Annotated in this window: 62 protein-coding genes and 1 tRNA gene (1 of these 63 cut by a window edge); 33 read left to right on the forward strand and 30 right to left on the reverse strand. The window is 64.5% G+C overall.

Annotation, left to right across the window (positions count from 1 at the left end):
• The first annotated feature begins 43 nt into the window (after nt 1-43).
• The 8 genes from BMI85_RS18195 to dxs all read left to right on the forward strand — a co-directional run bounded on the left by BMI85_RS18195 (nt 44) and on the right by dxs (nt 7830).
• Entirely contained in the window at nt 44-1399 is a 1356-nt protein-coding gene (locus BMI85_RS18195) for an MFS transporter (protein WP_078602290.1), read from the forward strand.
• Nucleotides 1396-2292, forward strand: coding sequence for a penicillin-insensitive murein endopeptidase (gene mepA, locus BMI85_RS18200; protein ID WP_078602291.1), 897 nt, complete (start codon nt 1396-1398; stop codon nt 2290-2292). Before BMI85_RS18195 ends, mepA begins: the two co-directional genes overlap by 4 nt.
• Entirely contained in the window at nt 2265-3194 is a 930-nt protein-coding gene (locus tag BMI85_RS18205; protein ID WP_078602292.1) for an esterase-like activity of phytase family protein, read from the forward strand. The genes mepA and BMI85_RS18205 overlap by 28 nt, the downstream gene beginning before the upstream one ends.
• 87 nt (nt 3195-3281) lie before the next feature.
• Nucleotides 3282-3914 (forward strand): queuosine precursor transporter, encoded by a 633-nt coding sequence (locus tag BMI85_RS18210; protein ID WP_078602293.1) that lies wholly within the window; start codon nt 3282-3284, stop codon nt 3912-3914.
• A 349-nt stretch (nt 3915-4263) separates the two neighbouring features.
• A complete protein-coding gene (locus tag BMI85_RS18215; protein ID WP_078522294.1) occupies nt 4264-4659 on the forward strand; it encodes a c-type cytochrome in 396 nt (131 codons plus the stop codon).
• A 125-nt stretch (nt 4660-4784) separates the two neighbouring features.
• Nucleotides 4785-5021 (forward strand): exodeoxyribonuclease VII small subunit, encoded by a 237-nt coding sequence (locus BMI85_RS18220; protein WP_078522293.1) that lies wholly within the window; start codon nt 4785-4787, stop codon nt 5019-5021.
• A complete protein-coding gene (locus tag BMI85_RS18225; protein ID WP_078602294.1) occupies nt 5022-5888 on the forward strand; it encodes a polyprenyl synthetase family protein in 867 nt (288 codons plus the stop codon).
• A 19-nt stretch (nt 5889-5907) separates the two neighbouring features.
• A complete protein-coding gene (gene dxs, locus BMI85_RS18230) occupies nt 5908-7830 on the forward strand; it encodes a 1-deoxy-D-xylulose-5-phosphate synthase (protein ID WP_078602295.1) in 1923 nt (640 codons plus the stop codon).
• A gap of 42 nt (nt 7831-7872) precedes the next feature.
• Here dxs and BMI85_RS18235 read toward each other — a convergent pair whose 3' ends face one another.
• The 5 genes from BMI85_RS18235 to mbfA all read right to left on the reverse strand — a co-directional run bounded on the left by BMI85_RS18235 (nt 7873) and on the right by mbfA (nt 11873).
• Entirely contained in the window at nt 7873-8490 is a 618-nt protein-coding gene (locus BMI85_RS18235; RefSeq protein WP_078602296.1) for an HAD family phosphatase, read from the reverse strand.
• Complete coding sequence (locus BMI85_RS18240; protein WP_078602297.1) at nt 8483-8941, reverse strand: YaiI/YqxD family protein; 459 nt, start codon at nt 8939-8941, stop codon at nt 8483-8485. Before BMI85_RS18240 ends, BMI85_RS18235 begins: the two co-directional genes overlap by 8 nt.
• Nucleotides 8938-9768 (reverse strand): S-formylglutathione hydrolase, encoded by an 831-nt coding sequence (gene fghA, locus BMI85_RS18245; protein WP_078602298.1) that lies wholly within the window; start codon nt 9766-9768, stop codon nt 8938-8940. Before fghA ends, BMI85_RS18240 begins: the two co-directional genes overlap by 4 nt.
• Nucleotides 9769-9778: 10 nt before the next feature.
• Nucleotides 9779-10696, reverse strand: coding sequence for an AEC family transporter (locus tag BMI85_RS18250; protein WP_078550887.1), 918 nt, complete (start codon nt 10694-10696; stop codon nt 9779-9781).
• Between the two features lie 199 nt (nt 10697-10895).
• Entirely contained in the window at nt 10896-11873 is a 978-nt protein-coding gene (mbfA, locus tag BMI85_RS18255; RefSeq protein WP_078602299.1) for an iron exporter MbfA, read from the reverse strand.
• 155 nt (nt 11874-12028) lie between these two features.
• Between mbfA and BMI85_RS21495 the strand changes: the two genes are divergently transcribed.
• Entirely contained in the window at nt 12029-12193 is a 165-nt protein-coding gene (locus BMI85_RS21495) for a hypothetical protein (protein WP_158522192.1), read from the forward strand.
• On the opposite strand, the gene BMI85_RS18260 is transcribed toward BMI85_RS21495, so the two are convergent.
• Nucleotides 12190-13095 (reverse strand): rhodanese-related sulfurtransferase, encoded by a 906-nt coding sequence (locus tag BMI85_RS18260; protein ID WP_078570743.1) that lies wholly within the window; start codon nt 13093-13095, stop codon nt 12190-12192. The two genes, BMI85_RS21495 and BMI85_RS18260, sit on opposite strands and share 4 nt — an antisense overlap.
• Before the next feature lie 115 nt (nt 13096-13210).
• Here BMI85_RS18260 and pncA point away from each other — a divergent pair, with 115 nt between their 5' ends.
• Together pncA and pncB are read left to right on the forward strand one after the other, a co-directional pair.
• Nucleotides 13211-13810, forward strand: coding sequence for a bifunctional nicotinamidase/pyrazinamidase (gene pncA / locus BMI85_RS18265; protein ID WP_078602300.1), 600 nt, complete (start codon nt 13211-13213; stop codon nt 13808-13810).
• Nucleotides 13811-13813: 3 nt separating this feature from the next.
• Complete coding sequence (gene pncB, locus BMI85_RS18270; RefSeq protein WP_078602301.1) at nt 13814-15121, forward strand: nicotinate phosphoribosyltransferase; 1308 nt, start codon at nt 13814-13816, stop codon at nt 15119-15121.
• A gap of 4 nt (nt 15122-15125) precedes the next feature.
• Here pncB and BMI85_RS18275 read toward each other — a convergent pair whose 3' ends face one another.
• From BMI85_RS18275 to dapF, 7 genes are all read right to left on the reverse strand, one after another.
• Nucleotides 15126-16607: an inorganic phosphate transporter gene (locus BMI85_RS18275; RefSeq protein ID WP_246832594.1), complete on the reverse strand. Its 1482-nt coding sequence runs from the start codon at nt 16605-16607 to the stop codon at nt 15126-15128.
• A 90-nt stretch (nt 16608-16697) separates the two neighbouring features.
• Nucleotides 16698-17156, reverse strand: coding sequence for an NUDIX hydrolase (locus tag BMI85_RS18280; protein WP_078602302.1), 459 nt, complete (start codon nt 17154-17156; stop codon nt 16698-16700).
• Nucleotides 17138-18115, reverse strand: coding sequence for a phosphotransferase (locus tag BMI85_RS18285; RefSeq protein ID WP_078602303.1), 978 nt, complete (start codon nt 18113-18115; stop codon nt 17138-17140). Before BMI85_RS18285 ends, BMI85_RS18280 begins: the two co-directional genes overlap by 19 nt.
• Complete coding sequence (locus tag BMI85_RS18290; protein WP_078602304.1) at nt 18112-19374, reverse strand: aminotransferase class III-fold pyridoxal phosphate-dependent enzyme; 1263 nt, start codon at nt 19372-19374, stop codon at nt 18112-18114. Before BMI85_RS18290 ends, BMI85_RS18285 begins: the two co-directional genes overlap by 4 nt.
• On the reverse strand, nt 19364-19786 hold the full coding sequence (gene arfB, locus BMI85_RS18295) for an alternative ribosome rescue aminoacyl-tRNA hydrolase ArfB (RefSeq protein WP_078602305.1): 423 nt from the start codon (nt 19784-19786) through the stop codon (nt 19364-19366). Before arfB ends, BMI85_RS18290 begins: the two co-directional genes overlap by 11 nt.
• Before the next feature lie 42 nt (nt 19787-19828).
• Nucleotides 19829-21091, reverse strand: a complete 1263-nt coding sequence (mtaB, locus tag BMI85_RS18300; RefSeq protein WP_078602306.1) for a tRNA (N(6)-L-threonylcarbamoyladenosine(37)-C(2))-methylthiotransferase MtaB — start codon at nt 21089-21091, stop codon at nt 19829-19831.
• Entirely contained in the window at nt 21088-21924 is an 837-nt protein-coding gene (gene dapF / locus BMI85_RS18305; protein WP_078602307.1) for a diaminopimelate epimerase, read from the reverse strand. Before dapF ends, mtaB begins: the two co-directional genes overlap by 4 nt.
• Before the next feature lie 106 nt (nt 21925-22030).
• On the opposite strand from dapF, the gene BMI85_RS18310 reads away from it, so the two are divergent.
• A tRNA-Lys gene (locus tag BMI85_RS18310) sits at nt 22031-22106 on the forward strand.
• A gap of 76 nt (nt 22107-22182) precedes the next feature.
• Here the strand turns inward: BMI85_RS18310 and fliP are convergent.
• The 4 genes from fliP to fliF are packed head-to-tail and all read right to left on the reverse strand — an operon-like array spanning nt 22183 to nt 25453.
• A complete protein-coding gene (gene fliP / locus BMI85_RS18315; protein ID WP_078602504.1) occupies nt 22183-22923 on the reverse strand; it encodes a flagellar type III secretion system pore protein FliP in 741 nt (246 codons plus the stop codon).
• A gap of 37 nt (nt 22924-22960) precedes the next feature.
• Nucleotides 22961-23239 (reverse strand): FliM/FliN family flagellar motor C-terminal domain-containing protein, encoded by a 279-nt coding sequence (locus BMI85_RS18320; protein WP_078522277.1) that lies wholly within the window; start codon nt 23237-23239, stop codon nt 22961-22963.
• A complete protein-coding gene (locus tag BMI85_RS18325; protein ID WP_078602308.1) occupies nt 23232-23828 on the reverse strand; it encodes a hypothetical protein in 597 nt (198 codons plus the stop codon). The genes BMI85_RS18320 and BMI85_RS18325 overlap by 8 nt, the downstream gene beginning before the upstream one ends.
• Nucleotides 23828-25453, reverse strand: a complete 1626-nt coding sequence (gene fliF, locus BMI85_RS18330) for a flagellar basal-body MS-ring/collar protein FliF (protein ID WP_078602309.1) — start codon at nt 25451-25453, stop codon at nt 23828-23830. The genes BMI85_RS18325 and fliF overlap by 1 nt, the downstream gene beginning before the upstream one ends.
• Before the next feature lie 122 nt (nt 25454-25575).
• Here fliF and BMI85_RS18335 point away from each other — a divergent pair, with 122 nt between their 5' ends.
• The 10 genes from BMI85_RS18335 to BMI85_RS18380 all read left to right on the forward strand — a co-directional run bounded on the left by BMI85_RS18335 (nt 25576) and on the right by BMI85_RS18380 (nt 35428).
• Nucleotides 25576-26067, forward strand: coding sequence for a flagellar basal body-associated FliL family protein (locus BMI85_RS18335; RefSeq protein WP_078602310.1), 492 nt, complete (start codon nt 25576-25578; stop codon nt 26065-26067).
• Nucleotides 26068-26078: 11 nt separating this feature from the next.
• Nucleotides 26079-26432: a hypothetical protein gene (locus tag BMI85_RS18340; RefSeq protein WP_078522273.1), complete on the forward strand. Its 354-nt coding sequence runs from the start codon at nt 26079-26081 to the stop codon at nt 26430-26432.
• The gene (locus BMI85_RS18345; RefSeq protein ID WP_078602311.1) at nt 26429-27031 is read left to right on the forward strand and encodes a hypothetical protein; all 603 of its coding nucleotides are present in this window, start codon (nt 26429-26431) and stop codon (nt 27029-27031) included. The genes BMI85_RS18340 and BMI85_RS18345 overlap by 4 nt, the downstream gene beginning before the upstream one ends.
• Nucleotides 27032-27108: 77 nt before the next feature.
• Nucleotides 27109-27978 (forward strand): flagellar motor stator protein MotA, encoded by an 870-nt coding sequence (motA, locus tag BMI85_RS18350; RefSeq protein WP_078522271.1) that lies wholly within the window; start codon nt 27109-27111, stop codon nt 27976-27978.
• Nucleotides 27975-30284: a hypothetical protein gene (locus tag BMI85_RS18355; protein WP_078602312.1), complete on the forward strand. Its 2310-nt coding sequence runs from the start codon at nt 27975-27977 to the stop codon at nt 30282-30284. Before motA ends, BMI85_RS18355 begins: the two co-directional genes overlap by 4 nt.
• Before the next feature lie 219 nt (nt 30285-30503).
• Nucleotides 30504-31115, forward strand: coding sequence for a transglycosylase SLT domain-containing protein (locus BMI85_RS18360; protein ID WP_246832596.1), 612 nt, complete (start codon nt 30504-30506; stop codon nt 31113-31115).
• Nucleotides 31115-33199, forward strand: a complete 2085-nt coding sequence (gene flhA / locus BMI85_RS18365) for a flagellar biosynthesis protein FlhA (RefSeq protein ID WP_078602314.1) — start codon at nt 31115-31117, stop codon at nt 33197-33199. The genes BMI85_RS18360 and flhA overlap by 1 nt, the downstream gene beginning before the upstream one ends.
• 59 nt (nt 33200-33258) lie before the next feature.
• Nucleotides 33259-33984: a flagellar biosynthetic protein FliR gene (locus tag BMI85_RS18370; RefSeq protein WP_246832597.1), complete on the forward strand. Its 726-nt coding sequence runs from the start codon at nt 33259-33261 to the stop codon at nt 33982-33984.
• The gene (locus BMI85_RS18375) at nt 33981-35072 is read left to right on the forward strand and encodes a flagellar type III secretion system protein FlhB (protein WP_078602316.1); all 1092 of its coding nucleotides are present in this window, start codon (nt 33981-33983) and stop codon (nt 35070-35072) included. The genes BMI85_RS18370 and BMI85_RS18375 overlap by 4 nt, the downstream gene beginning before the upstream one ends.
• Entirely contained in the window at nt 35060-35428 is a 369-nt protein-coding gene (locus BMI85_RS18380; protein WP_078602317.1) for a hypothetical protein, read from the forward strand. The genes BMI85_RS18375 and BMI85_RS18380 overlap by 13 nt, the downstream gene beginning before the upstream one ends.
• A 41-nt stretch (nt 35429-35469) precedes the next feature.
• Here the strand turns inward: BMI85_RS18380 and BMI85_RS18385 are convergent, their stop codons facing one another.
• Genes BMI85_RS18385 through BMI85_RS18425 form a run of 9 tightly spaced genes read right to left on the reverse strand, consistent with a single transcriptional unit; the run spans nt 35470 to nt 40049 of the window.
• Nucleotides 35470-36003 carry a flagellar basal body-associated FliL family protein gene (locus BMI85_RS18385; RefSeq protein ID WP_078602318.1) on the reverse strand — a complete coding sequence of 178 codons (534 nt, stop codon included), beginning with the start codon at nt 36001-36003 and terminating at the stop codon, nt 35470-35472.
• A 9-nt stretch (nt 36004-36012) separates the two neighbouring features.
• On the reverse strand, nt 36013-36738 hold the full coding sequence (gene flgH, locus BMI85_RS18390) for a flagellar basal body L-ring protein FlgH (protein WP_078602505.1): 726 nt from the start codon (nt 36736-36738) through the stop codon (nt 36013-36015).
• 10 nt (nt 36739-36748) lie between these two features.
• The gene (flgA, locus tag BMI85_RS18395; protein ID WP_078602319.1) at nt 36749-37174 is read right to left on the reverse strand and encodes a flagellar basal body P-ring formation chaperone FlgA; all 426 of its coding nucleotides are present in this window, start codon (nt 37172-37174) and stop codon (nt 36749-36751) included.
• Nucleotides 37174-37959, reverse strand: a complete 786-nt coding sequence (gene flgG / locus BMI85_RS18400; protein WP_078522262.1) for a flagellar basal-body rod protein FlgG — start codon at nt 37957-37959, stop codon at nt 37174-37176. Before flgG ends, flgA begins: the two co-directional genes overlap by 1 nt.
• A 15-nt stretch (nt 37960-37974) precedes the next feature.
• On the reverse strand, nt 37975-38691 hold the full coding sequence (locus tag BMI85_RS18405; RefSeq protein WP_078602320.1) for a flagellar hook-basal body complex protein: 717 nt from the start codon (nt 38689-38691) through the stop codon (nt 37975-37977).
• A gap of 1 nt (nt 38692) precedes the next feature.
• Nucleotides 38693-38959, reverse strand: a complete 267-nt coding sequence (locus BMI85_RS18410; RefSeq protein WP_078522260.1) for a flagellar biosynthetic protein FliQ — start codon at nt 38957-38959, stop codon at nt 38693-38695.
• Nucleotides 38959-39249: a flagellar hook-basal body complex protein FliE gene (gene fliE, locus BMI85_RS18415; RefSeq protein ID WP_078602321.1), complete on the reverse strand. Its 291-nt coding sequence runs from the start codon at nt 39247-39249 to the stop codon at nt 38959-38961. Before fliE ends, BMI85_RS18410 begins: the two co-directional genes overlap by 1 nt.
• Before the next feature lie 18 nt (nt 39250-39267).
• Nucleotides 39268-39660 (reverse strand): flagellar basal body rod protein FlgC, encoded by a 393-nt coding sequence (gene flgC, locus BMI85_RS18420; RefSeq protein WP_078602322.1) that lies wholly within the window; start codon nt 39658-39660, stop codon nt 39268-39270.
• A 2-nt stretch (nt 39661-39662) separates the two neighbouring features.
• Nucleotides 39663-40049: a FlgB family protein gene (locus BMI85_RS18425; RefSeq protein WP_078602323.1), complete on the reverse strand. Its 387-nt coding sequence runs from the start codon at nt 40047-40049 to the stop codon at nt 39663-39665.
• Between the two features lie 80 nt (nt 40050-40129).
• On the opposite strand from BMI85_RS18425, the gene BMI85_RS18430 reads away from it, so the two are divergent.
• Nucleotides 40130-41455: a FliI/YscN family ATPase gene (locus BMI85_RS18430; RefSeq protein WP_078602324.1), complete on the forward strand. Its 1326-nt coding sequence runs from the start codon at nt 40130-40132 to the stop codon at nt 41453-41455.
• A 3-nt stretch (nt 41456-41458) separates the two neighbouring features.
• On the opposite strand, the gene BMI85_RS18435 is transcribed toward BMI85_RS18430, so the two are convergent.
• The gene (locus BMI85_RS18435) at nt 41459-42217 is read right to left on the reverse strand and encodes a TSUP family transporter (protein ID WP_078541616.1); all 759 of its coding nucleotides are present in this window, start codon (nt 42215-42217) and stop codon (nt 41459-41461) included.
• 168 nt (nt 42218-42385) lie between these two features.
• On the opposite strand from BMI85_RS18435, the gene BMI85_RS18440 reads away from it, so the two are divergent.
• The 4 genes from BMI85_RS18440 (at nt 42386) to BMI85_RS18455 (ending at nt 46768) form a co-directional block, all read left to right on the forward strand.
• Nucleotides 42386-43279 carry a type II CAAX endopeptidase family protein gene (locus tag BMI85_RS18440; RefSeq protein ID WP_078602325.1) on the forward strand — a complete coding sequence of 298 codons (894 nt, stop codon included), beginning with the start codon at nt 42386-42388 and terminating at the stop codon, nt 43277-43279.
• Nucleotides 43280-43345: 66 nt separating this feature from the next.
• A complete protein-coding gene (gene accD / locus BMI85_RS18445) occupies nt 43346-44290 on the forward strand; it encodes an acetyl-CoA carboxylase, carboxyltransferase subunit beta (RefSeq protein WP_078522256.1) in 945 nt (314 codons plus the stop codon).
• 91 nt (nt 44291-44381) lie between these two features.
• Entirely contained in the window at nt 44382-45653 is a 1272-nt protein-coding gene (locus BMI85_RS18450) for a folylpolyglutamate synthase/dihydrofolate synthase family protein (protein WP_078602326.1), read from the forward strand.
• A 92-nt stretch (nt 45654-45745) separates the two neighbouring features.
• On the forward strand, nt 45746-46768 hold the full coding sequence (locus BMI85_RS18455; protein WP_078602327.1) for an LLM class flavin-dependent oxidoreductase: 1023 nt from the start codon (nt 45746-45748) through the stop codon (nt 46766-46768).
• On the opposite strand, the gene zapE is transcribed toward BMI85_RS18455, so the two are convergent.
• Entirely contained in the window at nt 46765-47856 is a 1092-nt protein-coding gene (gene zapE / locus BMI85_RS18460) for a cell division protein ZapE (protein ID WP_078602506.1), read from the reverse strand. The genes BMI85_RS18455 and zapE overlap by 4 nt on opposite strands.
• A gap of 77 nt (nt 47857-47933) precedes the next feature.
• On the opposite strand from zapE, the gene BMI85_RS18465 reads away from it, so the two are divergent.
• The 4 genes from BMI85_RS18465 (at nt 47934) to lpxK (ending at nt 51335) form a co-directional block, all read left to right on the forward strand.
• Nucleotides 47934-48755, forward strand: a complete 822-nt coding sequence (locus tag BMI85_RS18465; RefSeq protein WP_078602328.1) for a sugar phosphate isomerase/epimerase family protein — start codon at nt 47934-47936, stop codon at nt 48753-48755.
• Between the two features lie 87 nt (nt 48756-48842).
• Nucleotides 48843-49100 (forward strand): DUF4170 domain-containing protein, encoded by a 258-nt coding sequence (locus BMI85_RS18470; RefSeq protein ID WP_078522252.1) that lies wholly within the window; start codon nt 48843-48845, stop codon nt 49098-49100.
• A gap of 7 nt (nt 49101-49107) precedes the next feature.
• Entirely contained in the window at nt 49108-50346 is a 1239-nt protein-coding gene (locus tag BMI85_RS18475) for a glycosyltransferase N-terminal domain-containing protein (RefSeq protein ID WP_078602329.1), read from the forward strand.
• Nucleotides 50346-51335, forward strand: a complete 990-nt coding sequence (lpxK, locus tag BMI85_RS18480) for a tetraacyldisaccharide 4'-kinase (RefSeq protein ID WP_078602330.1) — start codon at nt 50346-50348, stop codon at nt 51333-51335. Before BMI85_RS18475 ends, lpxK begins: the two co-directional genes overlap by 1 nt.
• 48 nt (nt 51336-51383) lie before the next feature.
• On the opposite strand, the gene BMI85_RS18485 is transcribed toward lpxK, so the two are convergent.
• Nucleotides 51384-52061, reverse strand: coding sequence for a DsbA family protein (locus tag BMI85_RS18485; RefSeq protein WP_078602331.1), 678 nt, complete (start codon nt 52059-52061; stop codon nt 51384-51386).
• Nucleotides 52062-52610 (reverse strand): DUF721 domain-containing protein, encoded by a 549-nt coding sequence (locus tag BMI85_RS18490; protein WP_143595172.1) that lies wholly within the window; start codon nt 52608-52610, stop codon nt 52062-52064.
• 84 nt (nt 52611-52694) lie between these two features.
• Here BMI85_RS18490 and mutY point away from each other — a divergent pair, with 84 nt between their 5' ends.
• Both mutY and BMI85_RS18500 read left to right on the forward strand, forming a co-directional pair.
• A complete protein-coding gene (mutY, locus tag BMI85_RS18495) occupies nt 52695-53747 on the forward strand; it encodes an A/G-specific adenine glycosylase (RefSeq protein WP_078602332.1) in 1053 nt (350 codons plus the stop codon).
• A gap of 58 nt (nt 53748-53805) precedes the next feature.
• Nucleotides 53806-54242: the 5' portion of an alkane 1-monooxygenase gene (locus BMI85_RS18500; RefSeq protein WP_078602333.1), read on the forward strand. The gene runs 706 nt beyond the window's last position; the window shows 437 of its 1143 coding nt (coding positions 1-437); its start codon is at nt 53806-53808; its stop codon lies off the right edge, out of view.

Consider the following 54242-nt stretch of genomic DNA (forward strand, 5'->3'; position numbering starts at 1 on the left):
GGCTTGATCGCCGCAATTACTGGCGCGGCGGGGAGAGGGCGACATGATCACGGCAAAGAAACGCATCTGGGGCTGGTGGTTCTTCGACTGGGCGAGCCAACCCTATAACACGCTGCTGGTCACCTTCATCTTCGCTCCCTTCGTGAAAGACCTGATGGGCTCGGGCACGGCGGCGCAGACCGTCTGGGGCTATGGCGTCGGCATCGCCGGGATCCTGATCGCGCTCGGCTCGCCCTTCCTCGGTGCGGTCGCGGACCGCTCGGGACGGCGGATGCCGTTCATCTGGGTCTTCTCGGTGATGTATGTGCTGGGCGCATGGGGCCTGTGGTATGCGGTGCCGGGCGATTTCAAGCTGATGGCGATCATGATCAGCTTCGCCATCGGCATGATCGGCATGGAATTCGCGACCACCTTCACCAATGCGATCCTGCCTGACCTCGGGCCCCGCGAAGAGATCGGGCGCATCTCCGGCTCGGGCTGGGCGTTCGGCTATATCGGCGGGATGATCACGCTGTTCATCATGCTCCTGCTGCTGCAGGCGAGCCCGACGACCGGGAAGACGATGCTGGGGATCGACCCGCTCTTCGGCCTCGACGTCGCCACGCGAGAGGATACCCGCGCGGTCGGGCCGCTCACCGCGATCTGGTACGCGGTCTTCATGATCCCCTTCTTCTTCTGGGTGCGCGAGCCGCGCAAACCCGACGCGCTGCCCATCGGCACGGCGCTGCGCGGCGCTTGGCCGGAACTGCGCGCGACGCTGCGCGCGCTGCCGCGCCGGCGCTCGCTGACCTCGTTCCTGCTCAGCTCGATGTTCTACCGCGACGCGCTCAACGGCATCTACACTTTCGGCGGGCTTTATGCGGCGGGCGTGTTGAACTGGTCGATCACGCTGATCGGCATCTTCGGCATCCTCGGCACGATCACCGGGGCGACCTTCGCATGGCTCGGCGGCAAGGCCGATGACCGCTGGGGGCCGCGCACGGTCATCATCACCTCGCTGGTGATCCTGACGCTGGTCGTGATCGGCATCGTGATGATCTCGCGCGAAAGCGTCTTCGGGATGGCCGTCACCCCCGACAGCAAACTGCCCGACATCGCCTTCATGGTGCTGGGCGGGATGATCGGGGCCTGCGGCGGCGCGCTGCAATCGGCCTCGCGCACGATGATGGTCCGTCAGGCCGACCCGGAAAAGATCACCGAGCATTTCGGCCTCTACGCGCTTTCGGGCAAGGCCACGGCCTTCATCGCGCCGCTCGCCATCGGGATCACGACGCAGATAAGCGGAAATCAGTCGACGGGCATCACACCGATCATCGTTCTTTTGCTTTTGGGGCTGGTCCTGCTAGGATTCGTGAGAAGTCACGGAGACCCAGCGCCCGAAGGACCCCCCACATCATGATCGCGAAATTTCTCGTCGCCGCTCTTTCTTTCAGCCTTATTTCTGCGCCCACATTCGCCGAACCGCTCGCCCGCCAACTTTTCGGCTCCAAGGCGGATGCTTCGGCGCAGGCGCCTTCGGCCATCGGGTTTTACTCGCGTGGCTGCGCCGCAGGCCTGCAGCGCATGCCCGAGAGCGGGCCGACCTGGCAGGCGATGCGCCTGTCGCGCAACCGCAACTGGGGCCAGCCCGCGATGCTGACCTACCTGCAGGATCTGTCGCGCTACGCGGCCTCGCTGCCGGGCTGGAACGGGCTCTATATCGGTGACATTTCCCAACCGCGCGGCGGTCCGATGACGGGCGGCCATGCGAGCCACCAGATCGGGCTGGATGCCGATATCTGGATGCTGCCCGCGACGAACCTGAATCTCAGCCGCACCCAGCGGGAGAAAATCTCCTCGATCTCGGTGCGCACCGCCGATCAGCGCCACACCAATTCCAACTGGACGCCGCAGCATCTCGCGCTGATGCGCCACGCCGCCGCCGATCCGCGCGTCGACCGTATCTTCGTCGCCGCCGCCGTGAAGATCGCGATGTGCAACACGGTGCCGCGCAACGATCGCGCATGGCTGCAGAAGATCCGCCCGATGTACGGCCACAACACCCATTTCCACGTCCGCCTGAAATGCCCGCCCGGTGCGCGCTATTGCGAGACGCAGAAACCGACCGTGGCGCAGCTCTCGAAGGGAGGCGATGGCTGTGACGACACGCTGAACTGGTGGGTGACCGATTACCTCAACCCGCCGAAGACCGCGGCCAAGCCCAAGCCGAAAGGGCCGCCGAAGAAAAACGCCAAAACCTACGTCATGTCGGACCTGCCCAACCAATGCCGCGCCGTTCTTACCTCGCGCTGATTGCAGGTGCGGGGCTGGCCATTCTCGGAGGGCTCGCGCCCGCCGGGCCGCATCCCCGCGCGCAATTCCTGCAAAGCTATCACTGGACCATGCCGGGCGTGTTCGTCTTCGGCGGGTTTTCAGGGCTCGAGCTGGGACCGGACGGAGGCGATTTCGTCACCCAGTCGGATCGCACGACCATCTGGCGCGGGCATCTCGATCGCGACGCAGCCGGCCAGATCAAGGACGTGAGGGTCACCCAAGGGCCGAACTGGCTGCACAGCTCCAAGGGAGAGGCGTTGACCCGTCATCTGGGTGACAGCGAAGGCTTGGCGCTGGCGCCGGACGGCTCGGTCTATATCTCCTTCGAGGGGCTGGCGCGGGTGTCGCATTTTCCGACCGATGGCGGCCCGGCCGAGTTGCTGCCACGCCCGGATGCCTTTGCGAAGATGCAGAACAACTCCTCGCTCGAGGCGCTGGCGATCGACGATCAGGGCACGCTCTACACGATGCCCGAACGCTCGGGCGCGAAAGACAGGCCCTACCCGGTCTGGCGCTATCGCGACGGGAAATGGGATCAACCCTTCGCCATCCCGCGCTCCGAGAACTGGCTGCCGGTCGGTGCGGATTTCGGCCCCGATGGCCGCTTCTACCTGCTGGAGCGCGACTTCTGGGGGCTCTTGGGCTTTCGGACGCGCGTTCAGGTCTTCGACATCAACGGCGACTCGATTTCGGGCGGCGAGGTTCTTCTGGAAACCGGCGCCGGGCGTCACGACAATCTCGAGGGCCTTTCGGTCTGGCGCGACGACAGCGGCGCGATCCGCCTGACGATGATTTCCGACGACAATTTCCGGTTCCTGCAGCGCACCGAGATCGTGGAATACGTCCTGCCTGAGACGCGCCGCACCGCCAAAAAGGATTGACGCAACGCGTTCGAGCGCGTATCGCGCGCCCTTGCCCGGAGGGTTCCGGGCCATGTCTCCGCTACCATGTAAAAACGGTTGAACATCATGACCCGCTATATTCCTGGCATCATTGCCATGGCCATCATCGTCGTGGCCTCGAACATCCTGGTGCAATTCCTCGTCGGCGACTGGCTGACCTGGGGCGCCTTCACCTACCCTTTCGCCTTCCTCGTCAATGACGTGATGAACCGCGTCTACGGCCCGGGTGCTGCGCGCCGCGTGGTCGCCGCCGGCTTCGTCGTGGGCGTGATCTGCTCGCTCATCGGCAGCCAGATCATGCTGCAGGGCGACGGCTACACCTATCCGGCCGTCACGCTGCGCATCGCGCTCGGCTCCGGCGCGGCCTTCCTCGTGGCGCAGATGACCGACATCTTCGTCTTCGACAAGCTGCGCGACGGCGTCTGGTGGCGTGCCCCCGCGATCTCGACCCTGATCGGCGCCTCGCTCGACACGCTGATCTTCTTCTCGGTCGCCTTCTCGAGCGCGCTCATCTTCCTCGAGCCGTCGAATGACGTGTCCTGGGCCAATGAAACCCTGCCCCTGTTGGGCTTCGGGCCGACGGTGCCGCTCTGGGTGTCGCTGGCCACCGCAGACTGGCTTGTCAAACTTGCCCTGACTTTGATCGCACTGCTGCCTTTCAAGGCACTTGTTACGAAACTTTCTCCAAGGATTGCGTAATTTTTCTTGCCACACACAAAATCTGTGGCACGCTGTGGATAACGGCAACGCATGAAAGGAGGTGGTCCAGTGTCTAGAGTGATAGTGGAGAGAGGTGTCGGGACAGTGAGGGGGGCCGTGGCCTGAGGGCAAACCCTGGGGCAAAGAACCCTGACTGGGACGGCTGGATCCTTCGGACCCTAACCGGACCATCTCCGTAGATCTCGGAGGGCCATCTCGAACAGAGATGGCCCTTTTCGTGGGGCGTTCCTTAGCAAAAAGGAGCGCCCTTCGTCATTGACGTCGATCATCGACTCGGCCTCATTTCGCGCCCAACCTTCCTATGCGTCAACTTGTGTGGGAGGACACTATGCGCTTCACTTACCTCATCGCCGCGGCCTGTCTCGCCGCGACCCCGGCCATCGCTCAGGACGGCGATGTCGGCAAAGCTCTCTACGGCCAATATTGCGCCAGTTGTCATGGCGACGATGGCACGGGCACCGGGCCGATGGCAGAATATCTGAACGTGAAACCCGCCGATCTGACCGGCCTTGCCGCCGCCAATGACGGCGAGTTCCCGATGCTCAAGGCGATCCACATCATCGACGGACGCACAGGCGTGCGGGCGCATGGCGGGCCGATGCCGGTCTTCGGCGATGTGTTCATGGAACAGGGCGGGCATGGTGCGCCGTATTACACCGACGTTCTGGCCACACGCGGGCGCGTCCTTTCACTCGCGACATATCTCGAGTCGCTTCAGAAATAGGCGATAAGACGTTCACGATAGCACCGGTCTCGCGGGGTGATCTCGACTCCGCGAGCCGGATATGGTTTGCAGGAACCCGGGCGTCAGAGCCTTATTGGACGACATATCACCGGGAATGCAGATTGATGAGCGATATTGACGCGTTGAGCTTCGAAGAGGCGATGAAGGCTCTCGAGGAAGTCGTGGGCAAACTGGAACATGGCGACGTGCCCCTGGACGAGTCGATCAAACTCTATGAGCGCGGCGCCAAGCTGAAAGAGCATTGCGCCAAGCTTCTGAAAGAGGCCGAGGCGCGCGTTGAGAAAATCACGCTCAATGCCGACGGCGCTCCGAAAGGCACGACCCCCGCCGAAGGTCTGTAAATGTTCACCTCCCGTTTGAAAGAGGTGCAGACGACCGTTCAGGTCGCGCTCGATGCCGCCGTGGCGCGCCAGCCCGAGGGGCCGCTGCGCGCCCCGATGCATTACGCGCTGCAGGGCGGCAAACGCCTGCGCGCCTTCCTCGCAATCGAAAGCGCCGCGATCTTCGGCATCCCGGAGGCGCAGGCGATGCCCGCCGCCGCCGCGGTCGAGGCGCTGCACGCCTATAGCCTCGTGCATGACGACCTGCCCTGCATGGATGACGACGATCTGCGCCGCGGCCAGCCGACGATTCACGTTAAATGGGACGAAGCGACCGCCGTGCTGACCGGCGACGTGTTGCAGACGCTTGCGTTCGAGCTTTGCGCCGATCCCGTCCTCGGCCCGGCAGAGCGGCGCATCGCGCTCAGCCTCGCGCTTGCGAAAGCCTCCGGCGCAGCCGGCATGGGCCACGGTCAAGCGCTCGACATCGCGGCGGAAAGTGCCACCGATCCGCTCTCGCTCAGCCAGATCACCGCGCTGCAGGCGGGCAAGACCGGGGCGCTGATCTCGTTCGCCTCGCGCAGCGGCGCGATCCTCGCGGGCGAGGACGAGGGCCCCCTCAGCGATTTCGCCGATGCGGTCGGTCTGGCCTTTCAAATTCACGATGACATCCTAGATGTGACGGGTTGCGAAAAGGCCGCCGGGAAACGGGTCGGCAAGGATGCCGAGGCCGGAAAAGCCACCTTCGTTTCGCTGCTCGGCCTCGCCGGTGCGCGGCTTCGGGAGGGCGAGCTGATCGAGCAAGCCATAGACGCGCTTTCGCCTTACGGCGAGGAAGCGGAAAACTTGCGGGCCGCTGCGCGTTTCGTTATCTCCCGCGAGATGTAGCGCGCCTAGGGGGCAGCCAATGAGCGATAACCCGAACGACCAAACGGCAACGCCGCTCCTCGACAAGGTGCGACTGCCGTCCGATCTGAAAGGCCTTTCCGATCCCGAGCTGAAAACGCTCGCCACCGAATTGCGCGCCGAGACCATCTCGGCCGTGTCGCAAACCGGCGGGCATCTGGGTGCGGGTCTGGGCGTGGTCGAGTTGACGGTCGCGCTACATGCCGTGTTCGACGCGCCGCGCGACAAGATCGTCTGGGACGTGGGCCACCAGTGCTACCCGCACAAGATCCTGACCGGGCGCCGCGACCGCATCCGCACGCTGCGCACCAAGGGCGGGCTGTCGGGTTTCACCAAACGCTCGGAGTCGCCCTACGATCCGTTCGGCGCGGGCCATAGCTCCACTTCGATTTCGGCCGCGACCGGTTTCACCATGGGCCGCGAGCTGGGTGCCGAGACCGGCGACGCGATTGCCGTGATCGGTGACGGCGCGATGTCGGGCGGCATGGCTTTCGAGGCGATGAACCACGCGGGCCACCTGGGCAAACGCATGTTCGTCGTGCTCAACGACAACGAGATGTCGATCGCCCCGCCCGTCGGCGCGCTGTCGTCCTACCTCACCCGGCTTTATTCCGAGGCCCCGCTGCAGGACCTGAAATCCGCCGCCAAAGGCGCGGTCGGTCTGCTGCCCGTTCCGTTCCAGCAAGGCGCGCGCCGGGCGAAGGAAATGCTCAAGGGCATCGCCATGGGCGGCACCCTGTTCGAGGAGCTCGGCTTCTCCTATGTCGGCCCGGTCGATGGCCACGATCTCGACCAGCTGCTGCCGCTTCTGCGCACGCTCAAGGCCCGCGCGACCGGTCCGGTCCTGATCCACGCGGTGACGAAAAAGGGCAAGGGCTACGGCCCGGCCGAGAACCGCCCCGATGGCGGACATGCCACCGCGAAATTCGATCTCAGCACCGGCGAGCAGAAGAAATCGCCCTCCAACGCGCCGAGCTACACCAAGGTCTTCGCCGAAAGCCTGATCAAGGAAGCCGCGAAAGACGAGAAGATCGTCGGCATCACCGCCGCCATGCCCGACGGCACGGGGCTGAAGCAATTCGCGGGCGTCTATCCGCGCCGCTGTTTCGACGTGGGCATCGCCGAGCAGCACGCCGTCACCTTCTCGGCCGGTCTCGCCGCCTCGGGAATGAAACCGTTCTGCGCGATCTACTCGACCTTCCTGCAACGCGGGTACGACCAGATCGTGCATGACGTCGCGATCCAGCGCCTGCCCGTGCGCTTCGCGATCGACCGCGCCGGTCTGGTGGGCGCGGATGGCGCGACTCATGCGGGCTCGTTCGATGTGGGCTTCATGTCCTCGCTGCCCGGCATGGTCGTAATGGCCGCCGCCGACGAGGCCGAGCTGGTCCACATGGTCGCCACCGCCGCCGCCCATGACGAAGGCCCGATCGCATTCCGCTATCCGCGCGGCGAAGGCATGGGCGTCGACATGCCCGAAGAAGGCGTGCCGCTGGAAATCGGCAAGGGCCGGATGATCGCGGAAGGCGCGCGCGTCGCGATCCTGTCCTATGGCACCCGTCTGGCCGAAGTGCTGAAAGCGCGCGAGGCGCTGCAGGCCCGCGGCCTTGCGCCGACCGTCGCCGATGCACGTTTCGTCAAACCGCTCGACACCGATCTGATCGACCGGCTGGTGGCCGAGCACGAGGCGCTGATCTGCATCGAGGAAGGCGCGATCGGCGGCTTCGGCAGCCATGTCGCGCAATACCTGTCGGATCAGGGCGTCTTCGATCACGGGTTCAAGTTCCGCTCGATGGTCCTGCCCGACACGTTCATCGACCACGCCTCGCCTGAGGACATGTATCACTCGGCGGGCATGGATGCGCCGCAGATCGAGGCGAAGGTGCTCGAGCTTCTGGGCGTCGCGGTCGCGAAACGCGCCTGAGATAAGTTTTTCTTATTTTCGGGGCGGCTGCATAAGTTGAATTTATGCGGCCTCCGCCTCTTCCAGCAGCCCTTCCTCGACCAGCCGCCGCGCCCAGCCCTCCGGCCCGTCGAACAGGTGCGTCTTCCAGCCAAACGTGTGCGCGGTCGCGATATTGTCGGCACGGTCATCGGTGAAGATCAGATCCGAGCCAGACACCCCCGACGCGTCCTCGACCATCTGATAGATCTTCGGATCGGGCTTCGTGACGCCCATATGGCCCGAGATGAAATCCCGGTCGAAATCGCGCAGGAACGGGTAATGCGTGGCCGCGAAATCGTAGCTTTGAATCCCGAAATTCGTCAGCGAGAAAACCGGCATCCCCTTGGCCTGCAAGGATTTCATCAGGCGTAGCGAATGCGGGATCTCGGGTGCGGCCATCTCGATCCAGTCGTCGTGCCAGCGCCGGATCGCATCGCGCCAGCTCGGGTATTTCTCGGCCCATGCGTAGATCGTCTCGCGGAACGGCGCGCCGCGGTCGATCTCATCATTCATGCCGTGCAGATCGACCTCCGCGAACATCTGCTCGCGGGTCTCGCGCGGCATGATCCGGTCGTAATGCCGCTCCGGCTGCCATTCGATCAGCACGTTGCCGATGTCGAAGATAACTGCCTTAACCATTCTTAACCTCTCTTGCTGCCGCCCGCGCGACCCGGTCGAGCGCATCCGAGAACCGCGCCCGGTCGGCCTTGGAAAACGGTTTCCCGCCGCCCTGCCGGAACGGATCGGCGGAGCGCAGATCCGCCATCAAATCCCGTGTTGCCAGGACGTTACCGATATTGGCGGGGGTCAGCGCCTCACCATCGGGGCGCAGCACCCGCGCGCCCGCTTCGACGCATTTCGCCGCCAGCGGAATATCATTGGTGATGACCACATCGCCGACTGTCGCCCGCTCGGCGATATACATATCGGCCACGTCCGGCCCCTGATCGACATAGACCATCTCGACCAGCGGATTGGGCGAGGGCCGCAGCCCGCCATTGGAGACAAGCATCAGCTTGACGCCGAGACGGGTCGCGACCTTCTCGGCCTCGGTCTTCACCGGGCAGGCATCCGCGTCGACCCAGATCACGCCCAGAGCGCCTCGGCGTGGAACTCGATGTGATCGGGAATGAAGGTCGAGACGAAATAGTAGCTGTGATCGTAACCTTCCTGAATCCGGAAGGTGCCGGGCTGACGGCGCGCTGCCATCGCCTCGGCCAGTGCCTCGGGCTTCAGGAGATCGAGGAACTGGTCCGAGCCGCCTTGGTCGATCAGCATTTCGCCCGCAAATCCGCGCTCGCGGACCAGTAGCGTCGCGTCATGCGCGGCCCAAGCGGACTCGTTGTCGCCCAGATAGGCGCTGAACTGCTTGCGGCCCCAATCGCTTTGCGTCGGGTGCGCGATCGGCGCGAAGGCCGAGACCGAGCGGAAACGCTCAGGCAGCGACATCGCCAGCGTCAACGCACCGTGCCCGCCCATCGAATGGCCGGTGATTGCCTGCCGCTCGGGGTCGATATCGAAAGCGGCGTCGATGGCGTTCGGCAGTTCCTCGGCGATGTAATCCCACATCCGGAAATGCGGCGCCCACGGGTCCTGCGTCGCGTTGACATAGAAGCCCGCGCCTTGGCCCAGATCGTAATCCTCGTGGTTGGCCACGCCTTCGCCGCGCGGCGAGGTGTCGGGGAAGACGAGCGCGATCCCGTGCTCTGCCGCGAAAGCCTGCGCGCCCGCCTTGGTCATCGCGTTCTCATGGGTGCAGGTCAGCCCCGAGAGATACCACAGCACCGGCACCGGCCCGTCCTCGGCTTCGCGCGGCAGGAACAGCCCGAAGGTCATTTCGCAATCATTGACCTTCGATGCGTGCGAATAGACGCCTTGGACGCCTCCGAAACAGCGGTTTTCCGAGATCGTTTTCATCAAAGCCTCCTTAGCCGTGAACCCAATGGATGACCGCCGGAACCGTGAGGATCGAGACGGCGGTCGAGACGAGGATGGCGGCCGAGACGCGCTGCGGCGCCACCCCGAAATGCTGCGCCAGAATATAGACATTGCCCGCGACGGGAAGGGCGGCGGCGGCGATCATCACGCCTGCTGCGAAGGGGTCGACATCGAAGATCAGAAGCGAGGTGATCGCGATCGCGGCCGGATGCAGGAAGAGCTTGCCGAAGGACAGCCAGACGGCGGGCGCAGGCTTCTCGGCCGATTTGCCCGCAAGCGAGGCGCCGATGGCGAACAGCGCGCCCGGCGTCGCGGCGGCGCCGAGGATCGTCATGAACTCCGACAGCGGGCCCGGCATCGGCAGTTTCAGCCCCGCCCATGCAAGCCCCGCCACCATCGAGACGATCATCGGGTTCTTCACCAGCCCCAACGCGATCGGCGCGAGCGAGACCTTCCCGTGCCGCGCGGCGGTGATGAAGATCGTGATGATCGAGGAGAACACGATCAGATCGCAGCTCAACACCATCAAGACCGGCCCCACCGCTGCCGGTCCCAGCAGCACCACCAGCATCGGCACGCCGAGAAAGCCGGTATTGCCGGTCATCGAGGTATGCGCCTCCATCGCGGAAAGCGCGGTGGGCAGCTTGCGCGCCTTGGCGACGGCGAAAGTGATCAGCCAGACCGCGCCCGATCCGGTCAGATAGGCGAGGATGAACTGCGGATCGACGAGCGCGGCCAGATCGAGATTGGCGGAGAATTTGAACAGCATCGCCGAGAGCGCGAAGTAGAAGACGAATTTCGTCAGCCACGCTGTCGCCTCGGCGGTGAAAAAGCGGATCTGCCCGGCGAACCAGCCAAGCCCGATCAGGGCAAAAAAGGGCAAGGTCTTCAGAAAGATCTCAAGCATGGCCAAGGGCTAGCATGCGGTTTTGGCAAGTGCCAGCTATGGAATGAGGACTGCGCGCCCGTGGCGGGGTCGGGAAGCCTCCGGCGGGGATATTTTTGCCAAGCCGAAAGCGAAGCGCCCGTCTTCGCCTTGGCTCAAATATCCCCCGCGGAGCGTCCCGCATGTGCCCCTGGCGCGCGGGGCAAAGCGCAGGTCAGCGTCAGCCGCCGCCGATCAGTACACCGGCTGCGAAGACCAGCGCGCCGCCGAGCACGACCTGGAAGGCCGCGCGCAGGAAGGGCGTTTCCATGAAGCGGTTCTGGATCCAGGCGATGGCCCAGAGCTCGATGAACACGACGATGATCGCGATGGTGGTGGCGGTCCAGAAATCGGGGATCAGGTAGGGCAGCGCGTGGCCAAGGCCGCCCAGCATGGTCATCACGCCCGAGGCGATGCCGCGTTTGATCGGCGAGCCGCGGCCCGAGATCACGCCGTCATCATGCGCCGCTTCGGTGAAGCCCATCGAGATGCCCGCGCCGACCGAGGCCGCGAGGCCCACAAGGAAGGTGGTCCAGGGGTTTTGGGTCGCGAAGGCGGTGGCGAAGATCGGCGCGAGGGTCGAGACCGAGCCGTCCATCAGCCCGGCGAGCCCCGGCTGCACCCAGGTCAGGATGAACTGGCGATGAGCCTGACGGTCTTCTTCTTCCTTTTCGCTCTCGGGCAGGTGGGTCGAGGTCAGTTCCTCGGCCTTTTGCTCGTGACCGAGTTCGGCCGCGGCGAGATCGCCCAGCAACTCGCGCGTGCTGGCATCGGAGCTACGCTGCGCTGCGAGCGTGTAGAACTTGCCCGCCTCGCGCTCCATCGCCTCGGCCTCGCCGCGGATCGTGTCGAGCGAGAGGTTCTTGGTCAGCCAGATCGGTTTGCGGTTGTAGAAGCCCGCGACATGCTCGCGCCGGATCAGCGGGATCACATCGCCGAAGCGGTCCGTGTGCCGCGCGATCAGGAGGCGGCGATGCTCGTCTTCCTCTTTTGCCATCTCGTCGAAGATCTTCGCGGAAGCCGGATATTCGGCGCGCAGATGTTCGGCATATTGGCGATAGATGCGCGCGTCGTCCTCCTCGGAGGAGATCGCGAGCGCAAGCACTTCCTGTTCAGTGAGATCGTCGAAACGACGGCGTGACGCGAAACCGGGAAGCATGGGAGGCCCTCTTTTTTAGAACGGTTCTAAAATATGCAGAGTTGCGTCCAGCGCAAGGCAGTATTTCGAACTGATCAGTTCATTTAGGCTTGATTTCCGAACCGAACGGTTCATATTCAATTCCGAACCAAGTAGTTCAGTTATGGAGAACCGCTATGAAACGTCTCGCTTACGCCCTTGTTCTGTCTGTGTTTGGCGCGACCGCCGCATCGGCTGGCATCGGGGATTTCTCGCTGCCGCGTCTGGACTTCCCGACCACCGGGGCTCCGACCGTCACGCAAGGCTGCAACGATCTGACGCAGGTCTGCGCGGATAATTAATCGCGTCCGAGATGCGCTTCGCCCCGCTCGGCGGCGAGGCGCATCTGACGTTCGCGCTCGCGGAAGCGGTCGCGATCGGCATCGGAATACTCGCCGATGCAGCGGTGACAGGAGACGCCTTCCTCGTAATCGGGATGGCGTTTGTCTTCCGCGGAGACCGGGCGGCGACAGGCGTGACAGCTGTCGTAATCGCCCTGTTTCAGCCCGTGGCGCAGGCTCACGCGCTGATCGAAGACGAAGCAATCGCCCTGCCAGAGCGAGCCGTCTTCGGGCATGTCTTCGAGATATTTCAGGATGCCGCCCTTGAGGTGATAGACCTCGGGCACCCCTTCCGAGAGCAGGAAATTCGTCGATTTCTCGCAGCGGATGCCGCCGGTGCAGAACATCGCGACGCGCTTGTTGTGGAAGCGATGCGCGTTGTCGCGCCACCATTGCGGAAATTCGCGGAAGCTCTTCGTGCCGGGATCGATGGCGCCCTCGAAAGTGCCGATCTCGATCTCGTAATCGTTGCGCGTGTCGATCACGACCGTGTCGGGCGAGGAGATCAGCGCGTTCCAGTCCTGCGGCTCGACGTAATGGCCGACGCGGGCTTTCGGATCGATATCGGGCTCGCCCATCGTGACGATCTCACGCTTGAGCCGAACCTTCATCTTGCCGAAGGGCATCTCGGCCGCCGCGCTTTCCTTCCATTCCAGATCGGCACAGCCCGGCAAGCTGCGGATATGCGCCAGCACCGCGTCGATCCCTTCGCGGGTTCCCGCGATGGTGCCATTGATCCCTTCGCGCGCGATCAGGAGCGAGCCTTTCACGCCATTCGCGCAGGCGATCTTCGCCAGCGGGGCCTTCAGGGCCTCGGGGGACTCGAACCGGGTGAAATGGTAAAGGGCGGCAACGGTGAACATGGGCCCCGCATTAGCGCCGTGCGGGGGCGTTAGGCAAGAGCCGTTGCGCATGCGTGCCGTTGACCACAGGGGGTGCGCGGCCTACCCATGGGAAAACCCTGCGGGAGGTAAAGTGATGACCAAAGCCCTGATCGTGATCGACGTGCAAAACGATTTCTGCCCCGGCGGCGCGCTGGCGGTGTCGAGGGGCGACGAGATCCTTCCGCGCGTGAACACGCTGATGACCGAGTTCGAAACCGTGGTTCTGACGCAGGATTGGCACCCCGCGGATCACGCCTCTTTCGCGAGCCAGCACGAGGGGGGCGCCCCCTTCACGCAGGTGCATATGGAATATGGGCTGCAGACCCTCTGGCCGGATCATTGCGTGCAGGGCAGCAAGGGGGCGGAGTTCCACCCCGATCTCGCCGTCGACCGGGCGCAGCTGATCATCCGCAAGGGGTTCCGGCGCGGCGTCGACAGCTATTCGGCCTTCTTCGAGAACGACCACACGACGCCGACCGGGCTTGCGGGCTACCTGCGTGACCGGGGCGTCGAGGATCTGACCTTCGTGGGGCTCGCCACCGATTTCTGCGTGGCGTGGTCCGCGCTGGATGCGGCGAAGCTGGGTTTCCGCGCGACGGTGATCGAAGGCGCCTGCCGGGCGATCGATCTCGATGGGTCGCTGCAGGAGGCGCATAGCGAAATGCGCTCTGCCGGTGTGAAGCTGGAGGCCTGATCCATGGTCGACATCGCGAGCCGCGTCTATAACCACAAGTGGAAGATCGATCCGATCGTGCGGTCCCTGATCGACACGGATTTCTACAAGCTGTTGATGTGTCAGTCGATTTTCCGCAACAAGCCGGAGACGCGGGTCAAGTTCAGCCTGATCAACCGCAGCAAGTCGATCCGGCTGGCGGAGTTGATCGACGAGGCGGAACTGCGCGAGCAGCTGGATTACGCGCGCTCGCTGAAACTGTCGCGCGGGGAGAGCACATGGCTGCGCGGCAACACGTTCTACGGCAAGCGGCAGATGTTCCGCTCGGATTTCATGGAGTGGTTCGAGGGCTATCAACTGCCGCCCTACCATCTGGAAAAGCGCGACGGGCAGTACGAGCTGACCTTCGAGGGCAAGTGGCACGAGGTCATGCTCTGGGAGATTCCGGCGCTCGCGATCCTGATGGAGTTGCGCGGCCGGGCGGTGCTGAACACGATGGGGCGTTTCGAGCTGCAGGTGCTTTATGCGCGCGCGATGACCAAGGTCTGGGAGAAGATCGAGGCGCTGCGCGAGCTGGACAACCTGCGGATCGCGGATTTCGGCACCCGGCGGCGGCACAGCTTCCTGTGGCAGGACTGGTGCGTGCAGGCGATGCTCGAAGGGTTGGGAGATGTCTCCGAAGGGGGGGCGTTCACCGGCACGTCGAACTGTCTGGTCGCGATGCGCCGCGACATCGAAGCGGTGGGCACCAACGCGCATGAGATGCCGATGGTCTATGCGGCGCTGACCAATAGCGACGCCGAACTGGCGAAGGCGCCTTACAAGGTGCTTGCCGATTGGCACGAGGAGCATGACGGCAACCTGCGCATCATCCTCCCCGACACCTATGGCACGAAGGGATTCCTCGACCATGCGCCGGATTGGCTGGCGGGCTGGACCGGCATCCGCATCGATTCGGGCGACCCGGCGACGGGGGCCGAGATCGCGATCGACTGGTGGAAAGCGCGCGGCGAGGACCCGCGCCAGAAGCTGGTGATCTTCTCTGACGGGCTGACCGTCGACAAGATCCGCGAGTTGCACGCGCAGTTCGCAGGCCGGGTGAAGGTCAGCTTCGGCTGGGGCACGCTGCTGACGAACGACTTCCGCGGGCTGGTGCCGAATGACGCGCTCGCGCCGTTCAGCCTTGTGTGCAAAGCAGTCGAGGCGGACGGACGCCCGACGGTGAAACTGTCGGACAATCCCGCGAAGGCGATGGGCCCGGAGGACGAGATCGCCCGCTACAAGCGCGTCTTCGAGGTCGGCCAGCAGCAGGCGATGAAGGTCATGGTCTGAGCGGTCAGGTGATCGCGTTCAGGATCAGGTAGACCACCGCCGAAAGCGCGGCCGAGGCCGGCACGGTGACGATCCACGCCGTGGCCACCGTCATCATATGCGAGCGGCGCACCAGCAGGCGGCGCTTGCGCTCTTCCGGCGGGACGGGCTTGCCCTTGCGGATACCAAGCTCGCGGGCGCGTTTCTCGGCATGCCATTCGCGATAGAAGCCGACGCCGAAGATGCCGCCGACCGCGATATGGGTCGAGGAGACCGGCAGGCCCAGCCACGACGCCACGATCACCGTGATCGCCGCCGAGAGCGCCACGCAATAGGCGCGCATCGGGTTGAGCTTGGTGATCTCGTTGCCGACGAGGCGGATCAGCTTGGGTCCGAACAGCAGCAGGCCGACGGAAATCCCCAGCGCGCCCACGGCCATCACCCAGAACGGGATGCCGACCTGCGCCGCGATATCGCCCTGCTCGACCGTGTGCACGATGGCCGCGAGCGGGCCGACCGCATTGGCGACGTCATTCGCGCCATGGGCGAAGCTCAGCAGCGCGGCAGAGACGACGAGCGGCAGGCCGAACAGCGTCTTGAGCGACTTCTTGCGGTTCTCCATCCCCTCGGACTGGCGGCGGATCATCGGGATCGTGACGAGCCATCCTATGACACCGACGACGAGGCCGATCAGGACCGCTTCGACAATCGTGATCTTGAACAGGTGCTTGAGGCCCTTGAGCGCGAGATAGGCAGCAAAGGCCCCCGACATGATGCCGATCAGGATCGGCACCCATCGGCGCGCGGCGGCGATCTTGTCATCGACATAGATCACCTTCGTCTTGATCAGCGCGAGGAAGGCGGCCGCGATCACGCCGCCCATCACCGGAGAGATCACCCAGCTTGCCGCGATCTTCGCCATCGAGACCCAATCGACCGCCCCGAAGCCCGCAGCCACGATGCCCGCGCCGACGACGCCGCCGACGATGGAATGGGTGGTCGAGACCGGCGCGCCGAGCCATGTCGCGAGGTTCAGCCACAGGGCCGCTGCCAGCAGGGCCGCCATCATCGCCCAGACGAAATGCCCGGAATCGGGCAAGGCGGTCGGTTCGATGATCCCCTTCGCGACGGTTTTGACGACATCGCCGCCTGCGACGAGCGCGCCGAGGCTTTCGAAGATGGCGGCGACGATCAGCGCCCCGATCAGCGTCATCGCGCGCGAGCCCACGGCGGGGCCCATGTTGTTGGCGACGTCATTGGCGCCAATGTTCAGCGCCATATAGGCCCCGATCGCAGCGGCGGCGATCACCACCAACTGGCCGGGCTGCCCGCCCACCAACACGGCGGCCACCAGACCGACGAGCACGATGAAGGCCAGCGCGATCCCCGGCGCGACCATGCCGCGCGCCACGAATTGCCCGGCACTTTCGACGCGCCCGATCCGCTTGAGATCCTTGTCGAGCGTTTTCCACTGATTGACGCGGGACTCGTTGTCTTGATTGGCCACCGTCACGAACCTGTCATCTAATTGTCAGAAGTCCGCGCGGGCCTAGCGGGTTTGACCCGTTGTGACAAGGCATTCGACGCCATTCGGGGCTCAGAGCTTGCGCAAAAGCTTCTGCAGCCCCTCTTCCGCGACCAGCTTCGAGGCCTGCTTGGGCGCGAACCATTTGCGCTTGCGCTGATGCTCTTCGGGAAAGGACTTCATCAGGGTCTCGACCCGCATCGGGAAGACGACGACATCGGTGGGCGTGGCCAAGCCGCTATCGAGGATCTTGTCGTAGCGGAACGCCCCTGCGGGCTCCTTGTCGATCTTGCCGACCGCCCCGGCCTCTTCCCAAGCCTCCTGCTTGGCCGCACCGGACAGCGAGCGGCCCCGCATCGGCCAGCCTTTCGGGATCACCCAGCGCCCGGTGTCGCGCGAGGTGATCAGAAGAACCTGGGTCTTGCCGTCTCGGATTCGCAGACAGAGCGCTCCCACCTGCAAAGAGGCGGGGCGATACCCCAGCAAGCCCTTCGCGACGGATTTCGCCCATTTCATCGACTGGTCTCCCATGGCGGCGTACGGTTCTCCAAATGCTGTGCGAGTTCAAGCGCACGCTCTAAATATAGTCTTTGGCGCGGATCGGAACCCGGTGCCCGGGTCACAATCCAGCCAGCAGACGCGAAGGCTCTCAGCGCCACGAAAAGCGGCAGAAGTGCCTCCTGATCGGGCGGAAGCGGGCGCAGGCTGCGATAGCCCTCGACGAGTCCTGCGGCCTGTTCGCCCCAAAGCGGGTCGCCCCAGCCCTGCACCAGCGCCGTCGCGAGGTCGTAGAGCCGATAGCCCGGCCCGCAATCGTCGAAGTCGATCAGAGCCAGCCCGTCCGGGGTCGACAACACGTTCTCACGCAGGCAATCGGCGTGGATCGGGCCGTAGTCCTGCGCCTGCGCCAAGAGCGCACGCGCAAGATCGCGGCCCGAAGACAGCGTTGCGGCCTCAACTTCCGAAAGCTGAGGATGTTCCCAGAAACGTCCCCAAAGCGGATGCTCCCCCAGAAACCCTTCGCCATCCCACGGGTTCCGGTCGAACCCGTCGGGCGGGGCGGCATCGCTGCTGATGTGCAGTTGCGCGATCAGGCGACCCAGCGCATGAGCCTCGGCGCGCACTGCCTCGGGCGAGCCGGACAGCGGTTGATCGCCAGCGCCGATCGGCGCGCCATCCAGCCACTCCACGCAGGAGGTCACGCGGTTTCGCACGCTGCCGGTCAGCGCCCCGTTCAGCGCACGCACCGGGCGCGGCACCGGCATCCCCTGATCGGCGAGGCTTTCGCACCAGCGCAACTCGGCCTCGATCCCTTCGCGACCCTGATAGCCGGGACGGTGCAGCCGCAGCGCGACATGGCGGCCATCCTTCAGATGCGCCTCGAAGACGATATTCTCGCGATTCTTCACCAGACGCGGCGGCGCGCTCGCCTGCCCCCAGGAATAGAGGGCGGAGTCCGCCATCGCCTGTGCGGTCTCGTCCGAAATCATGCCGGAAGCTCCTCGAAACTCTGCGCAAGTTTCTCCAGCATTTCATCGGCATCGGCCCGATTGAAGACCATCGGCGGCCGGATCTTGAGAATGTGTTGTGCCCGGCCCACCCGGCCCATCAAGACATGGCGCTCGCGCATCGCCTCGACGATCCGGCCCGCGGCTTCGCTGGCGGGTTCGCCGTCTTGCGCAAGCTCGATCCCGAGGAAGTACCCCAAGCCGCGTGTGTCGGCGATCAGCGGATGGGACAGCTCGCGCAGCCCTTGCAGAAGGTAGTCGCCGACCTGCGCCGCGTTCTCCTGCAAACCTTCGTCTTCGATCACGCGCAAGGTCTCCATCGCCGCGGCGACCGAGACGGGATTGCCGCCGAACGTGTTGAAATAGCCGAAGGCCTCGCGGAAGGCGGCCATCACTTCGGGCGTCGCCACCAGCCCCGCGACCGGATGACCATTGCCCATCGGTTTGCCCATCGTGACCACGTCGGGCGTGAAGCCCAGCCATTCGTGGCCCCAGAAATGCGAACCGATCCGGCCAAATCCCGGCTGCACCTCGTCGCACAGGATCAGCCCGCCCGCGCGGCGGATCACCTCGACCGTCGGGTCGAGGAAACCGGGCGCGATGCCGGGCATCCCTTCATTGGCGAAGATCGGGCAGAGCATGAAACCCGCGAAGCCGTGGCCGCTCTCTTCGAGCTCGGCAATCGCTTGGGCGACATTCGCGGCGAAGCCCTCCGGCTGCGCCTCAAGCGATCCGCCCAGAGGCGCGAGACTGTCGGGCGCGGGCACCCGGCGGATATGGTCCGGCCAGCCCCCGATCGGCGGGCGGCGGGTCGAGAGATGCGCCACGGCGGTGGTGTTGCCGTGATAGGTGTTGTCGGTCGCGATGAAGCCGCGCTTGCCGGTCACCGCCTGCGCCATCCGCAAAGCGACATCATTGGCCTCGGACCCGGTGCAAGTTATCAGAAGCTGGCCGTCAAAGCCGAACTTGCCCAGCAGCGCCTCGGCATAGTCGAGGATACCCTCATGCAGATAGCGCGTGTGGGTGTTCAGCGTCGCCGCCTGCTCGCAGATCGCCTTCACGATGCGCGGGTGGCAATGGCCGCAATGGGCGACGTTGTTATAGGCGTCGAGGTAGCGCTGGCCATCGGCGTTGAAAAGCGAGCTGCCCTGCCCGCGCACGATCTCGACCGGGCGGTCGTAGAAGGTCGGCACGTTCGGCCCCAAAAGCCGTTCGCGCCGCGCCAAAAGATCATTCCCCATCCGAGACCTTCCCGCGCAGTGCTTTCTTCTCGCCGTGAATCGCCTTCGCCTTCAGCCGCCGCTTCTTCGAGCCGAGCGTGGGTCGGGTCGGGATGCGTTTCTTGGGCTTTTCGCAAGCCTTGCGGATCATCTCGGCGAGGCGGTCGCGCGCGATCTCGCGGTTGCGCGCCTGACTGCGCGTGTCCTGCACCAGCAGCAAAAGCGCGCCGTCGCTGGTCCATCTGCGCCCCGCGATCCGGCGCAGGCGCTTCTTCACCGGTTGCGGCAGGTGCGGCGAGCGTTCGGCCTCGAAGCGCAGCTCCACTGCGGTCGAAACCTTGTTCACATTCTGCCCACCGGGGCCCTGGGCCCGGGTGAAGCTCTCGGTGATTTCCCAATCCTCGATGGTTATCTGATCGTTGATCCGCAGCATGGGCCACAAGCTAGCTCACGCTGCGAAAAACGAAAGCCCCCTTTACCCCGCCAGCAACCGCGCCCCGTCATGGCCGGTGATGCGCACGGTCATCAGCGTGCCTTCGGGCTGGTCCGCTTCGAACGCCACCTCGGCAAAGCCTTCGGTGCGCGCGACGCGCGGGGTTTCGGTCAGCACGAGCTGTTCGGTGCCGAGCTGCGCGTCGAGATGGGCCGCCAGCGCGGCCTCGCCCTTCGCGCGCAGCCGGGCCGCGCGTTCCTTGACGATCGGGCCCTTCACGGCGGGCATCCGCGCGGCGGGCGTGCCCTTGCGCGCGGAATAGGGGAAGACATGCAGGAAGGTCAGGCCGCAATCGTCGACCAGCCGCAGGGAGTTCTCGAACATCTCCTCGGTCTCGGTCGGGAAGCCCGCGATGATGTCCGCGCCGAAGACGATCCCGGGACGCAGCTTGCGCGCCTCTTCGGTGAAAGCGATGGCGTCGTCGCGCAGGTGACGGCGCTTCATCCGCTTGAGGATCATGTCGTCGCCCGCCTGAAGGCTGAGATGCAGATGCGGCATCAGGCGCGGCTCGGTGGCGATCGCCAGCATCAGGTTCTCATCGGCCTCGATCGAGTCGATGGAAGAGATGCGCAGGCGCGGCAGGTCCGGCACGAGGCGCAGGATCCGCATCACCAGATCGCCCAGACGGGGCTCGCCCGGCAGGTCCGCGCCCCAGGAGGTCAGATCGACCCCGGTGAGGACGACCTCGTTGAAGCCGCGATCCACGAGGCGCTTGATCTGCTCGACCACGACGCCCGCCGGCACCGAGCGCGAATTGCCGCGCCCGAAGGGGATGATGCAGAAAGTGCAGCGGTGATCGCAGCCGTTTTGCACCTGCACATAGGCGCGATGGCGGCCGAACCCGTCGATCAGGTGACCGGCGGTCTCCTTCACCGACATGATGTCGTCGACCATCACGCGCTCGGTCTCGCCGATGAAATCGGGGCCTTGCGGGGCGAGCTGCGCCCAGGTGTCGGCCTGCATCTTCTCGTGATTGCCGATGATCTTGGTGACCTCGGGCATCGCGGCGAACGTCTCGGGCTCGGTCTGCGCGGCGCAGCCGGTCACGATCACCGGCACGTCCGGGTTCTCGCGCGACAGACGGCGGATCTCCTGCTTGGCCTTGCGCACGGCCTCGGCGGTCACGGCGCAGGTATTGACGACCACGGCCCCTTCGAGCCCGGCGCCTGCAGCCAATTCCTTCATCGCCTCCGTCTCATAGGCATTGAGACGGCAGCCGAGGGTCGAGAAAACGGGCGGTTTCATATCGCGTCCAGATAATCTTGGGTGAGGGTCGCATCGAAGACATGCGCGGTGGGGCCGGTCATCCAGACGCCATCGTCGCGCCAGTCGATCTCCAGCTGGCCGCCATCGACATCGACGAGGACGCGCTTGCCGGTGAGCCCCCGCAGATGCGCGGCGACGGCGGTTGCGCAGGTACCCGAGCCGCAGGCGAGCGTGATGCCGGTGCCGCGCTCCCAGACGCGCATCCGCAGATGGTCGGGGCCGATCACGCTGGCGAATTCGACATTGGTGCGCTCGGGGAACAGGGGATCATGCTCGATCACCGGGCCCTGGCGATCCACTTCGACCGCCTCGGCGTCGTCGACGAAGAAGACGCAATGCGGGTTGCCCATGCCGACCGCGATCGGGTCGCCGCCCAGCGGCAGATGCGCCGGATCGATGCCGGGCAGAATCGGAATTTGCGCCGCTTCGAGAATCGGCGCGCCCATATTGACCGAGACCATCCCGTCCTCGCGCCGCACCGCGGCAAGCTGGCCCCGTTCGGTCAGAAGCGTGACATCGGTCCGGTCGAGCTGGCGCATCATGTAATCACTCACGCAGCGAGTCGCATTGCCGCAAGCGCCGGCCCGCGTGCCGTCGGAATTCCAGAATTCGAGCGTGAAATCAGCCCCTTGTGCAGGGCGGATCACGGCAAGCTGGTCAAATCCCACGCCGCGATGCCGATCGCCCAGCGCACGCGCGAGCGCAGGCGTAACCGGATCGTCGCCCTCACGGGCGTCGATCACGACGAAGTCATTGCCGAGCCCATGCATCTTCATGAAGGGCAGTCCGGTCTGTGTGCGCTTTGTATTCATGGCGCGCGATATACGCCCGCGCCAAGGTTTTTTCCAGATGTGCAATTTTTGTGAATTTTATGCCTTGACCCCCCCGGCGGGGGTTTGTAGAGACGCGCCCTGTGATGGGCCGTTAGCTCAGTTGGTAGAGCAACTGACTTTTAATCAGTGGGTCGCAGGTTCGAATCCTGCACGGCTCACCATCACCCTCAGAAACCCGGGCTTCGGCCCGGGTTTTTGCGTTTCTGGACCTGCGGTTATGCGGCCCAGCCTCCGGCGTCAGAAATAACTGCGTACCAAGGCCCCCGAGAGCAGCACCCAACCGTCCGCCACCACGAAAAAGGCGAGCTTGAAGGGAAGCGCCACGACCGCGGGCGGCACCATCATCATCCCCATCGACATCAAAACCGCCGAGACGACGAGGTCGATGATCAGAAACGGCAGGTAGACGAGGAAGCCGATCTGGAAGGCGCGGGTGACTTCGGACAGCATGAAGGACGGCACGAGGGTCGAGAGCGGCGCGCCTTCAAGGCTTTCCGGTGCGGGCGTGCCGCTGCGCAGCTCGGCCAAGGCCGCGAACGTGTCGGGGTTCGTGCGCCCGGCCATGAAGGTGCGGAAAGGCTCGATTCCCTTGGCGAACGCCTCCTGCCAGTCGATCGTGCCGTCGATCAGGGGCTGGCCCGCGACGCGCCAACTCTCGAGGAAGACCGGCTCCATGATGAACCATGTCAAGAAAAGCGCGAGGCTGATGATCAGCATATTCGGCGGCGATTGCTGCAACCCGAGGGCTTGACGCAGAATCGACAGCACCGTGACGATGAACGGAAAGGCCGTGACCATGATCGCGAGCCCGGGCGCGAGGCTGAGCAGCGTGATCGCCGCAATGATCAGCAAGGAGCGGCCCGCGAGGCTATCGCCCTCCCCGACAGAAAGCGTAATGTCCTGAGCCTGCGCGGGCAGCGCCGCGAGCGTTAAGGTTAATGCCGCGAGCAGGACCAGCCAAAGCGCAGGCAGGCACATCTTGGCGTTGCCGGGGGAGATCGGGCGGGGGCGCATCTCACAACCCGTTTTGCAGATCGGCCACTTCGGTAAGCCGCACCGCAAGCTGTCCGTCGCTGCCATCGATCTCGGTCAGCTCGCCGCGCGCGATCAGCTTGTCCCCGACATACAGCTCCACCGGGTCCTCCACTTTCCGGTCGAGCGGCAGCACGGCGTCGCGCTTCAGGCGCAGTAAATCGCGCACCAGCGGGCGGGCCTTTCCGACCGAGATGGTGATCTCGATCGGAACCTGCGTGAAGGGATTGGCGGTCGAAGCGTCCGGCGCGGTCTCATTCATCGGGCTTGTCCTTCGCGGTGGCGGTGAAATAGGTCGTGACCGCGCGCGAAATGGCGGCGGTGACGGCGTCGAGATCGACGCGGGTCTCGGTATCGGCGAAGCGCAGATAGACTTGGCCCTCGCCAAGGCTGGGCTCTGCCGCGAAGACGAGTGGCAAGTCTGCACGTGGCGCGAGCGCCTCTTGAATCTGCGGCAATGCGGACGGATTGCCGACCACCGTGATCGGCGTCGCGCAGAGATCCTCGGCAATCGGCATCAACTGCTCGGCCACGACGGGGCCAAGCGACGCGCGCGCAAGCTCGGGCAACAGCTTGCCGCAGATCTCGACCAGAAGCGGCTCGAGCGCGTCGAGCATGTGCTGGCGCGCTTCGTGATAGGTGAAGCCCAGCGCCTGAAGGTTGCGCCCCAGATCGGCGTGGAGCCGCGCGGTTTCCACATTCTGCGCGGCAACTGCATCGTCCCACCCGGCCTGATATCCGGTCTCGAAGGCGGCCAGCTTGGCCTCTTCCAACTCGGCGGGCGCGAGCGCGATTTCCCCCGCCTCTGTCGAGTTGGGCTCAAAGGATTCCAGTTTCAGCCTTTGCCCCATCATGCTTTCTCCGATGGCTCTTCCATCCAGTTACGCAGGATTTCGACGGTTTCCGCCTGCCGCTCCTCGATCATCTTCTTCAATCGGTCGACGGGATCGGCGGGTCGGTCGAGGTCGAAATCCGCCTGTGTCGCCATCGGCAGGTCACCGAGGTCGAAATCGGACACCAGCTGCATGTTCATGTCGGGCATCTCCCCATCGTCTATCTCACCGGTGAGCGCCATCGACGCCGTGGAGCCCTCGTCCGAGGCGCTGGGCGCGGGCAACTCCGCCGCGCCTGCACGCGATTTCTGCAGCAGGATCGGGCGCGCGACGAAAAGACCAAGCACGAGCGCGACGATCGCAAGGACCGCGATCTGGATGATCTGCGTCAGATCGAGCGCCATGCTGTCGATGAAGCCGGGCCCTGCGATGGTTCCCGCGTCTGGCAGCGCCTCGAATTGCATCGACCGCAGGGTGATCACGTCGCCACGCGCCTCGTCGAACCCGACCGCCGAGGCGACGAGTTCGCGCAGATCGGCCAGTTCGGCATCGCTGCGTGGCTCCCAGCTTGGCGTTCCATCCGGGTTAGTCCCGCGCACCCCATCGACGAGCACGGCTACGCTGAGCCGCTTGAGTGCGCCGGGCGCGCGCAGCAATTCGCGCCGCGTCTCCGACACCTCGAAATTGGTGCGCGCGCGGGTCTCGCTCGTGCGGCTTTGCGATTTCCCGGTCTCGCCGGTGCCGTTATCGGGCAGATTCGAGGCCACGGTCGTTGCCGGTGGCGTGGTCGAGTCGGAGGTCTTCGAGGTCTCCGACGTATCGGTGGAAATCGCCACGCGCCCCTCCGGGTCGAAGCGCCTTTCGGTGATCGCCTCGCGCTCTGTCGCGGTGTCGAGCGCCACTTCGACCACGACGTTTCCGGACCCCACACGCGCCTCGAGCAGCCGTTCGACATTCTGCTTCAACGCTTGCGCGCGATCTTCCCCGCTGCCGGGCAGCGCGGGATTGTCGTTAAAGGGAATGAGCCCGCGCGCCGAATCGATCACCGAGACATCTTCGGGCGTCATGCCGGTCACCGCCGAGGCCACGAGGTAGCGTACCGCCTTCGCCTGTGCACCGCTCAAGCCCCCGAGCGTCGGCGTGATCGTCACCGAGGCGGTCGGCTCGGGTGTTCCGCGAAACGGCATATTCGTCGGATGCGCGATATGCACCCGTGCCGATCGGATCGACGGCACGGCGGCGATCGTTCGCGCCAATTCCCCCTCTTTCGCACGCCAATAGGCCGCGTCGAACATCTGCGAGGTCGTGCCGAAACCCGACAGCGAATCGAGCAGCTCATAGCCCGCCCCGCCGCTTGCGGGCAGACCTTGCGAGGCAAGTGTCATCCGCAATTCGTCGCGCTGCGGCGCGGCCACGAAAATCGAATCGCCACGCACCTCGTAGGCCACACCGCGCTGTTCGAGCGCCGAGATCACCTCCCCCGATTCCGCGCTGCCAAGCCCCGCGTAAAGCAGCGCAAGCGTCGGCTTCGACGCGATCGACCCGATGGCGAAAACCGTGGCGATCATGGCGATCACCCCAAAAACTGCGGCGAGTTTCCTGCGCATATCCAGGCCGGCCCAAGTGTCGATGAGTTGCTGCAAGACGAATCTCCAAAGAGCGGGCGTTCTACCCGAGCGTCGCAGGCACCTTCCCTTAATGCGATTAACAATCGGTTAGTCCGACTCGGGTATTCCAAGTCTCGAACCGCAACAGCGAGGCCCCCATGACGGACGCCACTGCCGAGGCCGAAGAGCCACCCAAGAAAAAGTCCAAGCTGATGCTCCTGATCGGTCTCGTGCTCATGCTGTTGCTGGGCGGCGGGGGGTTCTACACGGTCTATTCGGGGCTGATTCTCGCGCCTCCGGACACGGCGCACAGCGCCGCCGGACCGGAGGCGCCCACGCCCGAGGCGCTTCCCGATATCGCCTATGTCGCACTCGAACCGCTCGCGATCACGCTGAGCGGGGCATCCGCGCGCCATCTGCGTTTCGCAGCCGAGCTTGAGGTACCCAGCGCCTATCAACATGACGTGGAGCTTTTGAAGCCGCGCGTGATGGACGTGCTGAATGGGTATTTGCGCGCGGTCGATGTCAGCCTTCTGGAGGATCCAAACGCGATGATGCGCCTGCGCGCGCAGATGTTGCGGCGGGTGCAACTGGTCACCGGAGACGGGCGCGTGCGCGACCTTCTGGTCATCGAATTCGTGCTGAACTGAGGGAGAGAGCAATGCAATTCCTTGCTGAAATCACATCCGGACTCGCGGCCATGGCGGCGGCGATTTATTGCTTTGTGCTCGCCCGCAGGCTCAAACGGTTCAATCAGCTGGAGACCGGGATGGGCGGGGCGATCGCCGTGCTGTCCGCACAGGTCGATGACATGACGCGCGCGCTCGAGCGGGCGCAGGCGACCGCGGGCACGTCCGAGCGGCAATTGCGTGCCCTGACGGAACGTGCAGAAGCAGGTGCGGAGAAGCTCGAACTGCTTCTGGCTTCCCTGCACGATCTGCCCGAAGACGGCGAACCGCGCCGCCGTGTGCTGCGCCGACGGCATCGGGAAACGGATATGGAGGCGGCGCAATGAGCCGGCTGCCCAAGCGCAAACCCGGCCGTCGCAAATCCCGCCCGGGCCGCGGTGCTCTCTGGATCATCGCCGCGCTTTTCGTCCTGTCCGGCGGATTGCAGCTTGCGCAATTCGGAGCCTGGGCGCGCGAGGCGACCGGCCCCGCGCATGAGACCGAAGCGGCGAAACCGGAAGACGATTGCATCGACGACGCGGGGTTCATGGCAATGCTTGCAGATCTCAAGGTGCGAGAGGCGAAACTCGTCGAACAGGAGGGGGTGCTCAGCGACCGCCGCAATGCGCTCGCTCTCGCGGAAACCCGGTTGGAAGCGCGTCTGAATGATCTCGTCGCGGCGGAAGAGGCGCTGTCCAAGACCGTGGCCGTGGCAGATGGCGCGGCCGAGAAAGATGTCGGAAAGCTCGTCGCCCTTTACGAGAACATGAAGCCGAAACAGGCCGCCCCGCTTTTCGCCGAAATGGACCCGAATTTCGCCGCAGGTTTTCTCGCACGGATGCGCCCCGCTGCTGCAGCGGCGGTTATGGAAAGCCTCGAGCCGAAAACGGCCTACGCGATCAGCGTCCTGATGGCGGGTCGCAACGCAGGCGCGCCCCGCGACTGAGGCAGACGTTAAGGGTCTTGGGCATTTCTTAAACCGAATCATTCAAAGTCGCCCAAGAGAAACGGAAGGGGCTTTCCATGATCGGCATCATCGGCATCGTGATCATCTTCGCGATGGTTTTCGGCGGCTATGTCGCGGCGGGCGGGAAGATGGGGATCATCCTGAAATCGCTGCCCTTCGAGATGATCATGATCGGCGGCGCCGCCGTCGGCGCCTTCGTTCTGTCGAACGACATGGCCTCGATCAAGCACACGCTGAAGGATGTCGGAAAGGTTTTCAAAGGACCGAAATGGAAGCCCGACGACTACCGCGATCTTCTTTGCCTGTTGTTCGAATTGATCCGGCTTGCCCGTCAGAACCCCGTCGCGATCGAAGAGCATATCGAAGACCCGGAGAGTTCTTCGATTTTCGGGAAGTATCCGAAAATCCTGCACGATCACGAGGCGATCGACATCATCTGCGATACGATGCGATCGGCCTCGATGAATTACGACGACCCCATGCAAGTGGAAGAGGTGCTCGATAAGCAGCTCGAGGCGAATTACCACCACGCCATGCATTCGAGCCACGCGATGCAGTCGGTTGCCGATGCTATGCCCGCGCTCGGGATCGTCGCGGCGGTGCTCGGGGTGATCAAGACCATGGGGTCGATCGACCAGCCCCCCGAAATTCTCGGCAAGATGATCGGCGGCGCGCTTGTCGGGACCTTTCTCGGCGTGTTCCTCGCCTACGGGTTCATCGCCCCCTTCGCGAGCCGGATGAAGGGGGTGATCGACGAAGACAGCCACTTCTACAAACTGATCCGCGAGGTGTTGATCGCCAACCTGCACAATCACGCAACCAATATCTGCATCGAGGTCGGTCGCCAGAACACGCCCCACCACATTCGCCCAAGCTTCTCCGACCTCGAGGAGGCCTTGAAGTCGGTGAAATCGGAGGCGGCATGAGGTTCTGGATCGCGCTTCTTTTTCTGCTGCCCTTCACTCCAGCTTATGCCACGCCAATTCCGGTCAAATCGGGCGAACATGACGGCTTTTCCCGCCTCGTGGTCTATCTGCCCGCATCGGCCAGTCGGGCTCTTGCACCCGTAGATGGAGGTTTTCGCCTCGCGACCGACGCATCAGATCCGCAATATGCGTTTCAGAACGTGTTCGAGTTGATCCCGCGTGACAGGTTGAAAGCACTTGTGGCTGAGCCCGATGGCACGCTTCTCCTGAAACTCGCATCCGGAATCGTTCCCGAAACCTTTTCTCTCGAGAGCGGTGCATTCGTCATCGACCTCAAGAATATCCCCCCAGATGAAGCCGCGCTGTCGCCAGCTGCGGCAGTGCGCGATCGGGCCAAATCTTCGCCGACGAATGCGCCGCGGCCATCCACCCCGCCGCGCCAAAAAACCGTTCAGCCCGTCGCGATTGGACGGGACTATCTCGACCTCTTCTGGCAGCCGCCACATATGCGCGAAGCCACCGCTGCGCCGGTGACGATCTCGGATGGCGCGCCTAAACCGCAAATCCCGCCGAAACCGGATCCGCGACTTGATGGCATTGAAGAGAGCCTCTTACGCCAGATTTCGCGGGCGGCATCGCAGGGGCTCGTCTCGGCTCAGGTAAAGCCTCCAGAAGTCCAGCCCGAAAAAAGCGGGCAAGAAGCAAAGTCTCCTGCAAGCAAGGCGGCCCCTGAGAGCGATTATGATCCGATAGGTCCACCCCCTCCGACACCTCCGCCGTATCTCGCCGTCGACTCGATGACCGTGATCGATCGCGATCATCTTGTCACGCCACCCCAGCCGCAACTGGAGGTATCCGCATGCCCTCCCGATCGATATTTCGACCTCGCGAGCTGGATCGACGAGCGCCCGGCTTTCGCGCAGATCAGCGATGCACGCCGTGATCTTTTGGGCGAATTCGACGTCCCCAACCCGCGTAAGGTGATGGCTTTGGCAAGGCTATACATCGCCTTCGGCTTTGGGACGGAATCCCGCGCGCTTTTGCGCGACATGGGTAAGGATGGTCCTGGCAAAGATGCTCTGCTCTTTGTCGGATCGGTTCTCGATCAGGACCCTGCCGCCGCCGCATCGCCGCTCGCGCGGCTCACAGATTGCGATGGTGCGGTCGCGCTTTGGGCTTTCCTTGCATCAGACCCGCCGCCCGAAAAACGAGATGTCGCATTCGCCGCGCTCCGCCGAAATTTCGAAACACTTCCGGCGGATCTGCGACGGTCTCTGGCGCCAAAACTTGTGGCTCGGCTCACGCAGATTCGGGCAGCGGATGTGGCGCGGTCTCTCGAACCTGCAGTCAGCCGAGTAACCACGGAGGATCGAACTGCGCTTGATACAGTGGAGGCGGAAATCCAAGCGAAAGAAGCGGTTCCACAAGCTTTGGGTAACCTTGAGGCGCTTTCGAAGACGAATTCAGAGCAAGGGTTGCGCGCGTTGATCTTGTGGCTCAACGGCCAGATCGATGCAGGCGGAGAGGTCGATCCGGCAGCTCTCGCCAATGCTGAGGCGCTCGCCTTCGAACTCGCCAAAGCGCCAGAGGCACCGGAGCTGCGGCGCATCGCTGCGATCGGGCACGCCGCGAATTCCGAATTTCCTAAAGCTTTTGAGATTTATGCCGATCCGACCACGATCGCGGACCCAAACGGCACGCTCGCGGCAATATTCACACGGTTGGTTGGTCAAGCCAGCGACGCTGTCTTCCTTCGAACCCTCTACGACGAATTGCCACTCGCCGAGGAAGTCGCGCGGATACCGGACCTGCGACATGAATTGGCTGGACGCGCAATCTCTCTGGGAATGCCGGCAGTCGCCGTGCGCCTCCTCGGCAAGGCCGCGCCATTGACGGAGCAGGACAAAACTCTGCTCGCTCGGGCAGCGCTTCTTGAGTTGGACCCTGCAGCTGCTCTCGCCCATCTGAAAGACCTCGGCGGTCAGCAAGTCGAGCAACTCCGGGCGGAGGCTTTATCCCGGCTCGGTCGACACAACGACGCGCGTGCCGCCTACCTTCGCGCGGGCAATCCAGAAGATGCGCGCGCACAATCCTGGCATAAGGGCGACTGGTCAAACCTGGAGACCTCGCCCGATGCGGTGGAGAAGCAGTTTTTGGAAACCTTCGGTGCGGCGCCTTCGCCTGGGACGGAGATCCAAGGCGGCCCGATCACTCAGGCGCGCAGCCTCTTGGAGCGAAGCCAAGCCGAGCGGGAAACGCTGTCGAAAATGCTCGACCGTCTTGCCCTGCCGACCGCACAGGAATGACGTGCACAAACGGCGCAAACGGTTTCTAAATCTTTGGCCGCTAGGTCTGGGTTTGCAAGAATTGCACTGCAAAGGGAAAATCCCATGCCTTGGTTTCGGCGGGCTCTGTATGTTCTCTGTCTAACCCTCGTTCCGCTATCCGCGGCGGGGCAACCCCAGCTATGCGAGGCCGCCGCGAAGCAAGCCTCGCGCGAAAGCGGCGTTCCTTACGCGGTGCTCATGGCGATCTCGCTAAATGAGACCGGACGAAAAGGCGCGGATAGCTTCGAGCCGTGGCCGTGGACAGTGAATATGGAAGGCGCTGGGCACTGGTTCGACAACCGGGATTTGGCGCTCGCTTACGTTTTCAAGGAATTCAAACGCGGCGCGCGAAGCTTCGACGTCGGCTGTTTCCAAATCAATTTCAAATGGCACGGGCAGCATTTTTCATCGATCGAAGGCATGTTCGACCCGTTGGAAAACGCCCGATATGCGGCGCAGTTTCTGAAATCGCTCTACGCAGAAAGCGGTGACTGGAAGAAGGCGGCGGGCGCCTATCACTCGCGCACGCCCGAACATGCGAATAGCTATGCGACACGCTTCGCCCGGTTTTACGCGAAACTCGAAGGCAGGAGCGGCCCGAACGACGTGATGACCACTTCCGCCGCTGCGGCCAGTCCACTGCCTGATATTCCCGACATCGTGCTGGCACAAAGCGCGTCCCAAACACAACGCCGAGAAAACCGCTACCCGCTTCTGCTCAGGTCGAAAGACGCAGACCCGCCCCGGGCGGGCGGTGCCCCGGGGGCCTCCCTGTTCGCGCGTGCCGCGCGGAAAGCGCAGGGGATGTGATGGCGCCGCCGCTCCTACAACGCGCGTTTCAGCCAACGATCCTGCTGGCACTCGCGCTGATGGCGGTCATCGCGATGATGATCCTTCCGGTGCCCTCCTGGATTCTCGACATCGGTCTCGCGACCTCGTTCGCCCTCGCGATCCTGATCTTCACCGTCACCCTTTTCATCGAACGTCCGCTCGATTTCTCCGCCTTTCCCACCATTCTCCTCGCGACGCTCATGCTGCGGCTGTCGCTCAACGTTACCTCGACGAAACTCATCATCGGAAACGGACACACGGGCACGGGTGCGGCGGGCGGCGTTATCGAAGGGTTCGCGAATTTCATCATGAGCGGCTCAGTCCTGATCGGGCTGGTCGTGTTCTGCGTGATCCTGATCGTGAATTTCATCGTGATCACCAAAGGCGCGGGACGCATGGCCGAGGTCGGCGCGCGCTTCGCCCTCGACGCGATGCCGGGTAAGCAGCTCGCGATCGACAGCGACATGAATGCGGGCGCGATCGACCATGCCGAAGCGCGAGAGCGGCGCGAACGCGAGCAGGCGGAAACCACCTTTTTCGGCTCGCTCGACGGGGCATCAAAATTCGTCAAAGGGGACGCGGTTGCCGGGTTGTTAATCACGATGCTCAACCTCGTGGTCGGGCTGCTTATCGGCACCGTCGTGCATGGAATGCCGCTCGATCGCGCGCTTGAGACCTATGCGATCCTCACGGTCGGCGACGGCCTCGTCAGCCAGATACCGGCGGTCATCATCTCGATCGCAGCGGCCATTTTGCTCTCGCGCGGAGGGGCGAAAGGCTCCACCGATCTGGAGTTGTTCCGCCAGCTTGGTAAATATCCGGCCGCCCTGACCACCGTTGCGGTCTTGATGGCGCTTTTCGGTCTCGTGCCGGGCCTCCCCTTCGTGCCTTTCACCGCGGGAGCCGTCATCCTCGGCACGGCAGCATATATGCTGCGGCGCGCGGAGCGGGCGCGTGCCCGGCGCGAGGCGATGAAAATGCCCGCGCCGGAGACCGGGCCGAAGCAGAAATCCATGGGTGACGTACTCGACATCGACGATATCCACGTCGAGTTCGCCCCGGATCTGGTCAAGATGGCGCTCGATCCGGCGACGGGTCTGGACGCGCGCATCTCCAACATGCGCAATCACGTCGCGGCGAATTTCGGATTGATCCTCCCGGAAATTCGCCTGACCGACGACGCAACCTTGCCGCCCGGTCATTACCGCATCCGCGTTCAGGGGGTGGAGCAGGCACGCGATCGGCTGATGCCGGAGCATGTTCTTGCGCTGATCGCGGACAATCGCGATTTTCTGCCTGACGGTGAGGAGGTCCGCGAACCGGTGTTCCACGCGCCCGCGCTTTGGGTGCCCGCCCATCAGCAGGAAGACGCGGCGCTCGCCGGCTCGACGGTGGTCGGGCCGACGGAGGTGCTCGCGACGCATCTTCTCGAAGTGATCAAGGCGAATTTCTCGCGGCTGATGACGTTGCGGGCGCTACGGCGGCTGCTCGACGAAGTCGCAAATCTCTCCGATCCGACGCGCGCGCAGGCCAATCGACGCGTTCTCGACGAGCTCATTCCCGACAAGGTGTCGATCGATCTTCTGCTTTCGGTGTTAAGGCTATTGCTCGATGAACGGGTCTCGATCCGCAACCTTCTGCTGATCGTCGAGGCGATCTCGGAGGCGCGTCACCAGCAAAGCCCCGAGCAGATTTGCGAACATGTGCGCCAACGCCTCGGCTTCCAGCTGGTCGCCGATCTACGTCGCGAGGACGGCACGATCCCCCTGATCCAGCTGGCGCCCGATTGGGAGGAACGCTTCGGAAAATACACGATCGGGGGCGAGACGGGCAGCGATGTCGCCTTGCCACCTGATCTGTTCAACAAGCTGGCGGCGAATATCGCCGAAAAACTCGCTGGGGCGGCCCAAGCGGGGACCTTCCCGGCACTGGTCTCTTCAGGGCGCAGGCGGCGTTTCTTGCGCACGGTCATCAACGCGAAAGGGCTGAACGCGCCGGTCCTGAGCTACGAAGAAATCGGCCTGGAGGCGCGGCCCGCGATGGTCGGACAGGTCCCTGCATGAGCCCGTCGCTTCTCGATCTGCTAAGCGAGATCCTGCAACAAGCACGAAGCTTTTTGTTCATGGGTTTCATTGTCTTGCTGCGGGTGGGCGGGATTGTCGCCATGGCCCCGGGCTTTGGCGAGACGAGCCTGCCTGCGCGGATCAAGACGGGTGTCGCACTCGCGATAACCCTGGTGACGGTTCCGGCACTCGCGCCGACGCTCGCCAGTTTCGACCAAGGGACGGCTTTGCCGCTTTGGCTGGCCTCGGAAATCGCGATCGGCCTCTTTCTTGGCTTCGGATTGCGCGCCTTTGTCTTCGCTCTGCAAATCGCAGGCACAATGGCGGCGCAGTCGAGTTCTCTCTCGCAGCTGCTCGGCGGAATGGGCGGAGAGCCGCAACCCGCGATCGGGAACCTGCTGCTGATCGCCGGGATCGCGGTGCTGATGAGCCTCGGGTTTCACGTCCAGCTAATCGAGTTTCTGCTCGGCACCTATCAGGTGTTACCGGTGGGCGAACTGCCCGATCCGGATGCGCTGCGTCGCTGGGGCGTCTCGGGTGTCGCGCATGCGTTTTCGCTCGCTTTCACGCTCGCCGCCCCCTTCGCGGTCACCGGGCTGATTTACAACGTTGCGCTTGGCGCGATTAACCGAGCCATGCCGCAGCTCATGGTCGCGTTCGTCGGCGCCCCGGCGCTCACGGCGGGCGGTCTGATCCTGCTCGCACTATGTGCGCCCACCGCCATTGCGATCTGGCGCGAGGCGGTCATGGCCTTCCTCGGCAACCCGTTCGGAGCCGTGCGATGAGCGAAGACGAAGCCGGCGAAAAGGAATTCGATCCAACCCCGCAGAAGTTGGAGGAAGCACGGCGCAAGGGCGATCTGGTGCGCTCGACCGAGATTTCCGTGGCCGCCGTCTATGGCAGTTTTCTCGCGACACTGCTCGGCCTTGGCATCTACAGCGTGACGCGGTTCGGCAGTGGGGCGATGGCGATGCTGGATCGCGCCGATGAGATGGCCGTGCAGTTTCTTGGTGGCGGGACGGCACTGGGCGGACGGATTATCGGCACGCTGCTCCTGCCGCTCGCGCCGTTTTTCGTGATGCCGATGATCGCCGCGCTCGTCGCCTACTGGGCACAACGCGCGATCGTGGTCGCGCCCGACAAGATCCAGCCAAAGCTCAGCCGGATCAATCCACTGAAGAATGCTGCGCAGAAATTCGGACGCAGCGGGCTGTTCGAATTCGCCAAGAGCGCGACGAAACTCGCGGTGATCGCGACGATTCTTTTCATTTACCTCAAGGCGCGCGCCGATCTGATTTTGCTCACGCAGCGTCTCGAACCGGTGCAGATCGTGGGATCGCTGTTTCGGATGATCGCCGAGTTTCTGATGATCGTCACCGCCCTCGCCGCCACGATGGGTGCGATCGATTATCTTTGGCAGCGGTCCGAATTCCTGCGCCGCAACCGGATGACGCGCAAGGAATTGACCGATGAAATGAAGCAATCCGAAGGCGATCCTCATCTAAAGGCACAGCGCCGTCAGAAGGGGATGGAGCTTGCGATGCGGCAATCGGTTCCCGACACCGCCAAGGCCGATGTCGTGATCGTCAACCCGACCCATTACGCGGTCGCGCTGAAGTGGGATCGCGCCTCGGGTCGTGCACCGGTCTGCCTGTCGAAAGGGGTCGATGCGATCGCTGCGCGGATCCGCGAGATCGCGGCGGAGAACGCGGTGCCCGTGCATTCAGACCCGCCGACCGCGCGGGCGCTGTTCGCGGCGATCGAGATCGGCGAGGAAATCCGACCGGAGCATTACAAACCCGTGGCGGCGGCGATCCGCTTTGCGGAGAAGATGCGCAAGGCGGCCCGCGGAGGTGCGGCATGGCGCAAATGAGCAAATTGCAGGTAAAGCGGCTGGCGGCGCTCGCCCGATTGACCCGTATGCAGCGGGAGGCGGAGTTGGCTGCGCTCGCACGGCTGAATGCCCGGGCGCGCGAGCTCGATGCGCGAATTGCCAGCCTACAGGCAGAGGATCGGTCGACCCGGGAGACGCTCGCGCAGGAACCAGCCTCCGGGCAAAGCACCCTCGCCTATCTGCGCTACCTGTCGCTGGAAGACACGCGGCTACGCGCCGCGCGGAAGGAGCTCGACCCCGCGCTTGCTGCGCAGCATGGCGCAACCGCGCGCGCGGTGGGCCGCCATGACGTTGTCACGAAACTCGGTCACCCGAATCGCGGCGCACTGCGCTGAGGCGCGGTCCTCTCGTCTGTCGCAGGTATCGCGGATCGGACCTAGCTGTCCTGACGCACGATATCGGAGACCAAGACCGCAAGGACACCGGGACCGAGAATGCTACGCGCGGTCTCCGTCAGGGCGCGACGCAGGCGCGACATGTTCGCGGAATCCGTGAACAGGCCCTGAAATCCCCCCGTATTCGCGTGATCGAAGAGCACCTGGAGGAAGGCGTCGCGCAGTTTCGGCTCAGCGCGGTAGACGGCCTCGGTCTCACCGACCTTCACCTCGAGACTGAGCGACAGGATCACCATGCCGGAGATTCGCGACTCGGTGACCAGCGGCACGATGAACTGGTTGTTGAGCTTGACGAATTCGGAGGTGACATCGCCCTCGCCCCCGTGATCGTCGGCGGCCGGGGCCCCATGAGCCTCTGGTGCGGCGCCGTGATCTCCTTCCGCTGCCCCCTCCGCAGCGGTCGGGTCGGTGGCATGTTCTGCAGGCGGCGGGGCGGGGCGCAGGAAATACCCTGCCGCGCCGCCACCGGCGAGGCCGATCAGACCGAGGAGAAGCGGGAGGAGTTTACCAAGCATTAGGGGACCTCAGAAGGGCAGGAGAATATCGGCGATCTGCTGGCCGTAGCGCGGTTGCTGCACATCGGTGATCTGCCCGCGCCCGCCATAGGAAATCCGCGCGCCAGCGATCTTGTCATAGGTAATCTCGTTCTGCCGGCTCACATCGGCGGGGCGCACGAAACCGGTAACGATCAGCTCGCGCACCTCGAAATTCACCCGCACCTCCTGGCTGCCCTGAATGCGCAACACGCCATTCGGGAGCGTCTCGATGATCGTGGCGGCCACGCGCAGGGTCAGTTTCTCGTTGCGCGATACCTGCCCGTCGCCGGAATAGGTCGAATTCGAATTGGTCGAGACGGCGTCGGCCATGCTCGCCCCCTCGGGCAGACGCCTGTCGATGCGCTGCGGAATGCCGAGCATCGAGGTCACTCCCATCGTGTCGGACCCGCTGCGCGAGCGACCCGTCGAATTCGAGATCTCGGCCTTATCGTTAATCTCAATCACGACGGTGAGGATATCGCCGCGTTTGGCGGCGCGTGGGTCGCCCAACAGGGAATTGCGCGCACCGGACCAAAGAGAGGCTTCTTGTTCAGGGCTGCGCGACTCTGTCGTGACGGGCAGTGGTGAGGAGGCCATGGCGTAGAACTCGTTCCCGCCTTCGACCGGCGTGAATCCGGGCGCCTTACCGACCTGCTCGAGCCGCCCGCAGGCGATGAGCGTGATCGACAAAAGCAAGAGGGCAGGAGATTTCATCGCGAATTCCTCACGGGGCAACATGGGCAGTTCCGTCAGCGCCAAGCGTTGCGGAGACCACGGTTTTCGAAGCGGCATTCATCACGCGGATCGTCTCTCCGATGCCGGCCCGATCGAGCGCGCGGCCTTCGGTTCGGATCTCCAGCGAGCCGCGGCGGAACAGGAGCGGGATGATCTGATTGCGCTCGACAATGGCGGGCTGCCCCAGATCGCGGGCTCGGATCGGGCGACCGGCATAGATCACCCCACGGGTCTCGAGGCCGATCGCGTCCTCCGGCCCGGTCAACGCCCCGGCCACCTCGCCCGGTTGCAACCCGACATCTGCGGGGGCGACGATCGTCCGGGCGCGCATGGTGTGCAACGCGACGAGCGTGTCCGCCAAGGCGTGGCCCGGCAAGAGACCGGATGCCGCAATCAGGATCGCCCGCCGCAGCATCAGCGCACCTGTGTCGTCGCGCCAAGCATCTGATCGGCGGCGGAAATGACCTTCGCGTTCAGCTCGTAGCCGCGCTGCGCCTTGATCAGCTCGGTGATCTCGCGCACCGGATCGACCGAGCTCTCCTCCAGATAGCCCTGCCGCAGCGTGCCCAACTCATCCGCGCCGGGCGTATTCACATTGGGCGGCCCCGAGGCGCCGGTTTCCAGAAACAGGTTCGACCCGATCGCCTCCAACCCCTTCTGGTTCGAGAAATTCGCCAAAGTGAACTGCCCTAGAAGCTGCGGCGCGACCTGATCGGCGAAATAGGCATAGACCTCGCCCTCTGCGTTGATCGCAACGGCGCGCGCGTCGTTCGGAATGGTCATATCGGGCACGACCGGATAGCCGTCGGAGGTCACGATCTGTCCGGTGCCGTTGCGCTTGAGCCCACCATCGCGCGTGTAGGCGGAGATGCCCGAGGGCAGCGTCACTTCGAGATAGCCATTGCCGTCGATCGCGAGGTCCAGATCGCCGCCCGTCGCGCTGAGCGAACCCTGCGCGATGTTGACCGTCACGGCAGTCGGGCGCACCCCGAGGCCAAGCTGCACCCCGGCGGGGATGGTCGTGCCATCGGTCGCGTTGATCGTGCCGGGGCGGGTCATCTGCTGGTAATGCAGATCGGCGAACTCGGCGCGGCGCGCGTTGTAGCCAGTGGTCGACATGTTCGCGAGGTTGTTGGAAATCACCTCGACGCGCATCTGCTGCGCGCTCATGCCTGTGGCTGCGATCTGAAGAGCTCTCATGTCATGGGCCTCCTGTTAGCGGGCGAGCGTCTGGATGACGCCGCGGATTCGTTCGTCTTCGCGTTCGAGAAAGGCCTGGCCCATCTCGTAGGCGCGCTGGACCTCGATCATGCGGGCGATCTCGGTGATCGGATCGACGTTGCTGTCTTCGAGATACCCCTGCATCAGAACCGCGCCCTCCACCGGTTCGGCCCCGGCCTCTGCGGTGAAGCGGGTGCCGCCGACATGGCGCAATTCATTGGGATCGGTGGGAAGGTAGACGCCGACCTGCGCGATCGGCTGGCCCTTGTCGGAGAGCGTGCCATCGGCCGCGAGCGCGACCGAAGTCGCTCCCGAGGGGATCGCAACAGGGGTGCCACCGGAATCGAGCAGCCGGTACCCGTCGGGCGTGAGCAACTCACCTTCAGCCGACGGGATGAAACTGCCAGCCCGCGTGAGCTGATTGCCCTGCGGGGTCTCGATCATGAAGAACCCCTCGCCCTCGATCGCGAAATCGAAGGTGCCGCCTGTCTGGGTCAGCCCGCCTTGGCTTCGATCGATCAGCCGACCATGCGCCCGCGCCATCGACAGCGAGGGTTCGTTGCCCTCCAGCCCCGAGAGATACTCGGAGAAAATCACGCCCTCGCGCCGGAAGCCCGTGGTCGAGTCATTCGCGATATTGTTCGCAAGCGTCCGCATTTCGCGCATCAGGCCGGATTGCCGCGTGAGGGTGGTATAGATTGCGTTATCCATCTTAGCCCCCGGCGACGATCGGCAGGATGGTGCGGGTAAAGAACTCCACCAGCTTTTCCGACATGAAGCTCATCGACACCCAGAACACGACGAGCATCGCCCCCACTTTGGGCACGAAAGTCAGCGTCATTTCCTGCACCGAGGTCAGCGCCTGAAAGAGGCCGATCGTGACCCCCGCGACCAGCGCGACCGACAGGAGCGGCGCCGCGATCAGCACGGCAATCCACAAGCCCTGCCGGAGCGTGTCGAAGAAAATCGCGTCCTGCATCAGACCGGCATCCTGAGAATTTCCTGATAGGCCTCGACGACCTTGTTGCGGACCGTCACCGCCGCCTCGATCGCGAGTTCCGTCTGGGCGAGCGCCTGCACCAGCGCATGCGGATCGGCCTGTCCCGCCATCGCGGCTTTGGCAGTGTCTTCGCCCTCCTTGACCGCATCGACGAATGAGTTCGCCGCCTGTTCGAAAAGGGAGCCCGGCCCGGATCCGCCCGCTTCCGGCGGGACAGCTGCCCGGGCCTGGGAGTAGCTTTGCGTTGCAAGGGAGGTGTTAAAATCCATTCTAGATCTCCTCGGTCTTTAGCGGCGAAGCAGTTCGAGCAGGGAGGCCGACATTTGCCGGGCCTGATCGAACATGCGCAAATTCGCCTCGTAGCTGCGCTGCGCTTCGCGCGCGTCAGCGATTTCGACCACCAGATCGACATTCGAGCCGTCGTAGTAGCCGTTCTCGTCTGCCATCGGATGGCCAGGTTCGTAGATTTGGGTGAGTTCGGATCGGTCGAGCCGCACCGGGCCAAGGGTGACCTCTCCGGTGGGAGCACCTTCGGAGACGACCTTCTCGAAGCCCGCAATCTTGCGGTGATAGCCGGGCGTATCGGCATTCGCGATATTCTCGGAGCTGTGCCGAAGCCGCATCGCCTGCGCCTTCATGCCCGAGGCGGACAGCGCCATGGATTGGGTAAAATCGCTCATCTTCAGCCCCTCCCGAGCGAACTGCGCAGGATGTTGAGCGAAGAGCGGTAGATCGCGAGCGACAGGTCATGCTCGCGTTTCACCTCGACCGAGCGGACCATCTCTTCTTCGAGCGAGACCGAATTTCCATCCGGCGAGGTGACACCGGGGGAGGCGATCACCTCGGGCGCGGTGGTAATCATTGCCGAGGCGTCGATGTGACCGGACCGCGTCGCCCTCAGAGCACCGCTACCCTCGCTGCGATAGAGGTCTTCGAAAGCCGGCAGGTCACGCGCCGCATAGCCGGGCGTGTCCGCATTGGCGATGTTCTCCGCAACCGCGTTCTGGCGGGCTGCGGCATGGGTGGCCATCGCACTGGCCATTTTCATGATCTCAATCTTCTCGAACATCGGGGCTTCTCCTCCGAGCTATCAACCAAGCTTTAAGAGCGAATCGTTTAGAAAACGTTTCGAGAACATCGGAGGCCAGAATGGCATTTGCGGGATTCGACCTGTTGCGCGCCGAAATGCGCGGTATCGCCAGCGCCCATGCGGTCGGGCGCGTGCGCGAGGTGCGGCGCGGGATGATCGAGGTCAGCGGTCTGGCCCGTTCGGCGGCCCTCGGCGACCGCGCGACGATTCGCTGCCAAAGCGGGCGCGAAATCGGCGCAGAGGTGCTGTCGCTGACGCGCGGGGCGGTCACGGTGCTGCCCGACGGAGCCGCCGATGGCGTGGCGATCGACGACGAGGTGGAGCTGCTCGGTCAGGGCGGGATCGCCCCGCATGACAGCTGGGTCGGGAGGATCATCGACCCGTTCGGAAAGCCGCTCGACGGGCAACCACTGATCCATGGCGCGCGCGAACGCGATCTGCGCGCAAGCCCGCCTCCTGCCGCCCAACGAAAGCGGTTGGGGTCTCGATTGGAGACGTCACTTGCCGCTTTCGACACGATGCTGCCGCTGGTCCAAGGTCAAAGGGTCGGCCTTTTCGCGGGATCGGGCGTCGGGAAATCCTCGCTATTGGCGAGTTTCGCACGCGGGGTATCTGCCGATATCGTCGTCATCGCGCTGATCGGCGAACGCGGCCGGGAATTGCGGGAATTCGTCGAAAAGACCCTTGGCCCGGCGGGAATGGCCCGCGCGGTAATCGTCGCCGCCACCTCGGATCAATCGCCGCTGGTGCGCCGTCGCTGCGCCTGGGCCGCGATGGCCGTGGCCGAGCATTTCCGCGATGCGGGCCAGCATGTGCTGTTCCTCGCCGACTCGATCACGCGCTTCGCCGAAGCCCATCGTGAGGTCGCGCTGGCCGGAGGCGAGCCCGCCTCGCTGCGCGGCTATCCGCCCTCGACCTCTTACCAGATCATGGCCTTGGGCGAGCGCGCGGGTCCCGGCGCCGAAGGTCAAGGCGACATCACCGGTGTCTTCTCGGTCCTCGTGGCCGGTTCCGATATGGACGAGCCGATCGCCGATATCCTGCGCGGCGTGCTCGACGGGCATGTCGTGCTGGAGCGCGAGATCGCGGAGCGTGGGCGCTTCCCGGCGATCAACATGCTGCGCTCGGTCTCGCGCTCGCTGCCCGACGCGGCGGATCCCGAGGAAAACCGGCTTATCGGCAAGGCGCGCAGCCTGCTTGGCGCCTATGACCGGGCCGAGATGATGATTCAGGCGGGGCTCTATGCGGAAGGCTCGGACCCGCGCATCGACGCGGCGATCAAGGTCTGGCCCGAGCTGGATGCCTTCATTGCCGAACCCGCCCCCGACGGCATCGCGGGCAGTTTCGCGCGGCTGCGCACGATCCTGTCGCAGGTGCAGGGCTAGGGTCTAAATCAGGTCCCAAAGCAGCTTCGCGGCCAGCAGCGTCGAGGTCGTCACCAGCAGCGGCTTGATCAGCCGCGCGCCCACCCGCATCGCAAGCCGCGAGCCCAGCCGCGCCCCAGCGATCTGCGCCAGCCCCATCGCGATGCCGAGCACCCAGAGCGGCGAGCCGACCAGCAGGAACCCCGTCAGCCCCCCGATATTCGACGAGAAGTTCAGCAGTTTCGTATGCGCCGTCGCCTTCAGCACACCGTACCCCGCCAGCGTCACGAAACCGATCATGAAGAACGACCCCGTCCCCGGCCCGATCAGCCCGTCGTAAAAGCCGATCACCGGCACGAAGGCGGCCGTGAACAGGCCGGGCCGAATACGCTGCACCCGATCCGTGTCATCCAAACCGGGCCGCAAGGCGAAAAACGCGGCAATCGCGACGAGGATGAACGGCAGTGCGATCTCGATCTTGTCGGTCGGAATGCGCGACACGAGAAGCGCCCCGGCCAGCCCGCCAAGGAACCCGATCACCGCGGCCAGCAGCTGTTTTCGCAGCACGACATGGCCCGAGGCCGCGTAGGAAATCGCCGCGGTCGCTGCCCCGAACGTGCCCTGAATCTTGTTCGTCGCGAGCGACTGCACGGGCGGCACGCCCGCCAGCAAAAGCGCCGGCACCGTGATCAGCCCGCCGCCGCCCGCGATGGAATCGACCACCCCCGCCGCGAAGGCCGCGCCGATCAGCATCACCACCAGATCGAGAGGAAGTTCAAACATTTGCACCCCGGTCAGAAGACAGCCGCCTCTTGTCCTGCCCGCGCCGAGAAAAGTAAAGCCGTTGCCTCACCGGGGCCGCAGCCGCTATCACCGAAGCTCAGCCTTGCGGAAGACCCAGATGACCCAATCGCCCCTTGCAGCCGCCCCGCTATTTGCGAGCCCCGCCCGGTGATCGCGCGCACGAACCGATATGCGCCGCTCGAGGCGTTCGCGGCCCCCGCGAAGCCTTATGCGCAGATCTGGCGCGGGATGCTGGGTCTGGGCGTGATCGTCGCCTTCTACCTGCTCAGCGGCTGGGCGATGATCCTGTTCTTCTCTTCGATGCTCGACGATTTCTCGATGCTTCGGTTGTTTCAGGAAATCGCCCATGGCTCGACGCCGCGCGGCCTCGCCATTCTGCTCGCGAGTTTCGCGCCGCTTCTGATCGCGACTTTCGTCGTCAGCCGCCACCTGCATCACCGCGCGCCCGCAACGCTGTTCGGAGAGCGGAGCCTCGCCACCTTCACGAAGGTGCTGCCGGTTCTGCTGCTCTTCGCTCTCTTCTCCTTCGGGCTGACCCAGCTCAGCGAGTCCACGGCGCGCTCCAACCCGCTGGTGCATGTGCTGAGCTGGGCGCCGATCGCGCTGCCGCTTCTGTTCGTTCAGATCGCGACCGAGGAGGTGCTGTTTCGCGGCTATCTCCTGCAGCAACTCGCGGCGCGCTGGCGCAGCCCCCTGATCTGGATGGTTCTGCCCTCGGCTCTGTTCGGCGCACTACATTATTCGCCCGGCGCGTATGGCAGCAACGCGTTCTGGCCCGCGCTCTGGGCTTTCGGCTTCGGCTGCCTCGCAAGCGACCTGACCGCTCGAACCGGCAATCTCGGCGCAGCCCTTGCGCTGCATTTCGCCAATAACTTCGGCTCGCTTTTCCTCGTCGGCTTCTACGGCCAGCTCGATGGGCTCGCGCTCTACACGATCGTGATCAACACACGCGACCTTTGGGACCTCTTGCCGTGGCTTCTGCTGGACATGCTGCACCTGCTGATCGCGTGGTTGTTGATCCGCCTCACCCTCCGCGTCTGATTGCAATTCGTGCAGGGGCGGCGTATTTCAAGCCAAACCGACCCGCCCCAGCGAGAGGCTCATACGATGAACTGGATCACCAATTACGTCCGTCCTCGGATTAACTCGCTGTTTTCGCGCCGCGAAGTGCCCGAGAACCTTTGGACGAAATGTCCCGAATGCGGGACGATGCTGTTCCACCGGGAGCTGTCGGACAATCTCAACGTCTGCACCAATTGCGACCATCACCTCGCGATCACGCCCCGCGTGCGCTTCGAGGCGCTGTTCGACGGCGGCATCTTCTCCGAAGTGAAAGTGCCCGAACCGATCACCGATCCGCTGCATTTCAAGGACCAGAAACGCTATCCGGACCGGATGAAGGCGGCGCAGAAATCGACCGGCGAGAAAGAGGCGATGCTGGTGGCCGAGGGCGAGATCGGGCGCACCCCGATCGTCGCGGCCGCGCAGGACTTCACCTTCATGGGCGGCTCGATGGGCATGTATGTCGGCAACGCGATCATCGCGGCAGCCGAACGTGCCGTGAAGCTCAAGCGCCCGCTGGTGCTGTTCTCGGCGGCTGGCGGCGCACGGATGCAGGAAGGCATCCTGTCGCTGATGCAGATGCCGCGCACCACCGTCGCCGTGCAGATGCTCAAGGAAGCGGGCCTTCCCTATATCGTCGTACTGACCCATCCGACGACGGGCGGCGTGACCGCCTCCTACGCGATGCTGGGCGACGTGCATATCGCCGAGCCCAACGCGCTGATCTGCTTCGCGGGCCCGCGCGTGATCGAACAGACGATCCGCGAGAAGCTGCCCGAGGGCTTCCAGCGCGCCGAATATCTGCTCGATCACGGGATGCTCGACCGCGTGACGCATCGCATGAAGATGCGCGACGAGCTGATCACCATCCTGCGCATGCTGATGAACCTGCCGCCTGCGGTGAAGGGCGATCTGCCCGCGCCGGAGAAGGCGCCCGAGGAAGCGGTCGCCGAGGCGGCTCCCGAGGCCGAGGCGAAGCCCAAGACCTGATCTTCGTATTGGCTGAAATATCCCGGGGGGCGGCATCAGCCGCGGGGGCAGCGCCCCCTCCCCGGTCCGCCATCTAAGGCCGGAGGGGCCAATGACGCAAAGCTCCGATGATATTCTCGACCGCCTGATGGCGCTGCATCCCAAGGTCATCGACCTGTCGCTCGACCGGATGGAGCGGCTGCTGGGGGATCTCGACCATCCCGAGCGCGGCCTGCCGCCGGTGATCCATATCGCGGGCACCAATGGCAAGGGCTCGACTCAGGCGATGATCCGGGCCGGGCTGGAGGCTGCGGGCAAGCGCGTCCACGCCTATACCTCGCCGCATCTGGCACGCTTCCATGAACGTATCCGGATCGCCGGAGAGCTGATCTCTGAGACCGATCTGGCCGCGCTTCTCGACGAAGTCGAGGCGGCGAATGGCGGCAAGCCGATCACCTTCTTCGAGGTGACGACGGCGGCGGCGCTTCTGGCCTTTTCCCGGACTCCTGCGGATTACACGCTGCTGGAGGTAGGCCTCGGCGGGCGGCTCGACGCGACCAATGTTGTCGATAAACCCGCGCTGAGTATCATCACGCCGGTCTCGATCGACCATCAGCAATTCCTCGGCGAAACGCTGGCCGAGATCGCGGGCGAAAAGGCCGGGATCATCAAGCGCGTCGTGGCCTGCGTGGTCGGTCCCCAGCAGGAGGCCGCGCTCGAGGTGATAGAGGCGCGGGCGGAAAAGCTCGGCGCGCCGCTTCTGGTGCATGGCCAGCATTGGCAGGTCTGGGAAGAGCGCGACCGACTGATCTTCCAGGACGAGAACGGGCTTCTCGATCTGCCGCTGCCGAACCTTCCCGGCCCGCATCAGATCGCCAATGCCGGGGCGGCGCTCGCAGCGTTGCGGCATCTGGGCTTTGACGAGGCCGCCTGCGAGGCGGCGGTGACGAAAGCCGAATGGCCCGCGCGGATGCAACGTCTGCGCCACGGACCGCTGGTGGACGGTGCGCCCGAGGCCGAGGTCTGGCTCGATGGCGGGCATAACCCGGCGGCGGGCGACATGATCGCCAAGACGCTCGGCGCGCTTCCGAAACGTCCGACCCATCTGATCTGCGGCATGCTCAACACCAAGGACGTGACCGGCTATCTGCGCCCGCTGGCGGATCACGCGGCGAGCCTGCTGGCCGTCTCGATCCCCGGCGAGGCGAACACGCTGCCCGCAGAAGACACCGCCGCGGCCGCGCGCGTGGTCGGCATCGAGGCCCGCCCTGCGGCTTCGGTCGGCTCGGCGATAGCGGGGATCGTCGCGATCCATCCCCATGCCCGCATCCTGATCTGCGGCTCGCTCTACCTCGCGGGCCGGGTGCTGCGCGACAACGGCTGAGGCTGCGGTCTCGCACGGAGTCTGTGCGAGGATACCGGTGGCTGACCTGCGCCTGCGCGCCTATCTTCGCGTGAACAGGAAAGGAGACCACCATGCAGCTTGAGCTTGGGATCGACACGTTCGGCGATGTGACGCGCGGGGAGGATGGCCTGCTGCGCAGCCATGCCGAAGTGATCCGCGACACGTTGGCCGAAGGCGAACTCGCCGATCAGGTCGGGCTCGACTATATCGGTCTGGGCGAACATCACCGCCCGGATTTCGCGATCTCCTCGACCGAGCCGATCCTCTCGGCGATCCTTGCCCGCACCGAGAAGATCAAGGCGGGCACCTCCGTGACGGTGCTGTCCTCGGACGATCCGATCCGCGTTTTCCAGCGTTTCGCGACGCTGAACGCTCTGGCGCCGGGACGGGCCGAGATCACCATCGGGCGCGGCTCCTTTACCGAGAGCTTCCCGCTCTTCGGGCTCGACCTGAACGATTACGAGGCGCTGTTCACCGAGAAGTCCCAGATTCTGCACCTGCTCGCGACGCAGGAGAAGGTCAGCTTCGACGCCCAGATGCGCCCGCCACTGAAGAACGTCACCGTCTATCCGCGCCCCGAGGCGCCGCTGCAGATCTGGCGCGGCGTCGGCGGGTCGCCGCAATCGGTGGTCGAGACCGCCGCGATGCAGATGGATCTGATGCTGGCGATCATCGGCGGGGATTCGACCCGGTTCAAACCGCATGTCGATCTCTATCACCGCGCGCATGACCAGATGGGCACCAAGCCCGGCAAGATCGGCGTCCATTCGCCCGGTCATATCGCCGAGACCGACGAGATCGCGCAGGAAGAGTTCTACGAAGGCTATGCGCGGATGCATGACATGATCGGGCGCTCGCGCGGCTGGCCGCCGTTCCGGCGCGAGGCCTACCTGTCGGAGATCGAGCATGGCTCGCTCTATGTCGGCAGCCCGGAAACCGTGGCGCGCAAGATCGCGCGGACGGTGACGGCTCTGGGCCTGTCGCGGTTCACGCTGAAATATAGCGGCGGGCCGCAGAACCCCGCGCATCTGCGCAAGACGATCGAGCTTTACGGCACCAAGGTCCGCCCGCTTCTGAACGAAATGCTGGCTTAAGACTCGGCCGCCCAGCCGTCTGCCTGCATCTCGCGCAGGCGGCTGGCGGTGCGCTCGAATTCGAACGTACCTTCGCCTTCGACGTAAAGCCGCTCGGGCTCGTCCGCAGCGGAGCAGATCAGCCGGACCTTGCCCTCGTAGAGCGAGTCGATCAGCGTGACGAAACGCTTCGCCTCGTTGAAGTTCGAGGCCGAGAGCAGCGGAATATCGTCGAGCAGCAGCACCTTCACCGCATCCGCGATGGCGAGGTAATCGGCCGGACCCAGCGGCTGCGCGCAGAGATCCCAGAAGCTCGCCCGGCCGACCCCGTTGTGGAAATACGGGATTTCGACCGTGCGGCCTTTCACCGGAATGTCGAGCTTGCCGTGATGATCGCCCCCGGTCAGCTCATCCCAAAGCGCATCCATCTTCGCGCGCGCCTCGCGACCCGCAGGCGTGAAATAGACCTGTTGGCCTGCCAAACGGTTCTGACGATAGTCGTTTTCGGAGGCTAGTTCGTAGATGTCGAGCTTCTCGCGGATCAGCCCGATGAACGGCAGGAAAAGCTGGCGGTTGAGCCCGTTCTTGTAGAGGTCCTCGGGCACCCGGTTCGAGGTGGTGACGATGGTCACGCCGCGCTCGAACAGGGCCTCGAACAGGCGGCCCACGATCATCGCATCGGCAATGTCCGTGATCTGCATCTCGTCGAAGCACAGCAGCCGCAGCGAGCCCGCCACCTCTTCGGCCACGGGGCGCATCGCATCCACCGTATTGGCCCGGCGCGCATCGTCGAGCTTGCCTTGGACTTCCTGCATGAAAGCGTGGAAATGCACCCGGCGTTTCGGCACGTCGGTCTGGCCGAAGAACAGGTCCATCAGCATGGATTTCCCGCGCCCGACACCACCCCAGATATAGAGGCCGCGCACGCCTTCGACCGGCTTGATCTTACGCTTGAAGAAGCCGCGTTTCACCGGCTCGGGCGCAGGCGCCTCTTCCAGCGCGCCGCGTACGCGCTCCAGTTCGGGCAGAATGGCGCGTTGGGCGGGATCGGGGTTGAGGTCCCCGTTCTCCACCATGCTCTCGTAAAACTCGGGCAGACTGCGTTTCATGACGTTCCGATATAGCGCGCTCACGGGATTGAAAAGCCCCGCGGCTTGCGCGAGCATCCGATCCGGAGGAGGACCCCATGGCCAAGGAATTACCGCTGCTCGGCGCTGCGCTGAGCCTCGATATGCTCGCGCATCATCGCGACTGGATTCTGAACGACCAGCGCGATCTGGAATTGCAGAGCTTCTGCTGGCCGAACGCCACGGATGCGGACCTGCGCAAGATGGTCGCGCGGACGAAGGAATTGCTCGACGGCTATACCGGGCGGCTCGGGCTACACGGGCCCTTCACCTCGTTCAATATCGACTGCGCCGATTCCGAGATCATCGAGATCATCCGCGCCCGGATGCTGCGGGTTCTAGAGATCACGGCGGAGCTGGGCGGCAATCAGATGGTGATCCACTCGCCCTACACGCTCTGGAAGGAATCCGATCTGGAACAGAACCCCGCCAACGCGTTCATTCAGGTCGAACGCGTGCGCTATGTCCTGACCCCGGTGATCGAACGCGCCGAGGAGCTGGGTGTGACGCTGGTCATCGAGAATTGCGAGGACATCACGCCGACCCTGCGCGTCGAACTGGCCGCGAAGATGAAGAGCAAAGCGGTGAAGGTCTCACTCGATACCGGCCATGCGCAGTTCATGCATCGCCGCTGCGGCGCGCCGCCGGTCGATGTGTTCGTCCATGCGGCAGGCGCGGCGCTGGAGCATGTCCACCTGCAGGATATCGACGGCTATGGCGACCGGCACTGGCATCCGGGCGAGGGCACGATCGCGTGGCATTCGGTCTTCAAGGCGCTTGGCAAGCTGCCGAAGATGCCGCGGCTGATTTTGGAAGTGAACGACGAGATTGGCGTGCGAAAAGGCGCGGAATATCTGGAATCTCTGGGACTGGCGCGGTAACGGCTACGTGCGGCCCCGGCCCTCTCCTTGTGAAGCGTGGGGGCAAAGCGTAATCTCTGCGCCGCAGAAAAGCCGACAGGAGTTCTTATGGCCAAACCGACCCCGCAACGTCTTCACCTCGTCTTCGGCGGCGAGCTGGTGACCCCGAGCCGCACCGAATTCAAGAATGTCGACGATATCCATATCGTCGGGATGTATCCGAACTACGCCTCCGCCTATGCCGCGTGGAAGGCCGAGGCGCAGCGCACCGTCGACGACGCCCATACCCGTTACTTCATCGCGCACCTGCATCGCCTGCGTGACGAAGAGCTCGAAGTGTCGACCACCGAAGAGCTCGGCAACTAAGGCTGGCATGGCGCGCTCTCTTCCTCTCTGGCTCAAACTGCAACTCTCTGCCTTGCGTCCTGCGGGACCCAAGGCGAAAGCCGCGGTCGAGGCCGGTCAGGGGGAGGAGCGCGCCGACGCCCCGCTGCTGTGGATTTGGGCTGCGGGGAAATGCGCGGAAGCCGCCGGGCTGGTCGCGCGCAGGGTGGCCGCACGGATGCCCGACATCCGCATCGCGATGACGGTGCGCGGCAGCGAGACCGCCCCGGACGGGCTACCCGAAGAGGTCTATTTCCGGCCCACCCCCGAGGATCGTCCGGCATCAGTCCGTCTGGTCTTGGATGCATGGCGCCCCGATCTCGTGCTCATCATGGACGACACGCTGCCCGCCGCGCTGATCGCGGAGACGCAGAAACGCGGCATCGCCAGCGTTCTGGCCGATGCGAAACTCGGCGGTCAGGATGGGCTGCGCCTCGATGACGTCTCGCTGACGCTGCTGGGCCGGATCGACCGCATCTACCTGCGCGACGAGGCGAGCCTCGAACGGGTGGGCGACCGGCTGAACGGGCCGGTCATCGTGGTCAATGACGGCGCGCTCGGCGAGCCGCCGCAGCCGCTTTACGGCTCCGAAGCAGAGCGCACCTCGATGGCCGAGTCGATGGGCGCGCGCCCGGTCTGGCTCGCCGCCGCCGTACCGGAGGCCGAGATCGGCCCGGTGACGGCCGCGCATCGCTACGCCCAGCGCCACGCGCATCGGCTGCTGCTTCTGCTTGCGCCGGATGACGAATCCCAAGGCGAAGCCCTTGCCGCGCAGCTGACCGCCGAGGGCTGGTCGGTCGCGCGCCGGTCGCTTGAGGGCGAACCGGAACTGACGACCGAGATTTTCATCGCCGACGACGCGATGGAATACGGGCTTTGGTACCGGCTGGCCGCGCTCAGCTATATGGGCGGCACCTTGTCGGGGACGGCGCGGGCTCCGCGTTCCCCGGTTGAGGCGGCGGCGCTTGGTTCGGCGATCCTGCACGGCCCGAAACTTGCGCCGTTCCGCGAAGATTACCTGCGGCTCGAGGCTGCGAAAGCCTGCCGGGGCGTCGTGGTTCCTGAGGATCTGCCCGAAGTGGTCGCGGACCTGATCGCGCCGGAACGCTCCGCGCAGCTGGCCCATAACGCCTGGGCGGTGACCTCGGGCGGCGCCGGCGCGGTGGAGACCATCGCCCGCGATCTGGCCGAGATCCTGTCGGGCACCCAGCCCGCACGGGTGGCGTGATGGGCGCGCCCGGCTTCTGGTTTAATGCCCCCGCCGCGCCGGGCCTTCGCGCGCGGCTTCTGTCGCCGCTCGGCGCGATTTACGCAGCGATGACGAAGCGGCGTGTGGCGCAGCCGGGGCTGCGGCTCGACGTGCCGGTGATCTCGGTCGGCAATATCAACGCGGGCGGGACCGGCAAGACGCCGACGGTGATCTGGCTGGTGCAGCGGCTGGCCGCGCGCGGTGTGACCGCCCATGTGGTTACGCGCGGCTATGGCGGGTCGCTCGAAGGACCGGTGCAGGTCGACGAGCGCAACCACCGCGCGGAGGAGACCGGAGACGAGCCGCTTCTGCTCTCGGCCTTCGCGCCGGTCTGGGTCGCGCGCGACCGGGCCGCCGGGGCGCAGGCGGCGGTCGCGGCCGGAGCGCAAGTGATCGTTCTCGACGACGCCCATCAGAACCCCGCATTGCACAAAGATCTCTCGATCGTGGTGGTCGACGCGCATAAGGGCTTCGGCAACGGGCGCTGCCTGCCTGCCGGGCCGCTGCGCGAACCGATCGAGGCCGGAATGGCCCGCGCAGACTTTCTGCTGTCGATCGGGCCGGAAGCTGCGCAGGTTGAATTCTCTAATTTCTGGAGTTCCAGAATTTCGAAGCCACATCTGACGGGTCAGCTCACTCCGCTGCAGACGGGCATGGATTGGGAAGGGCTTCCCGTCCTCGCCTTCGCAGGCATCGGCCATCCCGAGAAATTCTTCGCCACCCTGCGCAGTCTTGGCGCGGAGCTGCTGCGCGGCGAGGCGCTGGAAGATCACCAGCCTTTCACGACGCGTCTGTTGCAGCGCATCGAGGCAGAGGCCGACACGCTTGGTGCGCAGATGGTGACGACCGAGAAGGACGCGGTGCGCCTGCCGGAAAGCTTCCGCCCGAAGGTACTCGCCCTGCCGGTGCGGCTCGAGATCGACGACCCTACAGCGCTCGACGCAGCGCTCGACCGGCTCAGGATATGAAAAAGGCCGGCCCCACGGGACCGGCCTTCTCAACATCTGTCGCCGGGATCAGTTGGCTTGCTTCGCCAGCTCGTCGTCGAGGATTTTCTTGAAGTCGTCCCAAGCCATGTTGGAATGCTTCTCGCCGTCGATGATGAAGGTCGGCGTCGCGTCGATCTTGTCGTCGCCCGCGTTCTTCTGGAAAGTCGCGACCATCCGCTCGGCGCGCTTCTCGTCGTTCATGCAGGCGGTGACCTGATCGTTGCTCAGCCCGGCCTGCAGGCCGATCTTGCGCAGGTTGTCCGCGATGGTCTGCGGCTTGCCGTCGCCGATCCAGTCCTTCTGCTTGTTATAAATCATGTCCGAGATCGCGTAATATTTCGGATCGCCACCGCATTGCGCGATCAGACCGGCCCAGACACCGAACTTGTCGAAATAGACCTCGCGCTGGATGAACTTCACCTTGCCGGTGTCGATGTAGTTCTTCTTCAGCTGCGGATACTCGACCTTGTGCCATTCGGCACAGTGCGGGCAGGTATAGGAGGCGTACTCGATCACGGTGACCGGCGCGTCTTCCTGACCCAGAACCACGTCGGGCAGAGTCTCGACATCTTTGCTCGCCGTTGCTTCCTGCGCTTGGGCCGCAGTGATCAGGCTCGCCTCGCTGTGTTGGCTGGCATACCAGCCGCCCGTCGCGAGAAGCCCCATGACAGCCACGCCGCCGAGGATCGAAAGAGTTTTGCTCATCTATCTGCCTTTCTTGTGTGCAGCCCGCTCTGCGGACTTCGATAGAACGTTTCTTGCCAGTTCTTCCAGCGCCGATTTGAGATCGGCATCGCCACAATCGGCCACCTGCGCCTTCGCCGCTTCGGCGACGCGGGGGTCCGGCTTGCGGGGTTCGGGTTTGGGTTTCGGTGCGAATTGCGCCTGACCTTCGGCAAAGCCGGTCGGCGCGGTCTGCGTCAAAGAGATGCGCGAGATCGCGTTATAGCCGTAGCAGGCATTCACCTTGTCGCGGATTTGCGGCAACTGCATCTGCAGCATCGGCGCCGCCGCTCCGGTCGTCAAAAGAGTAAGGGTCGCGCCGAAGCCGCCTTTGGTGTAGCCGATCTTCACCGGGCGGCATTGCGCGGCCGTCTCAGGCCCCACCACTTCCGCCCAATGGGTCAGCAGGCGCGAGACCGCAAAACCGCGCGCTTCACCCGCGGCGCGGATACGGTTACGCAGCAGCCCGCCCGCGGCTTCAAAGCCACGCATCCGCCGCGAAGGCGTCTTTTGCGGGTCGCTTTTTTTCATTCGTGGGCGGTTCCTCTTGATCCATCCCATTCTAGGAAGCACATCGGGCCGGGCCAACCGGTCGGCAAGAGGGGAGCATAAACATTGCGTGACGGTAAAGGGGCAATCGGCGAAACCCTGCTCACCTGGTACGATACACATGCCCGCGTCATGCCGTGGCGCGTGTCGCCTGCGGATCGTGCAGAGGGCGAACGGCCCGATCCCTATCGCGTTTGGCTGTCCGAAGTGATGCTGCAGCAGACCACGGTCGCCGCCGTGCGGGACTATTTCCGCCGCTTCACCGAGCGCTGGCCCGATGTGGGTGCACTCGCGGCAGCCGAGGATGGCGACGTGATGGCCGAATGGGCCGGGCTTGGCTATTACGCCCGCGCCCGCAACCTGCTGAAATGCGCGCGTGTCGTGGCGGGTGAGCTGGACGGGCGCTTCCCCGAGACGGCGGCAGAGCTGCAAAAGCTGCCCGGCATCGGCCCCTACACCTCCGCCGCGATCGCCGCCATCGCCTATGACGAGCCGGTCGCCGTGGTCGACGGCAATGTGGAGCGCGTCGTCTCGCGCCTTTTCTCGGTCGACACGCCGCTGCCCGGCGCGAAGGCGGAGCTGACCGAATTGACGGCACAGATCACGCCCGAGGACCGACCCGGAGATTTCGCGCAGGCGATGATGGATCTGGGCGCGACGATCTGCACACCACGCAATCCGGCCTGCGGGATTTGCCCGCTCATTGATGCCTGCACCGCCCGCGCTGCCGGGATCGCCGAGACGCTCCCACGCAAGGCTCCGAAAAAGGAAAAGCCCACCCGCCGTGGCTTCGCCTATGTCGTAACGAACGGCCAAGGCGACGTGCTGCTGGAGCGCCGCCCCGACAAGGGGCTTCTGGGCGGCACGCTGGGCTTTCCCGGCTCGGATTGGTCCGAGGCGCCGACACCCGCCCCGCCGATGCAGGCCGACTGGACGCTCTCTCCGGTCGAGGTGCGCCATACCTTCACCCATTTCCACCTGATCCTGCAGGTCCACGTCACCCGCACCGAGACCGACGCCATGACCTCGCGCGCCGATTTCCGGCCCAGCGATCTGCCCACGCTGATGCGCAAAGTCTGGGATGCCGCCCAAAGCGCCGAATGGCCGCAACCCGAGTGATTGTATCGGGTTAGCGTTCGGCTAGTATGACCGCGCCCGCATCGCTCACGAGGCTCCGATGTCCAGCCGCGACGAAATCCGCCGCCCCTCTCACGCCCTGCCCTTCTGGCTGTCTCTCGGCACCGTGCCGCTGGCGGGGATCGAGGCGTGGTTCGGCGGTTGGACCCTGATCTTGCTGCCCGCCTATGCGTGGTGGCTGACGACGGTGCTCGACCAGCTTCTGGGGCGCAACGAGGATCAGCCCGACACCGAAACGCCCGAAGCCGAGCTGTTCTGGTATCGCGCGATCACGCTGGTCTGGTTCCCGATTCAGGCGGCCGTGATCTTCGGCGCGATCTGGTGGGTGACGCATACGACCCATCTAAATGGGTTCGAGATCGTCGCCCTGATGTTCGGCGTGGGCGTGATATCGGGCACGATCGGCATCGTCTATGCCCACGAGCTGCTACATCAGAAAAGCCAGCTGGAGCGCTGGCTGGGCGATCTGCTGCTGGC

The sequence above is a fragment of the Thioclava sp. DLFJ4-1 genome, from assembly GCF_002020145.1.
GTDB classification, from domain to species: Bacteria; Pseudomonadota; Alphaproteobacteria; order Rhodobacterales; family Rhodobacteraceae; genus Thioclava; species Thioclava sediminum.

Bases quoted from the DNA above. Each gene is read 5' to 3' on its own strand.
- zapE (WP_078602506.1), bottom strand. From the start codon at position 47,856: ATGAAACGCAGTCTGCCCGAGTTTTACGAGAGCATGGTGGAGAACGGG.
- BMI85_RS18380 (WP_078602317.1), top strand. From the start codon at position 35,060: ATGGCGCAAATGAGCAAATTGCAGGTAAAGCGGCTGGCGGCGCTCGCC.
- BMI85_RS18430 (WP_078602324.1), top strand. From the start codon at position 40,130: ATGGCATTTGCGGGATTCGACCTGTTGCGCGCCGAAATGCGCGGTATC.
- lpxK (WP_078602330.1), top strand. From the start codon at position 50,346: ATGGGCGCGCCCGGCTTCTGGTTTAATGCCCCCGCCGCGCCGGGCCTT.
- BMI85_RS18285 (WP_078602303.1), bottom strand. From the start codon at position 18,115: ATGATTTCGGACGAGACCGCACAGGCGATGGCGGACTCCGCCCTCTAT.
- mepA (WP_078602291.1), top strand. From the start codon at position 1,396: ATGATCGCGAAATTTCTCGTCGCCGCTCTTTCTTTCAGCCTTATTTCT.
- dapF (WP_078602307.1), bottom strand. From the start codon at position 21,924: ATGAATACAAAGCGCACACAGACCGGACTGCCCTTCATGAAGATGCAT.
- BMI85_RS21495 (WP_158522192.1), top strand. From the start codon at position 12,029: ATGAAACGTCTCGCTTACGCCCTTGTTCTGTCTGTGTTTGGCGCGACC.
- BMI85_RS18450 (WP_078602326.1), top strand. From the start codon at position 44,382: ATGACGCAAAGCTCCGATGATATTCTCGACCGCCTGATGGCGCTGCAT.
- fliE (WP_078602321.1), bottom strand. From the start codon at position 39,249: ATGGATTTTAACACCTCCCTTGCAACGCAAAGCTACTCCCAGGCCCGG.
- accD (WP_078522256.1), top strand. From the start codon at position 43,346: ATGAACTGGATCACCAATTACGTCCGTCCTCGGATTAACTCGCTGTTT.
- BMI85_RS18235 (WP_078602296.1), bottom strand. From the start codon at position 8,490: ATGGTTAAGGCAGTTATCTTCGACATCGGCAACGTGCTGATCGAATGG.
- BMI85_RS18340 (WP_078522273.1), top strand. From the start codon at position 26,079: ATGCAATTCCTTGCTGAAATCACATCCGGACTCGCGGCCATGGCGGCG.
- BMI85_RS18435 (WP_078541616.1), bottom strand. From the start codon at position 42,217: ATGTTTGAACTTCCTCTCGATCTGGTGGTGATGCTGATCGGCGCGGCC.
- dxs (WP_078602295.1), top strand. From the start codon at position 5,908: ATGAGCGATAACCCGAACGACCAAACGGCAACGCCGCTCCTCGACAAG.
- BMI85_RS18470 (WP_078522252.1), top strand. From the start codon at position 48,843: ATGGCCAAACCGACCCCGCAACGTCTTCACCTCGTCTTCGGCGGCGAG.
- BMI85_RS18335 (WP_078602310.1), top strand. From the start codon at position 25,576: ATGACGGACGCCACTGCCGAGGCCGAAGAGCCACCCAAGAAAAAGTCC.
- pncA (WP_078602300.1), top strand. From the start codon at position 13,211: ATGACCAAAGCCCTGATCGTGATCGACGTGCAAAACGATTTCTGCCCC.
- BMI85_RS18280 (WP_078602302.1), bottom strand. From the start codon at position 17,156: ATGGGAGACCAGTCGATGAAATGGGCGAAATCCGTCGCGAAGGGCTTG.
- BMI85_RS18355 (WP_078602312.1), top strand. From the start codon at position 27,975: ATGAGGTTCTGGATCGCGCTTCTTTTTCTGCTGCCCTTCACTCCAGCT.
- BMI85_RS18405 (WP_078602320.1), bottom strand. From the start codon at position 38,691: ATGGATAACGCAATCTATACCACCCTCACGCGGCAATCCGGCCTGATG.
- BMI85_RS18490 (WP_143595172.1), bottom strand. From the start codon at position 52,610: ATGAAAAAAAGCGACCCGCAAAAGACGCCTTCGCGGCGGATGCGTGGC.
- BMI85_RS18260 (WP_078570743.1), bottom strand. From the start codon at position 13,095: ATGTTCACCGTTGCCGCCCTTTACCATTTCACCCGGTTCGAGTCCCCC.
- mbfA (WP_078602299.1), bottom strand. From the start codon at position 11,873: ATGCTTCCCGGTTTCGCGTCACGCCGTCGTTTCGACGATCTCACTGAA.
- BMI85_RS18455 (WP_078602327.1), top strand. From the start codon at position 45,746: ATGCAGCTTGAGCTTGGGATCGACACGTTCGGCGATGTGACGCGCGGG.
- BMI85_RS18215 (WP_078522294.1), top strand. From the start codon at position 4,264: ATGCGCTTCACTTACCTCATCGCCGCGGCCTGTCTCGCCGCGACCCCG.
- flgA (WP_078602319.1), bottom strand. From the start codon at position 37,174: ATGCTGCGGCGGGCGATCCTGATTGCGGCATCCGGTCTCTTGCCGGGC.
- BMI85_RS18485 (WP_078602331.1), bottom strand. From the start codon at position 52,061: ATGAGCAAAACTCTTTCGATCCTCGGCGGCGTGGCTGTCATGGGGCTT.
- BMI85_RS18220 (WP_078522293.1), top strand. From the start codon at position 4,785: ATGAGCGATATTGACGCGTTGAGCTTCGAAGAGGCGATGAAGGCTCTC.
- BMI85_RS18205 (WP_078602292.1), top strand. From the start codon at position 2,265: ATGCCGCGCCGTTCTTACCTCGCGCTGATTGCAGGTGCGGGGCTGGCC.
- BMI85_RS18465 (WP_078602328.1), top strand. From the start codon at position 47,934: ATGGCCAAGGAATTACCGCTGCTCGGCGCTGCGCTGAGCCTCGATATG.
- BMI85_RS18360 (WP_246832596.1), top strand. From the start codon at position 30,504: ATGGCGATCTCGCTAAATGAGACCGGACGAAAAGGCGCGGATAGCTTC.
- fghA (WP_078602298.1), bottom strand. From the start codon at position 9,768: ATGAAAACGATCTCGGAAAACCGCTGTTTCGGAGGCGTCCAAGGCGTC.
- BMI85_RS18370 (WP_246832597.1), top strand. From the start codon at position 33,259: ATGGGTTTCATTGTCTTGCTGCGGGTGGGCGGGATTGTCGCCATGGCC.
- arfB (WP_078602305.1), bottom strand. From the start codon at position 19,786: ATGCTGCGGATCAACGATCAGATAACCATCGAGGATTGGGAAATCACC.
- mtaB (WP_078602306.1), bottom strand. From the start codon at position 21,091: ATGAAACCGCCCGTTTTCTCGACCCTCGGCTGCCGTCTCAATGCCTAT.
- BMI85_RS18385 (WP_078602318.1), bottom strand. From the start codon at position 36,003: ATGCTTGGTAAACTCCTCCCGCTTCTCCTCGGTCTGATCGGCCTCGCC.
- flhA (WP_078602314.1), top strand. From the start codon at position 31,115: ATGGCGCCGCCGCTCCTACAACGCGCGTTTCAGCCAACGATCCTGCTG.
- BMI85_RS18345 (WP_078602311.1), top strand. From the start codon at position 26,429: ATGAGCCGGCTGCCCAAGCGCAAACCCGGCCGTCGCAAATCCCGCCCG.
- BMI85_RS18410 (WP_078522260.1), bottom strand. From the start codon at position 38,959: ATGCAGGACGCGATTTTCTTCGACACGCTCCGGCAGGGCTTGTGGATT.
- fliP (WP_078602504.1), bottom strand. From the start codon at position 22,923: ATGTGCCTGCCTGCGCTTTGGCTGGTCCTGCTCGCGGCATTAACCTTA.
- BMI85_RS18250 (WP_078550887.1), bottom strand. From the start codon at position 10,696: ATGCTTGAGATCTTTCTGAAGACCTTGCCCTTTTTTGCCCTGATCGGG.
- flgG (WP_078522262.1), bottom strand. From the start codon at position 37,959: ATGAGAGCTCTTCAGATCGCAGCCACAGGCATGAGCGCGCAGCAGATG.
- BMI85_RS18225 (WP_078602294.1), top strand. From the start codon at position 5,022: ATGTTCACCTCCCGTTTGAAAGAGGTGCAGACGACCGTTCAGGTCGCG.
- BMI85_RS18475 (WP_078602329.1), top strand. From the start codon at position 49,108: ATGGCGCGCTCTCTTCCTCTCTGGCTCAAACTGCAACTCTCTGCCTTG.
- BMI85_RS18210 (WP_078602293.1), top strand. From the start codon at position 3,282: ATGACCCGCTATATTCCTGGCATCATTGCCATGGCCATCATCGTCGTG.
- BMI85_RS18320 (WP_078522277.1), bottom strand. From the start codon at position 23,239: ATGAATGAGACCGCGCCGGACGCTTCGACCGCCAATCCCTTCACGCAG.
- BMI85_RS18425 (WP_078602323.1), bottom strand. From the start codon at position 40,049: ATGTTCGAGAAGATTGAGATCATGAAAATGGCCAGTGCGATGGCCACC.
- pncB (WP_078602301.1), top strand. From the start codon at position 13,814: ATGGTCGACATCGCGAGCCGCGTCTATAACCACAAGTGGAAGATCGAT.
- BMI85_RS18325 (WP_078602308.1), bottom strand. From the start codon at position 23,828: ATGGGGCAAAGGCTGAAACTGGAATCCTTTGAGCCCAACTCGACAGAG.
- BMI85_RS18375 (WP_078602316.1), top strand. From the start codon at position 33,981: ATGAGCGAAGACGAAGCCGGCGAAAAGGAATTCGATCCAACCCCGCAG.
- motA (WP_078522271.1), top strand. From the start codon at position 27,109: ATGATCGGCATCATCGGCATCGTGATCATCTTCGCGATGGTTTTCGGC.
- BMI85_RS18290 (WP_078602304.1), bottom strand. From the start codon at position 19,374: ATGGGGAATGATCTTTTGGCGCGGCGCGAACGGCTTTTGGGGCCGAAC.
- flgH (WP_078602505.1), bottom strand. From the start codon at position 36,738: ATGAAATCTCCTGCCCTCTTGCTTTTGTCGATCACGCTCATCGCCTGC.
- BMI85_RS18195 (WP_078602290.1), top strand. From the start codon at position 44: ATGATCACGGCAAAGAAACGCATCTGGGGCTGGTGGTTCTTCGACTGG.
- flgC (WP_078602322.1), bottom strand. From the start codon at position 39,660: ATGAGCGATTTTACCCAATCCATGGCGCTGTCCGCCTCGGGCATGAAG.